Source organism: Acinetobacter nematophilus (genome assembly GCF_026344175.1).
GTDB lineage: Bacteria > Pseudomonadota > Gammaproteobacteria > Pseudomonadales > Moraxellaceae > Acinetobacter > Acinetobacter nematophilus.
This window is the reverse complement of sequence record NZ_JAPKMY010000010.1, coordinates 115,344-173,014: the sequence shown is the minus strand read 5'-3', so window position 1 is coordinate 173,014 and position 57,671 is coordinate 115,344. Positions and strand designations below refer to the sequence as shown.

54 protein-coding genes and 5 pseudogenes (2 of these 59 cut by a window edge) are annotated in these 57,671 nt (G+C 38.4%); 28 read left to right on the top strand and 31 right to left on the bottom strand.

Annotated features, from left to right (window positions below; all coding sequences use genetic code 11):
* On the top strand, window positions 1-856 hold the 3' portion of the coding sequence (locus OSH00_RS16855) for a patatin-like phospholipase family protein (protein WP_266131388.1). It extends 332 nt beyond the left edge of the window; the window shows 856 of its 1,188 coding nt (coding positions 333-1,188); its start codon lies beyond the left edge, outside the window; the stop codon is at window positions 854-856.
* A 618-nt stretch (window positions 857-1,474) separates the two neighbouring features.
* Here the strand turns inward: OSH00_RS16855 and OSH00_RS16850 are convergent.
* Window positions 1,475-2,341 (bottom strand): metal-dependent hydrolase, encoded by an 867-nt coding sequence (locus tag OSH00_RS16850; RefSeq protein WP_266131387.1) that lies wholly within the window; start codon window positions 2,339-2,341, stop codon window positions 1,475-1,477.
* Between the two features lie 111 nt (window positions 2,342-2,452).
* Here OSH00_RS16850 and OSH00_RS16845 point away from each other — a divergent pair, with 111 nt between their 5' ends.
* Window positions 2,453-3,073: a TetR/AcrR family transcriptional regulator gene (locus tag OSH00_RS16845; protein WP_266131386.1), complete on the top strand. Its 621-nt coding sequence runs from the start codon at window positions 2,453-2,455 to the stop codon at window positions 3,071-3,073.
* A gap of 42 nt (window positions 3,074-3,115) precedes the next feature.
* Here the strand turns inward: OSH00_RS16845 and gatB are convergent, their stop codons facing one another.
* Genes gatB through gatC form a run of 3 tightly spaced genes read right to left on the bottom strand, consistent with a single transcriptional unit; the run spans window position 3,116 to window position 6,436 of the window.
* Window positions 3,116-4,591 (bottom strand): Asp-tRNA(Asn)/Glu-tRNA(Gln) amidotransferase subunit GatB, encoded by a 1,476-nt coding sequence (gatB, locus tag OSH00_RS16840; protein WP_266131385.1) that lies wholly within the window; start codon window positions 4,589-4,591, stop codon window positions 3,116-3,118.
* Entirely contained in the window at window positions 4,591-6,069 is a 1,479-nt protein-coding gene (gene gatA, locus OSH00_RS16835; protein WP_266131384.1) for an Asp-tRNA(Asn)/Glu-tRNA(Gln) amidotransferase subunit GatA, read from the bottom strand. The genes gatB and gatA overlap by 1 nt, the downstream gene beginning before the upstream one ends.
* 52 nt (window positions 6,070-6,121) lie before the next feature.
* The gene (gene gatC, locus OSH00_RS16830) at window positions 6,122-6,436 is read right to left on the bottom strand and encodes an Asp-tRNA(Asn)/Glu-tRNA(Gln) amidotransferase subunit GatC (RefSeq protein WP_196076340.1); all 315 of its coding nucleotides are present in this window, start codon (window positions 6,434-6,436) and stop codon (window positions 6,122-6,124) included.
* 134 nt (window positions 6,437-6,570) lie between these two features.
* On the opposite strand from gatC, the gene OSH00_RS16825 reads away from it, so the two are divergent.
* The 6 genes from OSH00_RS16825 to OSH00_RS16800 all read left to right on the top strand — a co-directional run bounded on the left by OSH00_RS16825 (window position 6,571) and on the right by OSH00_RS16800 (window position 11,348).
* Window positions 6,571-7,611, top strand: coding sequence for a rod shape-determining protein (locus OSH00_RS16825; RefSeq protein ID WP_005033052.1), 1,041 nt, complete (start codon window positions 6,571-6,573; stop codon window positions 7,609-7,611).
* A 31-nt stretch (window positions 7,612-7,642) separates the two neighbouring features.
* Window positions 7,643-8,500 (top strand): rod shape-determining protein MreC, encoded by an 858-nt coding sequence (gene mreC / locus OSH00_RS16820; RefSeq protein ID WP_151803868.1) that lies wholly within the window; start codon window positions 7,643-7,645, stop codon window positions 8,498-8,500.
* Window positions 8,487-8,984: a rod shape-determining protein MreD gene (mreD, locus tag OSH00_RS16815; RefSeq protein ID WP_266131383.1), complete on the top strand. Its 498-nt coding sequence runs from the start codon at window positions 8,487-8,489 to the stop codon at window positions 8,982-8,984. The genes mreC and mreD overlap by 14 nt, the downstream gene beginning before the upstream one ends.
* Window positions 8,972-9,538, top strand: a complete 567-nt coding sequence (locus OSH00_RS16810; protein ID WP_266131382.1) for a Maf family nucleotide pyrophosphatase — start codon at window positions 8,972-8,974, stop codon at window positions 9,536-9,538. The genes mreD and OSH00_RS16810 overlap by 13 nt, the downstream gene beginning before the upstream one ends.
* A gap of 51 nt (window positions 9,539-9,589) precedes the next feature.
* Window positions 9,590-11,044, top strand: a complete 1,455-nt coding sequence (gene rng, locus OSH00_RS16805) for a ribonuclease G (protein ID WP_196076337.1) — start codon at window positions 9,590-9,592, stop codon at window positions 11,042-11,044.
* A gap of 130 nt (window positions 11,045-11,174) precedes the next feature.
* Window positions 11,175-11,348, top strand: a complete 174-nt coding sequence (locus OSH00_RS16800; protein WP_004829508.1) for a PA1571 family protein — start codon at window positions 11,175-11,177, stop codon at window positions 11,346-11,348.
* Window positions 11,349-11,450: 102 nt separating this feature from the next.
* Here OSH00_RS16800 and OSH00_RS16795 read toward each other — a convergent pair whose 3' ends face one another.
* From OSH00_RS16795 to OSH00_RS16785, 3 genes are all read right to left on the bottom strand, one after another.
* Window positions 11,451-12,911 (bottom strand): WS/DGAT/MGAT family O-acyltransferase, encoded by a 1,461-nt coding sequence (locus OSH00_RS16795; protein WP_266131381.1) that lies wholly within the window; start codon window positions 12,909-12,911, stop codon window positions 11,451-11,453.
* 173 nt (window positions 12,912-13,084) lie between these two features.
* Window positions 13,085-13,819, bottom strand: a complete 735-nt coding sequence (locus tag OSH00_RS16790) for a phosphoadenylyl-sulfate reductase (protein ID WP_196076335.1) — start codon at window positions 13,817-13,819, stop codon at window positions 13,085-13,087.
* A gap of 369 nt (window positions 13,820-14,188) precedes the next feature.
* Window positions 14,189-14,908, bottom strand: a complete 720-nt coding sequence (locus OSH00_RS16785; RefSeq protein ID WP_266131380.1) for a tetratricopeptide repeat protein — start codon at window positions 14,906-14,908, stop codon at window positions 14,189-14,191.
* A gap of 250 nt (window positions 14,909-15,158) precedes the next feature.
* Here OSH00_RS16785 and thrH point away from each other — a divergent pair, with 250 nt between their 5' ends.
* The 4 genes and pseudogenes from thrH (at window position 15,159) to OSH00_RS16765 (ending at window position 17,886) form a co-directional block, all read left to right on the top strand.
* Window positions 15,159-15,776, top strand: a complete 618-nt coding sequence (thrH, locus tag OSH00_RS16780; RefSeq protein ID WP_266131379.1) for a bifunctional phosphoserine phosphatase/homoserine phosphotransferase ThrH — start codon at window positions 15,159-15,161, stop codon at window positions 15,774-15,776.
* 148 nt (window positions 15,777-15,924) lie between these two features.
* Window positions 15,925-16,171: pseudogene (locus OSH00_RS16775) on the top strand (tyrosine-type recombinase/integrase); the annotation flags it as partial.
* Window positions 16,172-16,280: 109 nt separating this feature from the next.
* Complete coding sequence (locus OSH00_RS16770) at window positions 16,281-17,345, top strand: hypothetical protein (protein ID WP_266131377.1); 1,065 nt, start codon at window positions 16,281-16,283, stop codon at window positions 17,343-17,345.
* 10 nt (window positions 17,346-17,355) lie between these two features.
* Window positions 17,356-17,886: a hypothetical protein gene (locus OSH00_RS16765; protein WP_266131376.1), complete on the top strand. Its 531-nt coding sequence runs from the start codon at window positions 17,356-17,358 to the stop codon at window positions 17,884-17,886.
* A 250-nt stretch (window positions 17,887-18,136) separates the two neighbouring features.
* Here OSH00_RS16765 and OSH00_RS16760 read toward each other — a convergent pair whose 3' ends face one another.
* Window positions 18,137-18,364, bottom strand: a complete 228-nt coding sequence (locus OSH00_RS16760; RefSeq protein ID WP_196076329.1) for a tautomerase family protein — start codon at window positions 18,362-18,364, stop codon at window positions 18,137-18,139.
* A 60-nt stretch (window positions 18,365-18,424) separates the two neighbouring features.
* Between OSH00_RS16760 and OSH00_RS16755 the strand changes: the two genes are divergently transcribed.
* Window positions 18,425-18,889 carry a winged helix-turn-helix transcriptional regulator gene (locus tag OSH00_RS16755; protein ID WP_196076328.1) on the top strand — a complete coding sequence of 155 codons (465 nt, stop codon included), beginning with the start codon at window positions 18,425-18,427 and terminating at the stop codon, window positions 18,887-18,889.
* Between the two features lie 520 nt (window positions 18,890-19,409).
* Here OSH00_RS16755 and OSH00_RS16750 read toward each other — a convergent pair.
* Window positions 19,410-20,621 (bottom strand): MFS transporter, encoded by a 1,212-nt coding sequence (locus tag OSH00_RS16750; protein ID WP_420909539.1) that lies wholly within the window; start codon window positions 20,619-20,621, stop codon window positions 19,410-19,412.
* A 186-nt stretch (window positions 20,622-20,807) separates the two neighbouring features.
* The gene (locus OSH00_RS16745; protein WP_196076327.1) at window positions 20,808-21,422 is read right to left on the bottom strand and encodes an arylesterase; all 615 of its coding nucleotides are present in this window, start codon (window positions 21,420-21,422) and stop codon (window positions 20,808-20,810) included.
* Window positions 21,423-21,469: 47 nt separating this feature from the next.
* On the opposite strand from OSH00_RS16745, the gene OSH00_RS16740 reads away from it, so the two are divergent.
* Together OSH00_RS16740 and OSH00_RS16735 are read left to right on the top strand one after the other, a co-directional pair.
* Window positions 21,470-22,219: an ABC transporter ATP-binding protein gene (locus tag OSH00_RS16740; protein WP_266131375.1), complete on the top strand. Its 750-nt coding sequence runs from the start codon at window positions 21,470-21,472 to the stop codon at window positions 22,217-22,219.
* Window positions 22,220-24,808 carry an ABC transporter permease gene (locus tag OSH00_RS16735; RefSeq protein ID WP_266131374.1) on the top strand — a complete coding sequence of 863 codons (2,589 nt, stop codon included), beginning with the start codon at window positions 22,220-22,222 and terminating at the stop codon, window positions 24,806-24,808.
* Between the two features lie 196 nt (window positions 24,809-25,004).
* On the opposite strand, the gene OSH00_RS16730 is transcribed toward OSH00_RS16735, so the two are convergent.
* On the bottom strand, window positions 25,005-25,814 hold the full coding sequence (locus OSH00_RS16730) for a rhomboid family intramembrane serine protease (protein ID WP_266131373.1): 810 nt from the start codon (window positions 25,812-25,814) through the stop codon (window positions 25,005-25,007).
* Between the two features lie 73 nt (window positions 25,815-25,887).
* Here OSH00_RS16730 and mtgA point away from each other — a divergent pair, with 73 nt between their 5' ends.
* Both mtgA and ppk1 read left to right on the top strand, forming a co-directional pair.
* Window positions 25,888-26,562, top strand: a complete 675-nt coding sequence (mtgA, locus tag OSH00_RS16725; protein ID WP_266131372.1) for a monofunctional biosynthetic peptidoglycan transglycosylase — start codon at window positions 25,888-25,890, stop codon at window positions 26,560-26,562.
* 148 nt (window positions 26,563-26,710) lie between these two features.
* Window positions 26,711-28,792 carry a polyphosphate kinase 1 gene (gene ppk1, locus OSH00_RS16720; protein ID WP_266131371.1) on the top strand — a complete coding sequence of 694 codons (2,082 nt, stop codon included), beginning with the start codon at window positions 26,711-26,713 and terminating at the stop codon, window positions 28,790-28,792.
* A 33-nt stretch (window positions 28,793-28,825) separates the two neighbouring features.
* Here the strand turns inward: ppk1 and OSH00_RS20605 are convergent.
* The 5 genes and pseudogenes from OSH00_RS20605 to rubA all read right to left on the bottom strand — a co-directional run.
* Window positions 28,826-29,017 (bottom strand): annotated as a pseudogene (locus OSH00_RS20605) (lysozyme inhibitor LprI family protein); the annotation flags it as partial.
* 859 nt (window positions 29,018-29,876) lie between these two features.
* Complete coding sequence (gene oxyR, locus OSH00_RS16715; protein ID WP_266131370.1) at window positions 29,877-30,782, bottom strand: LysR family transcriptional regulator OxyR; 906 nt, start codon at window positions 30,780-30,782, stop codon at window positions 29,877-29,879.
* A 13-nt stretch (window positions 30,783-30,795) separates the two neighbouring features.
* Window positions 30,796-31,734, bottom strand: coding sequence for an esterase EstB (estB, locus tag OSH00_RS16710; RefSeq protein WP_198426926.1), 939 nt, complete (start codon window positions 31,732-31,734; stop codon window positions 30,796-30,798).
* Between the two features lie 58 nt (window positions 31,735-31,792).
* Complete coding sequence (locus OSH00_RS16705) at window positions 31,793-32,983, bottom strand: NAD(P)/FAD-dependent oxidoreductase (RefSeq protein ID WP_266131369.1); 1,191 nt, start codon at window positions 32,981-32,983, stop codon at window positions 31,793-31,795.
* A gap of 99 nt (window positions 32,984-33,082) precedes the next feature.
* Window positions 33,083-33,247, bottom strand: coding sequence for a rubredoxin RubA (gene rubA, locus OSH00_RS16700; RefSeq protein WP_004678010.1), 165 nt, complete (start codon window positions 33,245-33,247; stop codon window positions 33,083-33,085).
* A 496-nt stretch (window positions 33,248-33,743) separates the two neighbouring features.
* On the opposite strand from rubA, the gene OSH00_RS16695 reads away from it, so the two are divergent.
* A complete protein-coding gene (locus OSH00_RS16695) occupies window positions 33,744-34,289 on the top strand; it encodes an adenine phosphoribosyltransferase (RefSeq protein ID WP_266131368.1) in 546 nt (181 codons plus the stop codon).
* Window positions 34,290-34,359: 70 nt separating this feature from the next.
* Here OSH00_RS16695 and OSH00_RS16690 read toward each other — a convergent pair whose 3' ends face one another.
* On the bottom strand, window positions 34,360-34,863 hold the full coding sequence (locus OSH00_RS16690) for a YqiA/YcfP family alpha/beta fold hydrolase (RefSeq protein ID WP_196075331.1): 504 nt from the start codon (window positions 34,861-34,863) through the stop codon (window positions 34,360-34,362).
* 302 nt (window positions 34,864-35,165) lie between these two features.
* Here OSH00_RS16690 and OSH00_RS16685 point away from each other — a divergent pair, with 302 nt between their 5' ends.
* Window positions 35,166-35,612, top strand: a complete 447-nt coding sequence (locus tag OSH00_RS16685; protein ID WP_266131367.1) for an SRPBCC family protein — start codon at window positions 35,166-35,168, stop codon at window positions 35,610-35,612.
* A gap of 40 nt (window positions 35,613-35,652) precedes the next feature.
* Here the strand turns inward: OSH00_RS16685 and OSH00_RS16680 are convergent, their stop codons facing one another.
* Window positions 35,653-36,399: a hypothetical protein gene (locus tag OSH00_RS16680; RefSeq protein ID WP_266131366.1), complete on the bottom strand. Its 747-nt coding sequence runs from the start codon at window positions 36,397-36,399 to the stop codon at window positions 35,653-35,655.
* 103 nt (window positions 36,400-36,502) lie between these two features.
* Between OSH00_RS16680 and lysS the strand changes: the two genes are divergently transcribed.
* Window positions 36,503-38,029: a lysine--tRNA ligase gene (gene lysS, locus OSH00_RS16675; protein ID WP_266131365.1), complete on the top strand. Its 1,527-nt coding sequence runs from the start codon at window positions 36,503-36,505 to the stop codon at window positions 38,027-38,029.
* A gap of 61 nt (window positions 38,030-38,090) precedes the next feature.
* Here lysS and trpS read toward each other — a convergent pair whose 3' ends face one another.
* Window positions 38,091-39,104, bottom strand: coding sequence for a tryptophan--tRNA ligase (gene trpS / locus OSH00_RS16670; protein ID WP_196075335.1), 1,014 nt, complete (start codon window positions 39,102-39,104; stop codon window positions 38,091-38,093).
* Window positions 39,105-39,300: 196 nt separating this feature from the next.
* Here trpS and OSH00_RS16665 point away from each other — a divergent pair, with 196 nt between their 5' ends.
* From OSH00_RS16665 to OSH00_RS16655, 3 genes are all read left to right on the top strand, one after another.
* Window positions 39,301-40,230, top strand: a complete 930-nt coding sequence (locus OSH00_RS16665) for a DUF808 domain-containing protein (protein ID WP_266131364.1) — start codon at window positions 39,301-39,303, stop codon at window positions 40,228-40,230.
* 46 nt (window positions 40,231-40,276) lie between these two features.
* Complete coding sequence (gene ypfJ / locus OSH00_RS16660) at window positions 40,277-41,167, top strand: KPN_02809 family neutral zinc metallopeptidase (protein ID WP_266131363.1); 891 nt, start codon at window positions 40,277-40,279, stop codon at window positions 41,165-41,167.
* Window positions 41,168-41,392: 225 nt separating this feature from the next.
* Window positions 41,393-42,892, top strand: a complete 1,500-nt coding sequence (locus OSH00_RS16655) for a cation:proton antiporter (RefSeq protein ID WP_196075338.1) — start codon at window positions 41,393-41,395, stop codon at window positions 42,890-42,892.
* 104 nt (window positions 42,893-42,996) lie between these two features.
* Here OSH00_RS16655 and OSH00_RS16650 read toward each other — a convergent pair whose 3' ends face one another.
* Window positions 42,997-43,968 (bottom strand): alpha/beta fold hydrolase, encoded by a 972-nt coding sequence (locus tag OSH00_RS16650; protein WP_266131362.1) that lies wholly within the window; start codon window positions 43,966-43,968, stop codon window positions 42,997-42,999.
* A 154-nt stretch (window positions 43,969-44,122) separates the two neighbouring features.
* Here OSH00_RS16650 and OSH00_RS16645 point away from each other — a divergent pair, with 154 nt between their 5' ends.
* A complete protein-coding gene (locus OSH00_RS16645; RefSeq protein WP_266131361.1) occupies window positions 44,123-44,437 on the top strand; it encodes an MGMT family protein in 315 nt (104 codons plus the stop codon).
* Window positions 44,438-44,488: 51 nt separating this feature from the next.
* Here the strand turns inward: OSH00_RS16645 and OSH00_RS16640 are convergent, their stop codons facing one another.
* On the bottom strand, window positions 44,489-44,926 hold the full coding sequence (locus tag OSH00_RS16640) for a universal stress protein (RefSeq protein WP_196075341.1): 438 nt from the start codon (window positions 44,924-44,926) through the stop codon (window positions 44,489-44,491).
* Window positions 44,927-45,369: 443 nt separating this feature from the next.
* Here OSH00_RS16640 and OSH00_RS16635 point away from each other — a divergent pair.
* The 3 genes and pseudogenes from OSH00_RS16635 (at window position 45,370) to hppD (ending at window position 48,242) form a co-directional block, all read left to right on the top strand.
* Window positions 45,370-46,155 (top strand): annotated as a pseudogene (locus tag OSH00_RS16635) (enoyl-CoA hydratase-related protein).
* A 6-nt stretch (window positions 46,156-46,161) separates the two neighbouring features.
* Window positions 46,162-46,929: a hypothetical protein gene (locus OSH00_RS16630; protein WP_266131360.1), complete on the top strand. Its 768-nt coding sequence runs from the start codon at window positions 46,162-46,164 to the stop codon at window positions 46,927-46,929.
* A gap of 257 nt (window positions 46,930-47,186) precedes the next feature.
* Complete coding sequence (gene hppD, locus OSH00_RS16625; RefSeq protein WP_266131359.1) at window positions 47,187-48,242, top strand: 4-hydroxyphenylpyruvate dioxygenase; 1,056 nt, start codon at window positions 47,187-47,189, stop codon at window positions 48,240-48,242.
* Window positions 48,243-48,314: 72 nt separating this feature from the next.
* Here hppD and OSH00_RS16620 read toward each other — a convergent pair whose 3' ends face one another.
* From OSH00_RS16620 to fahA, 6 genes and pseudogenes are all read right to left on the bottom strand, one after another.
* Complete coding sequence (locus OSH00_RS16620; RefSeq protein WP_266131358.1) at window positions 48,315-49,094, bottom strand: IclR family transcriptional regulator; 780 nt, start codon at window positions 49,092-49,094, stop codon at window positions 48,315-48,317.
* Window positions 49,095-49,379: 285 nt separating this feature from the next.
* A pseudogene (locus tag OSH00_RS16615) lies at window positions 49,380-49,868 on the bottom strand (CoA-transferase); the annotation flags it as partial.
* Window positions 49,864-50,058: pseudogene (locus OSH00_RS16610) on the bottom strand (CoA-transferase); the annotation flags it as partial. The pseudogenes OSH00_RS16610 and OSH00_RS16615, both read right to left, overlap by 5 nt.
* Before the next feature lie 5 nt (window positions 50,059-50,063).
* Window positions 50,064-50,609, bottom strand: a complete 546-nt coding sequence (locus OSH00_RS16605) for a VOC family protein (RefSeq protein WP_266131357.1) — start codon at window positions 50,607-50,609, stop codon at window positions 50,064-50,066.
* Between the two features lie 19 nt (window positions 50,610-50,628).
* Window positions 50,629-51,261, bottom strand: a complete 633-nt coding sequence (maiA, locus tag OSH00_RS16600; RefSeq protein ID WP_266131356.1) for a maleylacetoacetate isomerase — start codon at window positions 51,259-51,261, stop codon at window positions 50,629-50,631.
* Entirely contained in the window at window positions 51,248-52,552 is a 1,305-nt protein-coding gene (fahA, locus tag OSH00_RS16595) for a fumarylacetoacetase (protein WP_266131355.1), read from the bottom strand. Before fahA ends, maiA begins: the two co-directional genes overlap by 14 nt.
* A 349-nt stretch (window positions 52,553-52,901) precedes the next feature.
* Here fahA and OSH00_RS16590 point away from each other — a divergent pair, with 349 nt between their 5' ends.
* Window positions 52,902-54,290, top strand: coding sequence for an amino acid permease (locus OSH00_RS16590; protein WP_266131354.1), 1,389 nt, complete (start codon window positions 52,902-52,904; stop codon window positions 54,288-54,290).
* Between the two features lie 78 nt (window positions 54,291-54,368).
* Here the strand turns inward: OSH00_RS16590 and OSH00_RS16585 are convergent, their stop codons facing one another.
* The 4 genes from OSH00_RS16585 to carB all read right to left on the bottom strand — a co-directional run.
* Window positions 54,369-54,998 (bottom strand): CatB-related O-acetyltransferase, encoded by a 630-nt coding sequence (locus OSH00_RS16585; RefSeq protein ID WP_266131353.1) that lies wholly within the window; start codon window positions 54,996-54,998, stop codon window positions 54,369-54,371.
* Between the two features lie 166 nt (window positions 54,999-55,164).
* The gene (locus tag OSH00_RS16580) at window positions 55,165-56,049 is read right to left on the bottom strand and encodes a class I SAM-dependent methyltransferase (protein WP_266131352.1); all 885 of its coding nucleotides are present in this window, start codon (window positions 56,047-56,049) and stop codon (window positions 55,165-55,167) included.
* 667 nt (window positions 56,050-56,716) lie between these two features.
* On the bottom strand, window positions 56,717-57,193 hold the full coding sequence (greA, locus tag OSH00_RS16575) for a transcription elongation factor GreA (RefSeq protein ID WP_004829465.1): 477 nt from the start codon (window positions 57,191-57,193) through the stop codon (window positions 56,717-56,719).
* 93 nt (window positions 57,194-57,286) lie between these two features.
* On the bottom strand, window positions 57,287-57,671 hold the 3' portion of the coding sequence (gene carB / locus OSH00_RS16570) for a carbamoyl-phosphate synthase large subunit (protein ID WP_266131351.1). The gene runs 2,849 nt beyond the window's last position; only the last 385 of its 3,234 coding nucleotides appear in the window; its start codon lies off the right edge, out of view; it ends in the stop codon at window positions 57,287-57,289.

The following is a 57,671-nucleotide window of genomic DNA, read 5'->3' as shown; positions in this document are numbered from 1 at the left end:
GGTTACAGGTATTAGTACTGGGGCGCTTATTGCGCCTTTTGCATTTCTTGGCACGCCATATGATGATATTTTGCAAACAGTAGCGACATCTGTCGGACCTGATAAAATATTTCAACATCGTAATATATTTATGGGATTAGCTAAGGATGGAATGGCAAATAGTAAACCTCTTGCCAAAATACTTAAGCAGTACATCACACCTGAGATTTTGAATTTAGTTGCAAAGGAATATAGAAAAGGACGTGTATTACAAATCGGAACAACAGATTTGGATTCAGGACGGCAAGTGATTTGGAATATGGGTGAAATTGCTTCAAGTAATTCACCCAATGCGCTAGAGCTCTTTTGCAAAATTATTATTGCATCAGCAAGTATTCCAGGAGTTGTCTCCCCAGTAATGATTGATGTCGAAGTCAATCGAAAAAAATATCAGGAAATGCATGTAGATGGTGGTGTTGTCAGTCAAGTATTTCTCTATCCAGCTACTCTTATGGAAGAGTTGGAGAGAGTCACTGGAAAACATTTAAGTCGTGAAGTTCATATGTATGTAATCAGAAATGGTCGATTAAAATCAAATTGGAGTGAAACGAAGAAAAGAACTTTAAGTATTGGTGGAAGAGCAATTAATATTCTAATTCAATCACAGGGGATAAATGATTTATTACATCTCTTTCAGATTGCAAAACAAGACAATGTAGATTTTAATCTTGCTTATATTGGAGAGGATTTCAACGTTGAGCATGCTCAGGAGTTTGATAGACACTATATGCAAAAGCTATATGAATACGGGTTCAACTTCGCTGCTACCCATCAACAATGGCATAAAAGTTTACCAAAAGAAGTTTTGATGAGATAAAAAGCCTGCTTGAATACAGCGAGCGTCAATGGATGCACACGAATACTTAAAAAATTTTTCTAGAATACTCTCTAAATATCTAAATAAATGGAAAAATTTTGGTTCGAGGTCTAATTTGATTACAGATATTTAATATTAGAGTTGAGCAAAAAGTGATTTATGAAAGAAGTCTGCTTATTGATGGATTTTAAATGAAAACTTTTGCTATTTACCAAGTTCATGAAAATACAAACTTATGCTTTATTCAGATCAAGGTTGTGATTATCAAGTGAGCCAATTTAGGAATAGAATTAAAGCAAATAAAATTAAGCAAAATACGAGTAGAAAGGGGGGATAATATTTCGATGGAAAACGAATTTGGACTGAGAAGAATTTAACTCAAATTTAAAAAGACTGTAACAATTAAAATGGATAAATGTCAGGTCTGAGCTAGGACACTATACCTATTATTATAATCATGAGAATGCAAATTAAACTAAAACTGTGCAATATTTGGGACTTAGCTCATTTAAGCCTGCTTTCTTTTAATATGAACCTAACAATTTCTTCATCAATTTATTAACTTGAATAGGATACTGCTTATCAGTACCCTGTAATTTAATTGGTGTTAACGATGATTTAGCTTTTAAGATTTTTTGTCAGTGTACCAGTCTCACCAAATAACTTTTCACGATATTCTGCTTCAAGTTGTTCTGTTTGCATATGTAGTGGATTGAAATCATGATTTCTTATATCTAACATCTCAATCATAGCTTTTGAGATGATTCCCATACGATTTATTCCTCCAAAGCCAAGATATATACCATCTTTTAGCTCCCGAATAGAAAACTTTATATCACTCCGTCGTAATATTTTTATCCAGTAATTAAACAGTACTGGAGAGAGAAGTTTAGTCACCCGTGTCAGTGCTATTCTTCTGTTTTTCGTCGTGTTGCCGCCTATCGCAACCAATACATCAAATGCGACAGATTTATGTTCAAGTTCTTCGAGTGCGTGCCATTCCCAAAGGTTTCTATTTTCTTGAATTGTTCTCTGTTTAATTAACGGATCAGTTAATAATAATCGTGCAAGGGTTGCGGTATAGTGTTCCATCACTACTGTTGCAGCCAATTGTTCAACTTTGGGAAGTTTTCGAAACTCATCTAATTTAGCTTTAGTTTTAGCTTCTATCTCTGCAACTTCAGGATAATCTGACTGGATGAGATGTTGATTCAGTGACTGATGTTCCCGACTATGAAAGGCTTCTTGGGCAATAAAATTTCGAATATCTTCTAGTAATTTCTCATCTGTAATTTGATCACGAACATTTCGTACACTCTCAATGAAAAACAATTCACCGGGTGGAAACATGGCTGACAACACGACAAAAAGCGCGGTTACTACAGAATTATGTTCATAGTAAAAAGTAAATTTTTTGCTTTTATCAAATGGAATATTCACATTACGACGAATGATTCTTTGTAGAGATTGTGGCGCAATATTCATTTTCTTTTCCCTTTGCAGTAGGTGATAATTTGAACAATATTTGTTTTGTATATAGAATCTATCAGTGAATTTATACGGGAAAAAGACGGATTTAATTATGGAGTTTTTAAGATGGTAACTATAAGAAAACCAAAACAAAGTAGATCAAAAAATACCTATATGTCTATAGTTGATGCAGGATTTATATCGGTAAAAAATAATGGCTTGGATTACACTACAGTATTGAAGGTATGTGAAATTGCAGGAGTGGGTTCTGGAAGTTTTTATGAATATTTTAAAAATAAAGAAGCCTTGTTTGTAGAAATGCAGCAACATTTTATTGAACAACTTGCTAAAGTGATTTACGAGGTTATCCCTACGATTCAAGAAATGGAAATTCCTGAAGCAATCAGATCAATTTTTTTACATATTGGTGAATTTTTAGCTAAAGATGAGAATAAATATTTCTATTGGTTGAGTGTTTCTAGCAAATACAGTACTGAAGCGAGTCATGTAAAAGCAGTAAAGGCAATCAATACCTTAGCGATTGAATATGCAGTTAAACATCCTGAAGTATTAAGAATAAAAAATCTAAAATTGATGGTTTATATTTTAATTAATTCCAGTGTTGCCCTGACGATAAACTTTTTTTCATCTCAGAATATGGGTTTTACATTTGAAGAATTAATTGATTGCCTAATTGATATTACAATGTCCTATATCGATGATGATCGTCATAAATTAAAAATATAAAAACCCGCTCTAAAGCGGGTTCTCTTCTAATATTAAAGCAACTTAACCAAGCAATTTCTTCATCAATTCATTGACTTGAGCAGGATTGGCTTTACCACGAGAGGCTTTCATTACTTGACCAACAAGACCATTGAATGCTTTCTCTTTACCAGATTTATACTCTTCAACCATTTTCTCATTGGCAGCAAGCACTTCTTTGATCATGGCTTCAATTGCGCCTGTATCAGTTTCCTGTTTCAAGCCCTTTTCAGCAATAATGGCATCGGCAGTTTTGCCTTCTTCCCACATAAAGCCAAACACTTGCTTGGCAATCTTACCGCTAATTGTATTGTCGACAATACGTGCGATCATACCTCCTAATTGTTCAGCAGAAACAGGAGAGTCAGCCAACTCTAAGCCAGCTTTATTTAAAGCACCTGAGAACTCACCCATCACCCAGTTTGCAGCAAGTTTACCTTGAGCTGCGCCACCAGAAGCTTTAACAACCGCTTCATAGAAGTCTGCCAATTCACGAGAAAGTGTTAATACATGTGCATCATATTCAGTGACAGCGAAATCTGCGATAAAACGTGCGCGACGTGCTTTCGGTAACTCAGGAAGAGCAGCACGTGCCGCTTCGATCTGTTCATCCGCAATGAGCACAGGCAACAAATCAGGGTCAGGGAAGTAACGATAGTCGTTGGCTTCTTCCTTGGAACGCATTGAACGTGTTTCCATTTTATTTGGATCGAACAAACGTGTTTCCTGATCAATTGAACCACCTTCTTCCAAGATGTCCATTTGGCGTTGGATTTCAACATTGATGGCTTGTTCGATAAAACGGAACGAGTTGAGGTTTTTTAACTCACAGCGTGTACCAAACGGTTGTCCCGGGCGACGTAATGACACGTTACAGTCAGCACGGAATGAACCTTCAGCCATATTGCCGTCAGAAATCCCTAACCAACGCACCAAAGTGTGAATGGATTTGATATAGGCAACAGCTTCTTCAACCGAGCGCATATCAGGTTCAGAGACAATTTCAAGTAAAGGTGTACCTGCACGGTTTAGATCAATGCCAGACATACCTTCAAATTGATCATGGATGGATTTACCCGCATCCTCTTCCAAATGTGCGCGTGTTACACCTATACGCTTCACTGTGCCATCTTCAAGCTGAATGTCGATATGACCTAGCCCTACGATTGGATTGTCCATCTGGCTGATTTGGTAGCCTTTTGGAGAGTCTGGATAAAAGTAGTTCTTACGTGCAAATACCGATGCCTGATCGATATAGGCATCAATACCCAAACCAAAACGAATCGCAAGGTCAACCACTTCTTGGTTTAATACTGGCAATACACCTGGCATAGCCAAATCAACAAGACTGGCTTGTGTATTTGGATCCTGACCAAATTCAGTTGACGAACCTGAGAAAATTTTAGACTGCGTTGCGAGTTGGGTATGGATCTCGATTCCAATCACGACTTCCCAACCGTCAATCAACTTTGAAGGTGCTAACTTTTGAACTTCAGTCATTATGCATTCTCCTCAGCGATTGCTGCACGTTGGGTATGCCAGTCCGTGTTTTGTTGATATTGATGAACAATCGACAGCAGTTGTGATTCCGACCAGTAATTTCCAATGAGCTGTAAGCCTACAGGCAAGCTGTCTTTATCAAAACCAACAGGCGCATTGATGGCCGGTAAACCTGCCAAGTTCACCGCAAGTGTATAGATATCGCCTAGATACATTTCTGTTGGGCTGAGGTTTGCACCAATTTTGTAGGCTGTCGTTGGTGCAGATGGTGCAGCAATCACATCAACATTTTCAAAAGCAGTTAAGAAGTCTTGTTGAATGAGACGACGTACTTTTTGTGCTTTCACGTAATAAGCATCGTAATAACCCGCTGAAAGGGCATAAGTACCAATCAAAATCCTACGTTGTACTTCAGCACCAAATGCTTCAGAGCGAGAGCGTTTATAGAGGTCTAAAATATCCTTTGGGTTTTCACAGCGATAGCCATAGCGGACCCCATCATAACGTGACAAGTTTGAAGATGCTTCAGCAGGTGCAATCAGATAATAAGTCGGTACATAAGCTTCAGTCATATTGAGATCAATCTCAACCAAAATTGCGCCCATACTTTCCAGTGTTTTCAATGACTCTTCAACACGTGCCTTGACGTCCGCATCTAGACCTTGAACATTGAAGTATTGTTTCGGGATACCAATTCGTAATCCCGTCACAGCAGTTGCATTCAAGTTTGCAACATAGTCATCTACTTCTTTGTTGACTGATGTCGAGTCTTTTGCATCATGACCTGCGATGGTGTTCATCAAAAAGGCACAGTCTTCAGCTGAACGTGCCATAGGGCCCCCTTGATCCAAGGAAGACGCGAAAGCAATCATCCCGAAACGAGAGACACGACCATAAGTGGGTTTTAGACCTGTCAAACCACAAAATGATGCAGGTTGGCGAATAGATCCGCCTGTATCTGTACCTGTTGCAAAAGGGGCTAGATCAGCAGCAACCACTGCGGCAGAACCGCCTGAAGAGCCACCTGGGACATGTTCTAAATTCCATGGGTTTTTCGTTGCCCCGTAAAATGAGCTTTCAGAGGTAGAGCCCATGGCAAATTCGTCCATGTTGACTTTACCCAAAGTCACTAAACCGGCAGCTTTTGTTTTGGCTACAACGGTTGCATCATAAGGTGAAATAAAATTATCCAACATTTTTGAACCCGCAGAAGTTTTAATTCCTTGAGTACAGAAAATATCTTTGTGTGCCAGTGGAACGCCGGCCAAAGGACCCGCTGTGCCATTTTTTAATAAATTGTCAGCAGCATCAGCTTGAGCCAAAGCGTATTCGGGAGTAACCGTTACATACGAGTTAACACGATCATCAAGTTTCGCAATACGGTCTAAATAGTGTTGAGTCAATTCGCGAGATGAAAATTGGGCAGATTTTAAACCTTCTGCCATTTCACGAATCGATAAACGGTGTAAATCAGTCATGAGTACAATTCTTTACGATTAATTTTTAAAAATAAGTTTAACTGATCAAATATTATTCAATCACTCTCGGAACAAGGTATAAACCATCCTGAACTGCAGGAGCAATGGCTTGATATTCTTCACGATGGTTGCTTTCCGATACAACATCAGGACGAAGTGGCTGCGGATGATCGAATGGGCTCTTAAGCGGTTCAACACCCTCGGTATTGATCGCTTTTAAGGTCTCCATCATCCCTAAGATTTTATTTAAACTTTGAGCATATTCAGCAGATTGCGTATCATTAAGCGACAATCGAGCAAGATTGGCGATTTGCGATACAGTTTGTGCATTTAATTCTGCAGAATGCTGAACATCTGAACTTGACATGATGTCTCACCTAATCAGTTTTAAAAAAATTCAAAATATCGTGCGTTATAATAAGCGATTGACTTGTTCAAATCATCACATTTAGTTAAAGTTGCCATCTTGCGTCCATATAAAGTTTAAACTGAGAACGACCCGTGATTCTAAAACGACTAATTGGCTTGTTTTCGCCAGATCTAGCCATTGATTTAGGTACTGCAAACACACTTATTTATGCACCAGGAAGGGGCATTATATTAAACGAACCGACAGTTGTGGCGATTCGTCACAGTGGTTCGCAGAAAATTGTTGCAGCTGTGGGTTTAGATGCTAAGCAAATGCTTGGTCGTACCCCAGCCAATATTTCTGCAATCCGTCCGATGAAGGATGGCGTTATTGCTGATTTCGAAGTCACTGAAACCATGTTAAATCAATTTATTGGTAAAGTGCATGAAAAACGCCTATTCCCACCTGCGCCTCGTGTTGTTGTCTGTGTACCGTGTAAATCAACTTTGGTAGAGCGCCGTGCGATTCGTGAAGCTGTATTCAATGCTGGTGCCCGTGATGTACGTTTGATCGAAGAGCCTATGGCTGCTGCGATTGGTGCGGGTATGCCTGTAGAGCAAGCATGTGGCTCTATGGTCGTTGATGTCGGTGGTGGTACCACTGAAATTGCAATTATTTCCTTGCAAGGTTGTGTATACGCAGATTCTTTACGTATCGGCGGTGATGTTTTCGATGAGCAAATTATTAATTATGTACGTAAAGCACATGGTTGTGTAATTGGTGAAACGACTGCTGAGACCATCAAAAAAGAAGTTGGAATGGCAGTAGCAGACGGCAAGACTTTAGAAATTGAAGTTCGTGGTCGTAACCTTGCTGAAGGTGTTCCACGCGCAATTACAGTGACTTCCGATGAAATCACGCAGGCGATTGCTGATCCATTACAAAGTATTGTATCTGCTGTGAAATCTGCACTTGAACAAACGCCACCAGAATTATCTTCAGATATTGCTGAACGTGGAATCGTTTTAACAGGTGGTGGAGCATTACTGCGTAATCTGGATAAATTACTTGCTCAAGAGACAGGTCTACCTGTTGTTGTTGCTGAAGATCCTTTAACTTGTGTGACTCGTGGCGGTGGAAAAGTCTTGGAATTCTTTGACAATCCAAACCATGATATGCTTTTTGTAGGCTAAACTATACTCGATTAAGTTTAAGGATGAGGCGGTGCAACCGAATCTCTTTTCAAGACAACCGCCATCTTTTCGCTCTTTTATCATTGCGGTCATCACTTGCCTGGTAGTGTTGTTCTTTAACTGGCGCATGCCTCAAGTGATTCAACCTGCAAGAGAGGTCTTGTACGCGGCATATAATCCAATTTATGCCTTAGCAAGTTATCCTGTATTGTCGAAAGAATGGCTGAATCAACAAACAAAATCTGAAGCTCAGTTGCGTCGTGAAAACACTGCGATGCAAGCTGAATTGCTTCAGGCTCAAGTACGTCTGCAAAAACTCTCAGAACTTTCTGCTGAGAATACCCGATTACGAGGATTACTCGATACACCGTTAATTATTGATGGACGTATGGAGATTGCTGAAGTGATTGGAACGGATGCCGATCCATTACGTCATATCATTATCATCAACCGTGGTTCAGCAAATCATCTTAAAGTCGGTCAGACTGTTTTAGATGATAAAGGGATCATGGGGCAGATCATCAACGTTTATCCACACAGTAGCCGTGTCATGTTGCTTTCTGATAAAGAACATTCTTTATCTGTCCGTCTTGAAAGCTCAGGTATGCGAGCCATTGTGACAGGTACAGGCGATTTAGGGCATTTGAAAATGGAATATGTTCCAACAAGTGCTAACATCAAAGTGGGTGATAAGGTTTATAGTTCTGGTTTAGGTCAGCATTTTCCAGCAGGTTATTTGGTTGGTACTGTGTCAAAAGTAATGCGGCATAATACTGGAGAGTTTGCACAAATCGATGTTGTTCCAGCTGCACAGTTGGCGGGTGGGCATCATGTTGTGGTACTTTTCTCGGATTCATTAGCGATGGAGCAGCCAAATGTTGATCGCTAAAAAACTGCCATCAGAAAAACAGCGTAAGGATCCACTATGGATCATCATTGTTTCGATCGTGATTGCATCGATTTTAGTGGTTTATCCGATGTCCTATGCAGTAGCGGGATGGCGTCCACTGTATATGTTTTTAATCATGCTTTTTTGGGTGCTTTGTCAGCCAACTTGGTGTGGGATCTGGTTTGCATTTACGTTGGGTCTGTTCACTGATCTTTTGTTGGATGCACCATTGGGCATGAATGCATTAAGTTATGTACTGATTGCTTTTTTAACACGTTATTTTATTCGTGAGAGACGTGTGCTGACATTTAGTAACCTTTGGGTGATCAGTATGTTGGCAATTCTTGCACATTTAACCTTTACTTTTATGGCACAAGTGATGGCAGGAACACATTTTTCAATAACACGTCATTGGCAAACTTTGGTCTCCAGTATTTTTTGCTGGCCAATTCTTTACTACTTATTGAAAAGATGGCGCATTTAATTCTTGCTTCAAGCTCGCCAAGACGTAAAGCACTGTTGTTACAGCTGGGCTTGGACTTTGACATCCATAGCCCGGATGTTGATGAATCTGTATATAAACATGAGCAGATTGATCGCTATGTATTACGTTTGGCTCAAAGTAAAGCACAAGCCGTTTTAAGCTTGTATCCGCAAGCTACGGTTATTGCTGCGGACACAAGTTTGGTTTTTGCCGATCAAATTATTGGTAAACCAGCATCCAAGCAGCATGCTTTTGAAATTTGGACATTATTGTCAGGGCAGAAGCATGAGGTGTTGACAGGTGTTTGTGTTGCAAATGCCCATCAATTGTTGAGTACCGTGGTTCGTACAGAAGTTGAGTTTCAAGCTTTAACTCTCAGTGATATGGAAGCGTATTGGGCTACAGGTGAACCTTTAGGCAAAGCGGGTGGATATGCAATCCAAGGCATTGCCGCGAAATATGTGACACGGATTAATGGTAGTTATAGCAATGTCGTTGGGCTACCATTACATGAAACGATACAATTACTTGATCGTTTAGATCAATGCAGTTGAGGCACGAAATTAACTGCAAAAAAGAATTTTTATAATGTTTTGAGTTGAATTATGTCTGACGAGTTACTGATTAACGTCACACCTATGGAGTGTCGTGTGGCGTTAATTCAAAATGGTACGGTCAATGAATTATTTGTTGAGCGAACTGTTAAACGAGGGTTGGTCGGTAATATTTACAAAGGAAAGGTCGTGCGTGTCCTGCCCGGGATGCAGGCTGCTTTTGTGGATATTGGCTTGTCACGCACCGCATTTTTACATATCAACGATATGATTTGGCCACGTAATCAGCCTACGCCGAATGTTTTTGAACTATTGCAACCCGGTCAGATTCTGACAGTACAAGTGATGAAAGACATGCTGGGTACTAAAGGGGCACGACTCAGTACTGATCTTTCTATTCCTTCACGCTATCTGGTTTTAATGCCCTATGGTAGCCATATTGGCGTTTCACAACGGATAGAGTCTGAAGAAGAACGCGATCGTTTGCGTTCAATGATTGAAAGGATTCAAGAAGAGCATAAGCTTCCTGGTTCAGTCATTGTTCGTACAGCAGCTGATGGAATTGATGAAGCATCCATTGCACAGGACATGGCTTATTTAGCTAAGCTTTGGGAATTTATTCAGAAAAAGCAGAAAATTATTGCGGTTCCTTCACTGATTTTCGAAGAACTGCCTTTGCCCCAACGCGTGATTCGTGATTTAGCAAATGAAGACACGGCAACGATTTATGTCGATTCACGTGAAATACATGCGAAGTTACAAGAGTTTGTGGCAGAGTTTGTTCCAAGCATGGGTAGCCGTTTGCAACACTATCCTGGTGAACGCCCATTGTTTGATTTGTACAATGTTGAAGAAGACATTCAAAAAGCATTACAAACTCGGGTTGCATTAAAGTCTGGTGGTTATTTGATGATTGACCAGACGGAAGCAATGACCACGATTGATGTCAACACAGGTTCTTATGTGGGCGGTCGTACCCTTGAGGATACTGTCTTCAAAACCAACATGGAAGCAACACAGGTCATTTCACGTCAGTTACGGTTACGTAATTTGGGTGGCATTATTATTATTGATTTCATTGATATGCAGGAAGCTGTGCATCGCGAAGAAGTCATGAACCAGTTTGAGAAAATGCTTGAGCGTGATCATGCCAAGACTAAAATTACCCAAGTCTCTGAACTGGGCTTGGTGGAAATGACACGCAAACGTACCCGTGAATCGTTGGAACATTTGTTATGTGAATCATGTCCAACCTGTCAGGGGCGTGGATTTGTAAAAACAGCAGAGACAGTGTGTTACGAAATTTTTCGAGAAATTCTTCGATATACACGCGCTTATGAATCTCAGAGTGGCTTTACTGTTATCGGTCATCCTTCTGTGATTGATCGGCTTTTAACAGCAGAAGCCCCAGCTGTCGCGGATTTGGAGCATTTTATTAATCGTGTGATTAAATTTCAGGTTGAAAATTTATACACGCAAGAGCAATACGATATCATTTTAAGTTAAAATTGTAACAGGATGTCGTTAAACAGTTGTTACATCTGAAATTTTACTTTTTAAGCTGATTTCACAATACTAGATTGCAAAGGTAGCCAAAGACTCTCTCCCTACCAGTCTTAGCAAGTGAGGTCATAAAATGAGCGTAAGTGAACAATTAATAAGTCGCGGTATAAAGCATGTATTAGAAAACCAACCTAAGAATACATGTGTAATGTTGGATGACAATGGTCAAGAAGTGAAAATTACCAAAGACATGGTTGTAAATGTCTGCCACCAATTACTCAATAAATGTCGTAATGTTAAAGATTAAGGGGCATCAATAAGCCCCTTAATTTTTTATAGAATTAAATTTTTATATCACTCAAATCTAATGATCAATAAGAAATCATCCGTTAAGTGAAGATTGAAAAGCCTAAGCAGGCTTTTCTACTGTATTTGATTCAACGATAAGATCTTGTGTATAGACTGGCGTATCGTCGTTTTTTTCAACGGGTGGTTCAACAAATTTTTCCGTGGCATTTTTTTGCGTAATCAGTTGTTCAAATTTCTGAATCTCATTCTCTAAATGTGTCAGTAGATTTTGCAACTTCGGCAATGATTTACGGCAACCTGTTAAACCCACTTCCAATTTATCCAGATAACTGGTCATGGTAATATTCAATGCCTGACCATCGAGTACGATGGATGCTGGGTAGAGTGCATCCAGTTTAGCACCATTCCAGTACAAAGGTTCTCTTGGACCCGGTACGTTGGAAATAATCACATTAAAAGCCTGACGCTTGGGCATAAGCCCTGATGCAATGTTGATACCTGCAGCACCAAAAACAAAAGCACTATAATTCAGAATTTGATCTGAACTCATGCGTTTAAAGCGATTCTTGGCGTTTTGTACACTACGTTTGATGATATCTAAGCGTTCTAAAGGATCTTCTTTATGGGTACCTAAATTTGCCAAAATCATGGTGATGCGATTGCTCATATCCGAATCGTCATCACGTAATGAGGCAGGCACCATGGCAATCAAAGGTTTTTTAGGCAAGGCGTCTTGGGTGATTAGATAATCCCGAATAGCGCCCGAACACACTGCAAGTACAACATCATTGATGGTTACACCCAGTGCTTTTGAGATGTTTCTAAAGCGATCAAGTTCAAAAGATTGTGCTGCAAAACGCCGAGAAGAACTTACCCGTTGATTAAATAAACTACTCGGTGCTTGAAAACTTGAAACATAGTCAGGGTTCTTGCCCATTTCTTTAAAGACAGTTTGAAACAACTCCTGAGTAACTTTTGGGGCAGCTTCAACTTGATTTTTTAATGCGGAAAATACTTTTTTGACCCGTCCAAGTTTGGTCTCTTTAAGACGTTTGGCACGTTTACCCTCAACACACCATGGTGGAACAATGGTTTTTGAGTGCGCATATTTAGAGAATGATTTTTCTAAAAGACGCATACCTGCAACACCGTCAATCATTGCATGATGGATTTTAAAATACATGGCAAAACGATTGCCCTCGATCCCTTCAATGATATGGCAGGTCCAAAGCGGTTTTGCACGGTCAATCAGCGCGCTATGTTCTTGTGAAATATAAACCAATAATTCACGAATACGTCCCGGATGAGGCAGGGCGATATGACGGAAATGATGATCAATATCGAATTCTTCATCTTCATCCCAAAATAAACCATTAAGACGATTGTTAAATGGAGGAACAGGAATAGACTTTGAATTGCGAATATCAGCGACGAGGTCTTGTATAAACGTTGAGGGTGCATGTTCAGGTATTTGAAATAAGAACAATCCACCAACATGCATCGGTTGCTGTCGTTTTTCTAAATTTAAAAAAATGAAATCAATAGGGTGTAATGGGCGCATGGTCTTGGATTGCCTCACTGCAATTTCTACAACAACTCATTTATGAGTGTTAGATTGTTAGAATTATAGAACCGAGTAAATAGTATAAAACTTTTTTGGGCATAAAATCCAAGCATTTCGATGAATGTAAAGTTTACAAAAAGTCATTAAATTTAATGACTTTTTTTTTACCATTATTTTTGAAGATTGCCTGCATGTAAACCGCATTCTTTATGCGTTGCTTCTTCCCACCACCAACGACCCTCGCGTTCATGTTGATTGGGAAGAACTGGTCGCGTACAGGGTTCACAACCGATTGAAATAAAACCTTTTTCATGTAAGGGGTTGTAAGGAATTTCCATCATGCGGATATAGTTCCAAACATCTGCACTGGACCAATTGGCCAAAGGATTGTATTTGATTAACTGTTTTCCTTCACCTGAAAAACCTGCATCAGCTTGAATGACAGGAATCGCTGTACGTGTTCCCGGACTTTGATCTTTACGTTGACCTGTAATCCAACCATCTAAAGTGGCTAGTTTTTTACGTAAGGGTTGTACCTTTCGGATACCGCAACATTCTTTATGATCATCTTGATAGAAACTGAACAAGCCTTTTTCATTAACCAATTGCTGAACAGCGTCTGATTCAGGAAAGCAAATCTCAATTTTTATGCCGTAGTGCTTACGAACAGTATCAATAAACTGATAGGTTTCAGGATGTAAGCGTCCAGTATCTAAACTGAATACACGAAATGGTTTCCCTAAATTATGTGCCATATCAATCAGAACAACATCTTCTGCGCCAGAAAATGAAATAGCGATTTCACCTTCTTGTGAAAGTGCAAGCTCTAAAATTTCAGAAGGGGATTTATCGGCATACTCTGTTGCTAGAGCATCAACAAGATCTATAGTGGGAATGGCAGTCATATCTGCTCCTGGCAGTTAGCTTGAAGCTATGTTGTTCATCAACACTCTTAAACAATATTTCAATTTAGGCATTTTAGCAAAAATTAAAGCAATTCAATTTTGTGTGAATGTTATCTTTGAGATGTGCCTATATTTTAAAGTAAATGAAATATTGTGCTTAGCAGATTAATTAAAATGCTTATGAATAAAAAAGATTTAATAGCTGTATTCAGTTTGAGTATAGAGTAAAGAAGATACACAATAAAACATGGATAAAAGGAGCATAATTTTACTAGGAGCACATGCCGTCATGCCCCGATGATTTACTGGCTCATTTTACAGAAAGGCTTTGTTTTTAAGCTCACTGTGAAGCTATCTCACAGTCCTATTTTATAAGTATTTCAATATTCTCTTGGGAATCTGTTGTGCTAATCCGGCTTTTTTCATGTTATTGGCATAAATCAAATAATTCTGTTGTGCTAGACGCTGATTATTTAGTGCTGAATAAACATCAGCTATGTTTAGATATGCAACTGTTCTGTTTGGATCAAGTTTTATGACTTTTTTGAGTATTTTTAGGGATGCTTGATGATAGCCGAATTGATATAGATAGAATGCTGTGTCATTGAGTTCAATTACATCATCAATGGTATAGGAGGCAAGTTGGCATTGAAGTATTGCAATCTGTTGTTTTATTTCTGATGTATTGTTTTTATTACTATTTTTTAGAACATCTGAACTGTTGTAATGAAAATATGTGACTGAACCTCTACTCCCGGCAGTATCGTCAATCCAAACCGGTGTATGTTCTTTCTTATCCCACATTCCACCGCACAGATTTGAAATCATTTTGGGAATAGCGTCAACAATGACCTTATTTTTATCATTGATGATCAGACAGTAGTTTTCATTGTCTTTTGCTATAGGTACGCTCAGAAATGAGTATTTCTGCGTGTGATAGAAATAATCTTCAGAAATATCTTTTAATGAAAGACCGATTTGTGCATGTTTGAGATCTAAAGCACTACAATTTGTATAGTCCAGTAAGTTGTAATCTGCATGTACGTTAAAACATACGCAACTCAATAGAAACAGGGCTATTTTTTTCATAATGTGATTTGCCTAAATTAATTTTTTATCTGTCTCAACGATACGGTGTTGCCGCTTTTAATAAGTCTAACAGTAACACTTCTGGTAGGGGAGTTAATGTAGATGCAGTTCTTGCACAATGGACGAATTGTACTGATAAGATTATCTATGATGATTCAAAATGAATTGAGTTTAGAAAACTTTCAGCATTTTCTTAAAGCTTTAGTGCTATGATAAGCGCAAAATTTTTAACCGACATTTGGGAGAACCCATGGAAATCGTATGTCTTGATCTTGAGGGTGTATTGGTTCCAGAAATCTGGATCAATTTTGCAAAGAAAACAGGGATCAAAGAATTAGAAGCAACAACGCGTGATATTCCTGACTACGATGTGTTGATGACTCAGCGTTTAAACATATTGAAGCAACATGGTTTGGGTTTAAACGACATTCAAGCTGTGATTGCAGATATGGGACCATTTCCTGGTGCAAAAGAGTTTGTTGAGTGGATTCGCACACATTTCCAATTGATTATCCTTTCAGATACATTCTATGAGTTTGCCCATCCGTTGATGCAGCAATTAGGTTGGCCAACAATTTTCTGCCATAAGTTGGAAACTGATGAAAATGGCATGATTACAGCATATAAGTTGCGCCAGCCAGATCAAAAACGTCAAGCTGTAAAAGCATTGCATGGTTTAAACTTTCGTGTGATTGCAGCAGGTGACTCTTACAATGATACGACAATGTTGGGTGAAGCTGATCATGGCTTTTTATTCGATGCACCTGAAAATGTGATTCGTGAGTTCCCTCAATTCCCAGCAATTCACGGTTATGAGGCTTTAAAAGAAGCGATTCGTAATGCTTCTGTTCGTGATATTCCTGCTTAACTGTAAGTACCATCAAAAGGCGCTTGATGCGCCTTTTTTTTAAAGTAATTAATAACAATGGCTTAAAATTGAATTTGTGAACCCATTTGATTTGAAATACAATGATTTTAGAAATTAAGTGCAACATTGCAACAGGGTTTAAATTAGAATGGCAACATATCAAAAAAAGAAAAAAGGGCATAACCGCTACTGTTAGAATCAAGCCTCACCCATCACAGTCTCAAACATTTACAACCATGAGAGATGCAAAAGCATGGGCGCAAGAATTAGAATTGAAAATAAAAAATGAAAAGAAAGGTGATTATGATCATATCCTTTTTAGAAATGCCTTAGAAGAATACCGAGACAATATATCAATAAGTAAAAAGGGTGTAGTTCGTGAAAGAACCAGGATTTAGGAGCTATATTCCAAATTTTCAACAATCACTATTACTAAATTTTTTAACCTTTAGATAGTTTTACAACAATAAGTCAAATAAACTATCTGAAAATTAGGGGAAATAAATGAAAAAATTATTATTTTTAGCAGTTCTAATGGGGTTAACTGGTTGTGGTGAAACAGACCAAAATGATACATCTCAATCGACTTTACAAAGTTCAACAGCATCTGTTAATTATCGTATGGCAGCGTCGTCAAGCGCATTAAGTGCTCCATCATTTGGACAGTGGGTTGTTAATGGCTATGCATCTGAAGGTGCATCAACTGTCGTTAATGCGTCCAGAATGGTAGGTGGAGTTGCCACCGAATCTAAAGCATTGATCACTCCAAACGTTTCGCAAGTTTCAAAAATACTTCGAGCAGGTCTTGGTGGGGCAGCTCTTACTTTTGCAGTCAATGAGCTGTTAGATGGTATCGATTGGGTAATGGATCCAGCGAATAATAGAGTAATTTATCGAGAGCCAACTACATACCCATCTGGAATTTATGCTACCACCTTCTCTAGTGGAAAGGATCCAGTTGAAGTTTGTAAGTATGCTGCTAGTCAACTAGGAACAACTTATAAGAGCTTTTCAGTACAGGGGGTTGACTTTTATTGTCATTGGGAACCAACGGGGCACTGGGTGGGGATTATACAACGAACACCTCCAGAAGAAAAAACCCTCCCATTCGACGTAGTCTCCCAAGAAATCATCAACAACGCTGAAATAGGAAACACTGATGCTCAAGCTGTTACATTAGCAGCAGCTCAGACAATGGTTAGTGAAGCGGAGAATGATGCTACAAAAGCAAAAGAAATAGAGGATGAGTTTGAAAGAAATAGTGATGAGAAATGTAAAAATCATAATTTAAAAATGAATAGTAAAGCTGCCATGGTTGAATGGCGGTATGAGGAATTATATAAAGACAGATTTAATCTTTATATCAATCACAAAGAAGTATCTAACCCATTTATATTGAATGGGAACAATAAAGGCTCTTGGGATGGGCATGTGAGTCAATATAAATATGCGCAAGGTGTTCTTAGAGCTACTATTAAAACAGCGTCTAATGCTGGATGTCCTGCAACACCTAAAGCAAATTATTGGGTAAATAAAGAGCCACCTTCTCAACCTGGACTACATTCTTAAGGTTATTTAAATGATTAATGTGACTATTAGTGAATATTCTAAAAAGTTTTCGGTTAAAAAAGTATGTTTTTCTAATTCATTTGGTCCGTTCCGTATAACGTATCAAGATAAAAATGGTGTACCTATTCTTGAGCGATTAGATGAAGAATCTTTTCAGCGCAATGTTTATTCAACAGTAATATTTGTTGGTGCTGAATATAGAAAGGTAGCATATAGGAACCATATAAAAGACTCAGAAAATCAACGTTTGACACTAGAAGATTATAAGTTGGTTGGCGATGAGTTCATTCTTATTAATAAGATTGTGACTGAGCTTCGCGATCCCAATAACCCTTATGAATTTAAACAGTCTTGTTATGATGGGAAAGGCAACCTTCATTACGTATCAATGGATATTGAAGGTGAGTCTAAACGATACGACTCAGAAGGTAGAGAGATAGATGATTCATTGGGTATTAAAGGATTGGAAACCATTGAGTATGTAGAATCTCAATATTTAGAAGAGGCAATTAAAAACTCATCAAAATTTAAAATTCAATAGTTAAAAATATGAAGTGCAACATAAATGCAACTATTTTTATTAAGCCATTGATTTATATTTAATTAAAAGGCGCTTGATGCGCCTTTTTTTATTTAATGTATATTTACAGTCAGAACGTATCATGAAGCAGAGTATTGATAGAGGGAATTAAACAGATAATGAAAAAAATGAATGAGCTTCATTCCATTCAACGTAAAAAAAACCATTAGAATTAAAGGTTTTTTTAGCTGTTTTTAAAATTTTATTTGCATCAGGCATTTTTGGAAATAAAGTCAATCATTTCTTTTGTCGGTCTCATTCGCCCAAGTTGCCATTGTTCAGGAGGATATTCATCAATCCGAATCCAGATATGTTCTTGGAAAGAAGGATTGCCTTTACCTTCAATCTCGATGAATAATTCTGTTATTCTTTTAAATAGTTCAGCTTTGCTATTTTCGTCTAGTAAGCCTTCAATTGTCTGAATATTGATGAAAGGCATAACGTTCTACATCCTATCTAGGTCTTTTATGTAGACCTAGGTTAATAAGAGTTTTCAAAAATGTCAAACCAAAGTTTCTCGGATTTTCAATTCCCATTTGAAGTATGTGGTATCTTCAAGATCTCTGAGGTATTGAGTGATAAATGGACAATTCTCATTTTACGGGAGGCTTTTTATGGTGTCACTAAATTCAGTACGTTTATTGAAAATACTGGCATATCAAAACAAGTATTATCCAATCGCTTAAAACATCTCATTCAGGAAGATATATTTTCGTTATCGATTTATAAAATGGAAGGAGATAGAGAGCGTAAAGAGTATTTACTAACTCCAAAAGGAAAAAGTCTAAATATCGTCTTACTTGCTATGCTTGAATCAGGTGGGAATTTTATCCATGAAAATAAAGATGTAGTTAAAGTTTTTAGCAAAAATGATCATGAATTGGTTAAGTTAAAATTAGTTGATTCTAAAAATAATATTATCAATTTTGAAGATATTGAATTGCGATTGGTAAAGAATAATTAGCAGCTAATCAGCAACATATGGCTTTTGTGTTGAGGTAAGCAGTGTGAAAAAATCAGAAAATGATGAAACGAAAAGCCATGATTTAGCGATATGTCAAGTCGGTTTTTTTATTTCTAAGTAGATGCTGAAAATCCAACAGGATGTTTATGGGAAAAATTTCATGTTTAACCTAATTTAGCGCATTCATGCCTAAAAAAGGAAAAGAAAATTAGTGTAAACAGATTGTTTATGTGTATGCCAGATCAATAAAAGCACAGATTCAATGAAGTTAGCGTAAATAGTTAAACTCATTTCCAACCCTGCACAGCGTGTAAAGATGAAATTGGTGAGGAAGATGCTCAACAGCTGTTTAATGCTGCTATGAACAAGTTTGCTAAGCATATGAAAAGAAAGCAAGGAATCTAGCTGCACATATGTTTTAGAAATATTTCTGGATGACTCAGGTTAAGTCACTGATTTAAAATATTACTGTTAAACATGATGGGAGAATGATGCCTGTTTGAGCAAATCGAATACTGTTTTAAATTACATTTTTTCGATGTTTGAATGCAAACAAAAGAGCCAGAGACGCTAATAAAATAATCATGAGAATATAAATATCAGCAGTAAAAGTAAGACCAGCATGGCTGACAAAATATCCCGCGATAATGGCTGGTATACTAAACGCTAAATAGCTCTCAACATAAAATGTTGCCATCAACCCAGCACGTTGTTCAGGTAAAGCCAATGGCATCACCGTGCGGATTGCACCCATAAATCCTGTCCCAAATCCAACCCCGGTAACCACCGAACCCATAAATAATAAGAATGTAAGAGAGAAGTGAATACCCGATAAAATAATGGCTGCGCCTAAGAGAATACTCAGTGCGCCAGTCGTTAAGATGTGAAGTGTTTTCGCACTGCGAAGGGTTAAAATTCCGATTGCACCTGAAATGGTCAAGGTAATAAACATCATACCATTGAGCCATGCTGATTGGACTTTAAAAGCGTGGGCCAATAGCGAGGGCATTAAAGACAAGAAAAAGCCGCTGACCATCCATAAAGAAATATTGATTGGGCTAACAATCCAAAGCGCTTTACGTGCTTGTGGCGGAACTGTAAGACGTGGTTTAAGTGATGCAAATGCTTCACGCCGTTTTTCAGCCGTCTCCGGGCTAAAATAAGCGATACATAAGGTACAGAAGAAAATAAAAATGAATATTTCAAAAATTAAAGTCAATGCATGCGTCGACATTGCTAACACGATACAAGTCATGAGCATGCCGATTGCCATACCCAACATAGGAGAAATACTGTTGATTAATGAACCATGAGTTTTGCTTAAATCTAGTAAAGCTGCGCCAAAGGTTGAAGCAGCCAAAGCTGTGGCGACACCCTGCAAGGCTCGGGCAATAAACAGCATTTCAATATTTGAGGAAAAAAGAAAAAACCCCATAGAAATAATCTGTAAAAAGAGTGCGGTAAAAATAACAGGTTTACGCCCAACATAATCTGACAATGAACCCATTACCAATAATGTTGCCAATAAAGCAAAAGCATAAGTTGCAAAAATTAAGGTTAATAAAACGGGTGAAAAGTGAAACTGTTGTTGATAAAGACGATATAAGGGGGTAGGTGCGCTTGAAGCTGCCAAAAATGCCATCAATGTAAAGGTATGGGTATAAAGTGCAGTTTGAGGGCTAAATTGAAATGAAGTCATTTGATGATTGAGATTATTAGAATTGCTCATCATTTAAAACGCATATTAAAGAAAGGATAGATTCTGTTATACCTGATTTAACCTGAAAGGCAAGGAGCGATTAAGGGTTTATTTTTAATAGTTGACCATATGTTATATTTAATTGTTTGTATATTATAATTATTTTATATTTTATCATCAAAGGCTTCCGTGCCTGAATCCAATGGGAACGTCTTAATCTTAAAGTGCGCCTCGAATCAAAGGATAAGCATTATCTAATAGGATTTTTTGGGCGGCAGCATTGGGATGGATTAAGTCCTTTTGCATGAGATTTTTATTGCCTGCAATGCCATTCATAAAGAAGGGATACAGTTTTACGTTGTACTGCTGGCTTAAGGTCTGGTAGTTCTTTTCAAAAGCCTGGCTATAGGCTGCGCCATAATTGGGTGGAATCTTCATACCCAACAATACGACCTTGGCTTGGCTTTTTTGACTTTGTTGGATTAATTGAGCAAGATTTTTTTGAATCATTTGGGGTGGTTGACCACGTAAACCATCATTGCCGCCCAACTCAATCACGACTACATCAGGTTTATGACTTTGTAATAATTTGGGTAAACGTGCCAAAGCACCACTAGTAGTTTCTCCACTGACACTGGCATTAACCACTTGATGCTGTTTGGGAAATTGCTGATTTAAGCGTTGCTGGAGCAAAGTCACCCAGCCTTGTTGTGGATTTAAACCGTAGCCCGCACTTATGCTGTCACCTAAAATCATGATCGTTTTTGCAAAACTACTAACGGGCAACAGACAGATCATGCTAAAAAATAAACAATGAAAAGCGCTTTTCATCATTTTCAAATTTAACAACGTTTTGATTTGCATATTTAAGGTACTTTACAATGTCTAAGGTTCAGGATGCTTCAACTTCTCCCATCATGCCACAAGTGATAATTTCTGCACAGCAACTTACACAAAAGATAGAATTACCGCATCAAACGCTTACAATTTTTGAAAATCTCAGTCTCGATATTTATGCAGGTGAACAGGTTGCAATTACAGGACGCTCGGGTTCGGGTAAGTCAACTTTATTGGGTATTCTGGCGACATTAGATCAAGCAACTACAGGGCAGCTCAGTGTATGTGGCGAGCGCATTGAACATTTAAATGAAGAGCAACGGGCTTTGGTGCGTCTAAAACATATCGGTTTTGTTTTCCAGTCTTTTCAGTTGTTGCCACATTTGTCTGCTTTAGAAAATGTCATGTTGCCTCTTCGCTTACAAGCCGATTTTAATTATCTACATGCAGAGCAAAAAGCTCTCGATTTATTGGGAAAAGTGGGTTTGGCACGTCAAAGCCAACAAACGCCTAAAGTATTGTCAGGGGGAGAACAACAGCGTGTTGCGATTGCACGGGCGCTGATTTCAGAACCTCAGATTGTTTTTGCTGATGAACCTACAGGCAACTTAGATGAACATACTGCATCCGAGATTGAGCAGTTATTGTTTAGCTTAAATCAAGCATTGGGAACGACCTTGGTTTTGGTGACGCATAACCCACAACTGGCAGCACAATGTCAGCGTCATTATGAGTTAAAAGATGGTCATTTGATTGAACATTTACAATCCTCACAGCGCGTTGAGGTGGTGTAAATGTTGAACCTTTTTAAGCCGCTATTTCGGCAAAGTTTTGCCAGCTCAGGCATTTATTTACTGATTGTTGCATTGAGTTTGGCTATTAGCGCGACCACTGCATTAAAATTCAGTAATGATCAGGTTAAGCAGGCCGTTACTTTACAGGCAGCAAAAATGCAAGCTGCTGATTTAGTGCTGAGTGATACCAATCCAATCGACCCTCAGTGGTTGAAAGAAGCTGAGCAACTCAAGTTAAAACAGTCACATGTTACGATGTTCAGTTCTATGGCATCGACGCATGATCAATTTGTGATGGTCAATGTTAAAGCCGTCGATCAAGCATTTCCTTTACGGGGTGAGTTAAGGATTCGCCCGCAACAGCCGTTACAGCGAGGTGGAATTTGGCTCAGTAAACGGGCTCAAGAATTGTTGAAGCTCAATCTCGGTGATCAAGTTCAAATTGCCAATGGTCAATTTAAAGTTACGGGCATCATTGAACACGATTCGAACCAAGAGTTGGGTTTTTCTGCATTTTCACCGACAGTGATTATTGCCCAAGCCGATGTCGTAAAAACAGGAGCGATTCAGATCGGCAGTCGGATTGAATATCGGTTGTTGATGGCGGGCGAGAAACAGTCGATTGAAGCCTATCAAGCATTTTTTAAAACATTCATAGCACAAGAAAAACAAAAGAGTAGTCAGCAACTTATATCCAGTCAGCAGGAATACTCGACTGCCTTAGATACTAGACAGGCAACATCAGAAGTTCAGCGACTTCCTGCTCAGTCAGAACAATCTCCTCAAGACCTACAAAATACAGATCAAGCGTTGGATGCGCAGAGTAATTTAAGGCTGCGTAATGCAGATGAAGGCAATTCACGGTTATTAAAACCGATTGAAAATCTGGATACTTTTTTACAACTGGCAAATATTCTGACGATTCTTCTATGTGGATTAGCAATTGCACTCACCAGTCAACGCTATGTACAGCAGAATCAAGATCATATCGCCTTGATGCGTTGTATGGGGGCAAGTAAACGACAGATTTTCCAAGCTTATTTAAGTCTATTGTCAGTGGTAATTTTGATTGCGATCGTGATTGGCAGTCTATTGGGGCTGGTTTTAGGTTATTCATTGCTACAGCTGATGTTACAAATGATTCCTAATCTCGAAGTACAGTTTTCAATTTGGCAGATATTTTCAGGTCCATTGCCGATTGCAATTTTCACCAGTGCAATTGTGCTGATGGGTTTTATCTTGCCGAGTTTATGGCAATTGCTCAACACACCTCCGATACGTGTTATTCGCCAACAGGAAAAAACAGCAGGTTCAATATTATGGATGATGGCGACAGGTTTAATCAGTCTGATTATTTTTAGCTTGGTCTTGACGGAGAATCTAACCCTGACGGCAGTGGTGATGGGGGCGGTCATTGTATTAACGGGGTTATTGTATGCTGTGGTCTGGGCAGTATTAAAGGCGCTGAAAGCGATGAAAAGTGGCTTGTCTGCCTATATTCGGACACCTTCCCAAACAGCTTTGCAAATCACAGCATTGGCATTGGGTTTGAGTTTAATTACCGTATTGGCTGTATTACGCACTGATTTATTGGAGCGTTGGCAGCAACAGTTGCCTGAAGGCACGCCAAATCAGTTTATTTATGGTTTGCCTCCATTTGAACTTGAAGCATTTAAACAGCAGTTGGCACAACAGCACTGGAAAAGTACACCGCTATATCCCAATGTCAAAGGGCGCTTACTGGCTAAAAATGGTCAGGCTTTTCCTGAATCGTTGATAAAAAGTAATAATTCATTACGCCGTGAGCTAAATTTAACCCAGGCAGATCATTACCCACAGGATAATATCATTGTTGCGGGGCAGTCTGAATTGACGGAAGTTGGGCAAGTTTCGGTCGAAGCAAAATTGGCGGAAGAGTTGGGTATCAAGATTGGAGATCGTTTAACCTTTAGTTTGCCTGAAGGAAACCTGCAAGCTCAGGTCGTAAATTTACGTACTGTTCAATGGCAAAGTTTTAGCCCAAATTTCTTCTTTATTTTTACACCCAAAACATTGGATGAAAATGCAGGAAGTTATTTAGGAAGTTTTTATGTCCCTGCAGCAGACAAAGGCAAAATGGTCAGCTTAATCCAACAATTTTCAAATACAGTGTTTATTGATGTGTCTTTGATTTTTGATGAAATTAAACAACTGGTTGCTGTCTTGGTAAAAATTATTACAGTATTGGCTGTTTTGGTCAGTTTATCAGGTTTTCTTGTTTTGATTGCTTGCATTAACTTGTTGATGGATGAGCGTAAAAGAGAAGTCGCATTGTTACGTTCATTTGGAAGCTCAAAACGCCAGTTAAAACGTATGATGAGTATGGAGATAGGTTTTATTGGGCTTTTGGCGGGGATTGTTTCATGCTTCTTTGCTGAGGTGATCAGTGCGATTGCCAGTTATCGTATGGAGATGACTTTACAGTTTCATTGGGAAATTTGGCTTATTCTCCCTATTTTGATGGCAGTCTTATGCGCAGTCATTGGAAGATACCGTTTAAGCTATTTGTCAGAGATTCCACCCTTACAGAGTTTAAGGGAACTGAATTAAAATGAAGTGATTGAACCACAATCCTCTGTCTACTCTGACGATTCCAGTTTCTGGATATTGTGAAGTGAGGATAAAAAACAGGCTCACTTTGCTGAGCCTGTTTCAATTAAAACTCTGCTTAATTACGATGAATGTACGAATACTCTAAAATAAACATTCAAATGTGAGTCACTAATTTTGAGATACACGCTGTGGACTAAAACTGAAATTGCGCTCGCATTTGTGAAACCGCCTCTTGCCAAAGTGGAGTAATCGGACCCACTAGATGCTGGCAATACAGATAGACTGCATAAGTGAAAGCCATACCTAAAATCACAATGATGAGATTTACAGCCGTTGCTGCTTTCATACGCTGCGAAAGATACCAGGACAAAGCCATGACAGCTCCCATTAACATCCCGCCAATATGCGCAGCATTGTTGATTCCAGAAGCAAGAAAACCAAATGCTAAGTTGATGGCAAGAACAGTTAATAGCGATCTTTTATCCAGAACAAATCTTTGGTTTGGGGTGGGCGGGAACAAAGAAAGTAGGGTTAAAGCCCCCCCTAAGCCCATCACTGCTCCCGATGCTCCTGCGGATACATGCGGAATCAGTTTTTGATCAAAGTGCTGTAAAAATTCATAACTGTTGCGAATATCCAAGTAACCACTGAGCAGACTGCCCATTAATCCGGCCAATACATACAGCCCTAAAAAATAAAATTTCCCAAAGGTTTTTTCAGCCACATCACCAAAAATATACAGTGCCCACATATTCATCATCAGATGCAAGATGCCAAAATGAAAAAACATACTGCTGAATAAACGATATGGTTCCTCTAGAAAGGTTAAAGGTGCATAATCAGCACCCCAACGCAAAGCATCCAATGTGGTGGGGTCAGTTATATTCACGCCTGACAAAACTTGAATGGCAAATAAACCAACATTGATTGCAATTAACATTAAGGTGATTTTGCCAATCGTATTGGGTGAGTTATATATGGATGAGTCTTGATAATTCGACATGCTATTTCTTAGCTTTTTATTGATAGATTTAGCTTAACATGAAATGTCAGCATTTTCGGAGTAAACAGCTGAGATGAAAGCTTTTATTGTTCGTGCTTTGTTAATCGTAATCAGTGTATTGATTCTGATCCAGCTGTGGATTTTCTCCAGTTTGGTGTATTGGCGTACCCATGATGTAGAAACCACGATGTTTATGCGATGGACATATTTCTCAGACTTTAAACCGATCGAACATCAATGGCGCAATTATGATGATATTAGCGACAACATTAAGCACGCGATTGTTGCGGCTGAAGATGCTAAATTTTTAGATCATCATGGTTTTGATTGGGATGGAATTGAAGGTGCTTTGCAACGCAATCTAAAGAAAGACAAAGTGGTTGCAGGCGGTTCAACCATTTCGCAACAACTGGCTAAAAATTTATTTTTCTATAATCGCCGTTCAGTGATTCGTAAAGGTCAGGAGGCGATTGCAACGACAATGATGGAACGCATGTGGAGCAAGCAGCGTATTCTTGAAGTGTATATGAATTCAGTTGAGTTCGGCGATCATATCTATGGCGTGGAAGCAGCCTCTCGTTATTATTTTGCTAAAAGTGCAAAAAGTCTGAACCGAGAGCAAGCTGCCTTTTTAGCGGTGATTCTGACGAATCCTAAGTACTATCAAGAAAATCGCAATGATCCTAAATTGCTTTATCGTAAAAAACTGGTATTAAAATATATGCGTTATACCCGTATCCCAGATTAATCAGCAATATTTAAAAAAAGTGAAATCATCATGTTTGGAAAAGCACAAAAAAGTGTGCTTTTTTTATATCGTGATGCTTTTTTTATGAAATTGTCATAAATTTGAAGCATACTAGAATAACGACATTTTCTTGATGCAGGTTTATTGCATGAATACCGCAGTGACTCCAACAACACCGACAGAATATTCTTATAATGAACGATATATCAATCGTGAACTTTCGATTTTAGATTTCCATTTACGTGTTTTAGAGCAAGCTGTTGATCCTTTGCATCCGCTGCTAGAACGTATGAACTTTTTACTGATCTTTTCTCGCAATATGGACGAATTTTTTGAGATTCGTGTAGCAGGAATGATGGAACAGTTAACGTTGGGCAATGAAAGTCGTTCACCCGATGGACTCACACCAAAACAAGTTTTAGATCAAATCTCTAAAACAGCCCATGAAGCGATTGAACGTCAATACCGTATCTTGAATGAAGAGATTTTTCCGAAACTTCGTGAAGAAGATATTTGTTTCTTGCGCCGTGGAGAATTGACGCCTGCCCAATCGGTGTGGATTAAAAAGTATTTTCAAGAACAGGTTGCACCGGTCTTGACTCCGATTAGCCTTGATCCAGCACATCCATTCCCACGCTTGGTAAATAAAAGCCTCAACTTTATTGTGACTTTAGAAGGGAAAGATGCCTTTGGTCGTCAAATTGACTTAGCCGTTGTTCCAGCACCGCGTTCTTTACCGCGTGTGGTACGCTTACCTGATGAATTGACGGGCGGTAAAGAACATTTTGTAATGTTGTCTGCGATTATTCATGAACATGTCTCTGATTTATTCCCAGGGATGACTGCAACAGGTTGCTATCAGTTCCGTGTGACACGTAATGCAGATTTAGCACTGAATGAAGATGTTGAAGACTTGGCGAAAGCATTGAAAGGCGAGTTGAGTTCACGTCGTTTTGGTCGTGCGGTACGCTTAGAAGTTACGGAAAATTGCCCAAAACATATTTATGAATATTTGCTGGATGAATTTGATTTAGAAGAAGAACAGCTTTATAAAGTTGATGGACCTGTCAATTTAGCGCGCTTAGTATCGAACTTTAAACGCCCGCATATGCGCTATGATTCACATGTGCCTGCGATTCCGAAAGTATTAAAAAAGTCTGAAAACATTTTTTCAGCCATGCAGAAGCAAGATATTCTACTGCATCACCCCTTTGAGTCTTTTGCGCCTGTAATTAACTTGTTACGAGAAGCAGCACGAGATCCTCAAGTTCTTGCGATCAAACAAACCTTGTATCGTAGTGGAGCAGACTCAGAAATTGTACAGGTATTGGCTGAAGCGGCACGTAACGGTAAGGAAGTCACAGCAGTGATTGAATTGCGAGCGCGTTTTGATGAAGAATCAAATATTGCTGTTGCCAATGTATTGCAAGAAGCAGGGGCTGTGGTGGTGTATGGTATTGTGGGCTATAAGACACATGCCAAAATGATTTTGGTGGTTCGCCGTGAGAATAATAAACTTGTTCGCTATGTTCATTTAGGAACAGGGAACTACCATGCAACCAATGCACGGATCTATACCGATTACGGTTTATTAACCACAGACAAAGAACTTTGTGAAGATGTGCATCGCATTTTTCAAGAGTTGACGGGCATGGGGAAAATGGCGAAGTTGAAAAAACTTCTACATGCACCGTTTACCTTACATGCACAGTTAATCGCTTATATTGATGATGAAATTGCCAATGCCAAAGCAGGAAAACCTGCTCAAATCATTGTTAAAGTAAACGCTTTAACAGAAGTACAGTTAATCAATAAGTTGTATGAGGCTTCACAGGCAGGTGTACAGGTAGATTTGATTATTCGTTCAATCTGCTGTTTACGCCCAGGTTTAGCAAATCTCTCTGAAAATATTCGTGTGCGTTCAATTGTGGGACGTTTCTTGGAACATACACGTGTTTACTATTTTGGTAATAATGGCAATGCTCGTATCTATTGTTCAAGTGCGGACTGGATGGATCGAAACTTATTTAATCGTGTCGAAGTATGTTTCCCAATCGAAGATCCTGCACTGAAAAAGCGTATTTATCAGCAAGGTTTGGTGAATTATCTCAAAGATAATACTCAAGCGTGGTTGTTGCAAGGAGATGGAACATGGCTTCGTGCTCAACCTAAAGCAGGTGAAACTGCACACAATGCACAAAAAACTTTGCTTGAACATTTTAACGGCTAAACTTAATATTTCACGATTTACACCCGATTGATTTCAATCGGGTTTTAACAACTGATTATGAATGCCTTTACTTGTATTTTTGACAAAGTTAATGCGTTCTTTAGTCATATCAATTTCACATTCTATAGCGTCAAAGTGACTTTCACGACCATAGTTGGCTTCATCTACTACACATTGACTTTCTCTCACTTTTATCCAAATGTATTGTAATCGTTGAAGTTCTTCCTTAGTACTTTTTTTTAGTTAGCCATTTTTTGTTTATAAGTAGTATTGAACTTATTATCTAAAACTTTATATTCATCAATATAGCAACCCAAAGTATCATTGTGATTTGTACTGTTTGAAACACATTTAACTTGATAGCTAGTATTAGCAAACGCCAATGTGTTACCAAACAGTATGATTAAAATGAATAAATAAATTTTTCTATTCATAACAATTACGTTTAAGCTCCCTTTTCAAATATATCAGCTTTGTCTCTGCGTCGTTTTCCTATCCCCCCTATTATTTTTATTAAATTAAATATTCTTTTTGCTTTTATAGATTAATCGAATTATAAGAGTTAGTGTTGAAATCAATGATATTGTTGGTAATACAGCACCTCGAAATAGGCTATTTTGATACCCTTTATAGATAAAGGTAGATAAAAAATCTTGTTCAGCATAACCAATAGATGCATAATTAAAAAAATATCCCATTATGGATGCATATATTCCAGAAAATACAAAAAAAGATCTGTACATTCTAATTTTTTTGTCATTCCATTTTCATCAGTTATGCCTTCAACAGCATCCCCATCGGCATAAGTAATAATATATTTAACATTTTTATATGGTTGATTATTCAAATTATTTACTAACTGATAGTGACCTGAATATAGCATTAAACTTTTAGCTATAAAGCTTGATGAGTTTGAGTTCCTTCTATAATTCTCCCTTTGACTGGTTCCAACAACATGGTCTTGTTTGGGTAAAATTTTAGCTCCACAACTTAATAGATCATCGGCATAAGCGACTGGTTTACCATCTTAAAATTAAGGATTAAAAAAGGAGCCATATTCGGCTCCTTTTTAGAAATTTTCAGATCAATGTAGATTGGCTGTGATTTTCTGAAGAATTTGCACCAATACATCAAATTCACTTTGCAGCGGTGTGCTTTTACGCGTTACTAGAGCTAAAGTACGCGAAGGTGCATTTTCAATTGGTTTTACCACAATTTGATCATTGTTCTTCAGCATATGAGCATGAATCGCGATCTCTGGAAGTAGGGTATAACCTAAGTTCGAACTCACCATTTCAACCAAAGTTGGTAAAGAACTCGCCTTTAAACGATGATCATTTTTACGCTCACCAATAGGGCAAACACTTAGGGTATGGTCACGTAAGCAATGGCCTTCTTCAAGGAGCATCAGATGTGATAAATCAAGATCGTCTAAGTTTCTTGCACTCATGGCATTTTGATCTGCTTTATTGCACACCAAGAATAAATCTTCTTTTGCAATTTCAGCAACTTTTAAACCACGTGTGTCAAAAGGCAATGCCAACATGATTACATCTAAATTACCATGCTCAAGTTTTTCAACGATTTTTTCACTTTGTGCTTCGTGTAAATGTAGTTGAATCTTAGGAAGTTGTTTATGCACTTCTTCCAAAAGTTGAGACAAAATAAATGGTGCAATGGTGGGAATGATCCCTAGATGTAAATCCCCAGTCAAAGGTTCGCTCATTTCACGACTTAAACGCATTAAGTCTTGTGCATCTGCGAGTAGAACACGGGCTCGGGCAACAACTTGCTCACCTAAGGGAGTTAAACGTACGTTTTGGCGATCACGTTCTACGAGTACGCCACCCAATAAACGCTCTAACTCCATAATTCCACCCGATAATGTGGATTGAGTTACAAACGAACGGCGCGCTGCTTCAGTAAAGTGCAACGTCTCAGACAATGTCACCAAATATGACAACTGTCTTAGGGATGGTAATGCAGCCATAGTGTCCTAATGCTTATGATTTAAAATGATGTGCAAATAAGCCGCTAAGTTGAGGAACAAAATGCGGTGGGATATCATGCCCCATTCCTTCAATTAATTCAAATTTAGCGCCCGAAATTGCTTTCGCAACTGCCTTACCGTGACTTGGAGGTAGTAAACGATCTTTAGAACCATGTAATACTAGCGTTGGTTTATTGATCTGTTTGTCCAATTTAAGTAAGGAACCTGTACATAATATTGCTAAAAACTGTTGAAGTACACCCGCTGGGTGATAACTACGACGATATAATTTACGCGCGGTCTGAATTGCCTCAACTTGATTAATATAACCTGGTGAACCAATCATTTGAAAAACCTTTAATGAATGATTCACAATCCCTTCTTCATCACGGGATTCAGGCTTACCGATCAGACTAAAAAGTTGCTTTGGAAAAGGGGGTGGCAAGAAAGGTTGGTTATTGCTGGTAAACAGAAGACCCAGTTTATCAATTTTTTCTGGATATTTTGCCGCTAAGATTTGCGAAATCATTCCACCCATTGAAGCACCGAGAATATGTGGTTTTTCAATTCCCATGCGATCGATCAATAAAGCAACATCGTCTGCCATATCAAATAGATTGTAGGGTGCACCATCATTGGGTAAACCCAAAGCGAAACGTCCCATTAATTTATAGGAGTTTAAGCGCGGACCCTTGTGGCGGATTTTTGAAGATAAACCAATGTCACGATTATCAAAACGAATGACATGAAAGCCTTGATCTATGAGAGATTTACAAAAAAAATCCGGCCAAAATAACATTTGTGCACCCAACCCCATAATCAAGAGAACAGAGGGATGTTCAGGATTTCCGCCTGTTTCGACATGTAGTTGAATACCATTGCCTAAATCAACTTTGGTTTCATTCATGAATGAAGCATAAGGTGAAATTTGGAATTGAAGTGCGCTATTCATTGTTATTTTCCCAAGCAAGGATACGCATTGATTAAAAAGTATCCTTGCTATTAAACCCTTAAACTGATGCAGGAATCAAGTCTGGAACTAGTTTTGTTAAAGTGAGACGCTGTTTACCCGCAGTTGCACCCAATAACACGAAACCTCGTAAGGTTCCATCAGCATCAGTGGCTTTAGATAGCATTCCATCGTCAAACTCTTCATTTTCCCAAGTGACTTCAACACCAATCGGTGCAGGTAAGACCGTTAATGGCGCGGCTGGTGTTTTAACTGCGACTGGCATTGCTGGGTAATGAACTGTTGTGGTTTGACCACTTAATGTTTTGGCTAAAGCACGTGCTTGTTGCATGATTGGCATCACATAAGGCAGCAGTGTTCCATTCACTTCCGCGCAGTCACCTATTGCAAAAATATCCGCTTGATTGGTCTCAAGTAAAGTATTGGTAATCACACCACGACTGGTGTTGATTTCGGCTGTTTTTGCTAAAGCAATATTCGGCTGTAGACCAATCGCGGAAAGAACTACATCTGCAATCAATGATTGACCACTTGCCAATGAAACGATGTAACCGCGCTCAGTTTTTGATACTTTTTCCACGGTAGTACCTAAAACAAAGTTGATGCCCGATTCTTCAAGATTTTCTTTAAATGCTTGTGCAACATGCTCCGGAAGCAGGCGTCCTAAAGGTTGCGGTGCTAAATCAATAACTGTGACTTGATGACCCGTATTTTGTAGATCATTGGCAAATTCGCAGCCAATTAGACCTGCGCCCAAGATAACTACGCGTTTATTACCACAATCGCCTGTCGTGCAATTTTCCAGTGTTTCTCGAAATGCACGATAGTCAATCAATGAATTAACAACATGAATGTCATCACTGCCATCACCTGCGATGGCTAGGCGAATTGGGTTTGCACCCACTGCAAGAATTAATTTCGAATATCCTTGCGTAGAAGTCGTGCCTTCTTTTTCAAGAATCAATTCATGTTTTTCTGCATCTATACTTTTTACCCAAGTTTCTTTTTCGATCCGCATATTTAATTGCGTACTCATTTTTTCGGCATCACCTAGCCCAATTTGCTCAGGCGCTTTTTTACCAACTAAGGCATTTGACAATGTAGGTTTTGCATAATTGACCGCATCATCTGCGCAAATCATCACTAATTCTTGTTCAGTGTTTAACTTACGAAATTCTCTTGCAAGCGTATAACCTGCCATACCAGAACCGATGATGATGATTGGTTGCATATCTTTCTCCATACATGCCTAAAAGAGTGGGGGATTGAATAATTTTTATGACAAATATACGTAAAAAAGACCATGTAAACATGGTCTTTACGCGATATTTTAGATTTCTACCATTTCAAAGTCTGCTTTAGAAACACCGCAGTCTGGGCAAGTCCAGTCGTCTGGGATATCTTCCCATTTGGTACCTGCTGCGATGCCGTCTTGTGGCCAACCCTCTGCTTCGTCATAAATCCAACCACAAACGATGCATTGATATTTCTTCATCTGATTCTCCGATAACTGATAGGTGAATTACATTATCTATCAGTAAAATTCCATCCGCTGCTTGACTCAAATAATATGCAAAAAAAGTGTGTACATATTCCTCTAAATTTTTACGCAGTTCTGTGTCTAAAGTAAAGTAAATATCGGAGTTTATCTCACTCTTGTAAAAGCTGAATGGCAGGTCAGGACAAAAGCAATGTTTATTATGCCAACTGGTTGGAAAAGGTTTTTAAAGCCACTCATTTTTAGTGAACGTCATCATGAGTTGCTAAATTATTCAAATCATTGAACTTAGACTAAGGTCTGAATGAAAAATTATAAAAGTATAGCTAAAATAAAATAAGGTTAAACTATAGCCAATATTTTATATGAAAATGGTTGTAATAAAATCAATAGCTTAAAGTGATATAGGTTTTTTCAGGTTTGTATGCAGCTGTCAATTTTTCTTAAAAAACGTTAAAATTCACGCATTAATTTTCTTTTTAATATCTCCCTAATGATGAACATGTCTACTGCTTTGTGGTCAAGTATTCGTACTGTCCAGGATTTTCCAAAACCAGGTATTTGTTTTTATGATTTAACCCCGTTGTTTATGAACAATCTGAGCGAATTGGCTGATGCATTGATTGCAAGTATTCCTGTTGAACAATTGGCAGAGGTGGAGAGTTTTGTTGCGGTAGAAGCGCGTGGTTTTGTTTTGGCGAGCTTATTGGCACAACGTACAGGAAAAGGATTATTGTTGGTTCGTAAAGCAGGAAAATTGCCACCTCCAGTTGTTGGCGTGGGCTATAGTCTGGAATATGGCTTGGACCGTTTGGAAATGTCAGCCAACATTACCCCACAGAAAGTGATTATTGTGGACGATGTATTGGCAACAGGTGGTACACTCAAAGCAGTTAATCAATTGATGCATAAATGCCACCATACGGTATTGGGTGCGAGTATTTTTCTTGATTTGCCTGACTTACATCAAGATTTGGGTTTAAAGATTTGGTCTGTTTTAGATGAACACTCAAAACCTGTAGAAAAAGCAGTTGCTTAATCTGTTTGAAAGCCTTGTTTGAACAAGGCTTTTTTATAAATATTAAAAAGTTTAGCCCGTTCATCAAAAATTAATAAATGAAAGTTTGTTCCATATAGCTAATCAAACGATTTAAGTTTTCAGGTTGGGCCAGGCGGTGATGCCCCCCTTCAACAGTTTCAATCTGCATGTATGGATCTAATTGTTCAAAAACTTTGTACATGTCCAGAATTTCATCACCCAATTCAATATATGCAATTTGAGGAATATCATGCTCAAGATCAGCTTCATTGATCTCAGGATAATCGTCACGAAAATCTGGTTTTAAACTGGGATTGGCAATCACAGTTGGAATACGATGTTTCTGGGACATTTTTAATGACCAGTAGCCACCTAAACTATGTCCCACCAATAAATCAGGCTTAATTTTTTCAATAATATCATGATAGAAATTTTCAACCGTTTGATAGTTTAAATTGCGATAATCCACATTAATACAATATTTTTTTATTGCATTGATGACATGGAACTTGGTTGATTCTTTAGATGAATCCAAGCCATGTAAAAATAAAATTTTAGTCTTGCTATTGCTCATTGTTATCACTTGCATATTGTCTTTATATCTGGAGACACAAACCATAATTCATGGATTTAAAAACTTTCCATTTCAACTATTTTTGGTATAAGCTTAGTGTACTGAGCAAGATATTTTTTATAACTTAGCTATTGGTCTAAGAACTTTATTTTTTTGCATCAAATAAATTAGATATTTTTATAATACATTGAAAATTAAATATTAAAATTATTTCTACTCACATGCTTTATTAACAAAAATTAATCATTTCTATCCGTGGTTGTACTAAGCTATAGATGAAACAATTAAAAAAAGAGACTGGGATGATCACACTAAAATACGATATCAAAATCCACGCAACTGCACAGAGAGTATGGAATGTTCTTTGGGATACCCACACTTATTCTAAATGGACACAATTCTTTTGTGAAACGTCACAGATGCAATCTGATTGGAAAATTGGCGGAGAGACGCTATTTCAAGATGCCAATGGCGATGGAATGATTGCAACAATTACTGAGTTAGAACAATTTAGAAAAGTGGTTTTCAAACATTTAGGTATATTAAAAAATGGTATGGTGGATACCACAAGTACCGAAACCCAAGAATGGAATGGCACATTTGAGCAATATCATCTGGATGAACAAGACGGTATAACCACTTTACATGCTGAGATTGAAACTGTGGAAGAGTATCGAGACATGATGGATCGTGAATTTCAACAAGGTTTTGCTGTCGTCAAATCATTGGCAGAACAAGCTGAGTGTTAATTCAGTCCTTCCTTATCCATTCAATAGCTTTAAGATGAGTTTATGTCATTTCATTTTTAACTGCATGACATTGAATAATAATGGGTTGTTGGATAGAAAAAGAGGTTAATACACCTGCAATATTGCGAGGGTAGAAGCGAATTTTTTTAAGTAATGGTTCTAATATGATTTTAATGTCATGATTTATGTTAGGCATATATTCCAATTTTCGAATTTGTCCTTCTGTGCCAACCAGAAATGTGACATTCAATGCGATATTCCCTTGTGAATCAAATCGTACATTAGGATTCGAGTTTGCAATTTTTGTATTTATCGGTTGGCAAAACGGTTCCAACATGGTTTGTAATTGGGAAAAATGAGGCTTGATTGCATAATCAATCGACTTAGGAAATTTGATAAATAAGCTGTATTTTCCATAATAATATGTTGTTCTTGCAATATTTTCTTCATCAAGATTGAGCGTTTTATTTTTAAAGTCATTATTGACCTGAGGAAGTTGTGTCAAGGTTATAGTGTTGGCGATTTCTAAAGCTCTTCTGTTGAGTATTCTTTGCGTGGGATGCGGATTCATCAATTTAATCTGAATCTGTCGGGTCTGCTGATTTGGACTGATTTCCAATTGCCAAATATAGTCTTGATTTGCAATGTCGGTCGATTCAATTTTTATTGGGAGATCTTTTCGGGTATTACTCATGACAATGATCTGATCTGCTGCAATTTTGCTTGAAAACGACAAAACATTGAAAAGAATGATACTTTGGGCGAATCCTTGCCAGTATTTATTCATGATTTTTAATTTTTACAGGGTTCATTGAGTTATATTCATACGCATTATGTTGTAAATCTGCTATGCTATGCAACTTCCGTTTTTTAATATAATCGAGGCAGAGATGACGCAACATAACGCTCAATCGACTTCTGAACAACCCATTTCCGAAAACGATTTAATTGCACAGCGTCATGCCAAGTTAAAGCAAATCCAAGATCACGCCAAGGAAACTGGTGTTAGCCCGTGGCCAAATACTTTTAAGCGTGAGCATTACGCACAAGATCTACAACAACAATTTGCAGATCAAACGAAAGAACAAATTGAAGCAGGCGAGCAAGTTCACGCTTCTGTTGCTGGTCGTGTGATGTTGAACCGTGGATCATTTATCGTGATTCAAGACATGACAGGGCGTATTCAGCTGTATGTTCCACGTAAAGAACTTGCTCCAGAAGTTTTAGAAACTGTAAAAAGTTTAGACCTTGGCGATATTATTGCTGTTCAAGGCTATATCGGTCGCTCTGGTAAGGGCGATTTATATGTTCATATCGAACATTTTGAATTATTGACCAAGTCTTTACGTCCACTTCCAGATAAGTTCCATGGTTTAACTGATACTGAAGTAAAGTATCGTAAACGTTATTTAGATTTAATTGTGAATGAAGAAACACGTAAAACTTTTGAAATTCGTGCAAAAGTTGTGTCTGGTATTCGTAATTACTTAACCAATGAACGTTTCATGGAAGTTGAAACACCAATGATGCATGTGATTCCAGGTGGTGCATCGGCACGTCCATTTGAAACCCATCATAATGCATTGGATATGCCGTTATTCTTGCGTATTGCACCTGAGCTTTATTTAAAACGTCTGGTTGTCGGTGGTTTTGAGCGTGTGTTTGAAATCAACCGTAACTTCCGTAATGAAGGTGTTTCTACCCGTCATAATCCAGAATTCACCATGATTGAGTTCTACCAAGCTTATGCTGACTACAAAGATCTTATGGCTTTGACTGAAGGCATGTTGGAAAAATTGGCCATAGATATTCTAGGTTCAACGGATGTGCCGTATGGAGATGAAGTATATAGCTTCAAAGGTCCATTCAAAAAAATCTCAATGTTCGATGCGATTTTAGAACATAACCCAAGTTTTACTGCTGAAAATGTATCTGATCGTGAGTTCTTGGCAACATTCGTGCGTGAAGAGCTTAAAGAGCAAGTGAAGCCTGGTTTTGGTCTGGGTAAGTTGCAAACGATTGTATTTGAAGAAACTGTAGAAACTCAATTACGCCAGCCAACATTCATTACGGAATATCCTGCTGAAACTTCACCTTTGGCGCGTCGTAATGATGACAATCCTCATATTACTGATCGTTTTGAGTTCTTTATTGGTGGTCGTGAACTTGCAAATGGTTTCTCAGAGTTAAATGATCCGATTGATCAGGCTGAGCGTTTCCAAGCGCAAGTTGCTGAAAAAGATGCAGGCGATGATGAAGCAATGCACTATGATGCAGACTTTATTGAAGCATTGGAATACGGTTTACCGCCAACAGCGGGTGAAGGTATTGGTATTGATCGTTTGGTTATGCTTTTTGCAAATGCACCAAGTATCCGTGATGTGATTTTATTCCCACATATGCGTCATAAAAACTAAGCGATGCAATTAAAAAAGCCACTGAATTCAGTGGCTTTTTTATAAAATACGTGATAGCAAATCAGAAATGGAATACACCTAAACCGTTTTTAATTTCATCTAAGGTATCTTGAGTAATAATGCGGCATTTTTCAGTGCCTGTTTTTAGGATATCCATGATGTAATCTGGATCTTTAGCAAGTTCCATACGACGTTCACGAATTGGGGTAATCAACTCTTTTAAAACACCTTCAAGACGTTTTTTCACTGTTCCATCGCCTAAACCACCACGGCGATAGTGCGCTTTCAGCTCTTCAACTTCTTCTTTGTTTGGATCGAAAGCGTCTAAGTAGGTAAATACAATATTGCCTTCCACTTGACCTGGGTCTTCAATACGCAAGTGATTTGGATCGGTATACATCGCATTGACCGCTTTTTTGATGTCTTTATCTGTCGCATCCAAGACTATGGTATTGCCTAAAGATTTTGACATTTTAGCTTTGCCATCAAAACCAGGTAAACGGCTCATATTGGATAAAAGTGCTTTACACTCAGGTAAAATGTCTTGACCAATCTGACGATTTAAACGACGGACAATTTCATTGGTTTGTTCAATCATTGGAATCTGGTCTTCACCTACTGGAACGACAGTCGCTTTAAATGCGGTGATGTCAGCAGCTTGTGCAACAGGGTAGCACAGAAAACCAGCAGGAATATCACGTTCAAAACCACGTAATTGAATTTCAGCTTTGATGGTTGGATTACGTTCTAAACGAGACACAGTGACAAAGTTTAAATATAACATGGTCAGTTCATTCAATGCCGGCAAGCATGATTGAACACAGATCGTGGTTTTAGTTGGGTCTATACCTACAGCTAAATAGTCTGTGGCAACTTCAATAATATTGCGGCGAACTTTTTCAAAGTTATCTGCATTGTCAGTTAGAGCTTGAGCATCAGCGAGAAGGAGATGTTGATGATGAGAATCCTGTAAGCCTACTCGTGAGCGCAAAGAACCTACAAAATGTCCCAAATGTAGTTGTCCAGTAGGACGGTCGCCTGTCAAAATCACAGGACGATTATCTTGATTCGTCATTATCGCTTCCAAAGTCTTTATAGAGACAGTCGTGTTTTATGAATGGGCACTATTGTACGAGATAATTTATTTTAATGTCAGCGAAAAATAGCCCAGAACCAATTTTTATGGATAAATGTGAAAATCTACAAAATTTTATATAGAAAAATGAAATTTCACTTTAAAATAGTGTGATAAATAAAATTTTGGATAAAAAATGGCAAGTAGTTTATTAATATTATTAGATGATATTGCAGCAGTCTTAGATGATGTTGCTGTCATGAGTAAAATGGCAGCAAAAAAAACAGCTGGTGTTTTAGGTGATGATTTAGCACTGAATGCGCAACAAGTCAGTGGGGTCCGCGCTGAACGTGAACTTCCTGTCGTCTGGGGTGTCGCGAAAGGTTCATTTATCAACAAACTTATTTTAGTACCATTGGCATTATTGATCAGTGTGGTTGCACCTTGGTTGATTAATCCATTATTAATGATTGGTGGTTTGTTTCTGTGCTATGAAGGTGTAGAAAAAGTTCTTCATAGTTTAAAACATAAGAAAGCCAGTACTGAAGAAGCTGCACAAGAAGAGTTAACGCAGATTGAAACGGATTTAGCAACTTTTGAAAAAGAGAAGATTAAAGGCGCGATACGCACCGACTTTATTCTTTCTGCTGAAATTGTGGTGATTTCTTTAGGTACGGTTGCAACAGCTGATTTTGGTACAAAAGTCATGGTACTGTCTGTGATTGCAGTGATTATGACTGTAGGTGTCTATGGCTTTGTTGCGATGATTGTCAAAATTGATGATTTAGGTTTGTACTTGACACAACAAGCATCGAATGTAAAACAAAGTATTGGTCGAGCTTTATTGGCATTTGCACCTAAGCTAATGAAAACCTTAACCATTGTCGGAACAATCGCAATGTTTCTTGTGGGTGGTGGAATTATCAATCATGCAGTATCTTCATTGCATCACTTGACAGAGGAAGCGGTGAACCATATTGAACATATCCCAACAGTGGGCAGTATTATTGGTGCATTAACCCCAACTTTGATTAATCTTGTAATTGGTATTATTGCTGGGTTGGCTGTGGTATTGGTGGTGGGTTTGATCCAAAAAATTCGTGGTCAATCTACAACTGCTTCATAAAAAATCATTTAAACTGATTCCAATTTAAAATTAAAAGGACAGATCTATGCGTTGGAAAGGACGTAGAGAAAGCGATAATGTCGAAGATCGCCGTGGTGGTGGCGGTGTAAAAGCGGGTGGTATCAGTATTCTTGGATTGGTTGTTGCTTTTATTGCTTGGAAATTCTTTGGTGTTGATCCGCAGCAGGCATATCAAGCAACGAAGCAAGTTACCTCAGGTAATGGGAGCCAAACCACTGCACCTGTAAATGCGACACCTGAACAGCAGGAAACGGCATCTTTTGTTAAAACGGTATTGGCAGACACAGAGGATACTTGGAAGCAGGTGTTTATTCAGCAAGGTGCTCAATATACACCGCCTAAACTGGTCATGTTCAGTGGTGCTGTGCAGTCAGGTTGTGGAACGGCTGAATCTGCCATGGGACCCTTTTATTGTCCAGCAGACCAAAAAGTGTATATTGATACTCAGTTCTTTAAAGATATGCGTCAACAAATGGGCATTTCAGGCGAAAAGAATCAATCTGAGTTATCTGCACAAGATGAGGCCGGTGATTTCGCGCAAGCTTATGTGATAGCCCATGAAGTTGGTCATCATATTCAAAATTTATTGGGTATTTCCTCGCAAGTGCAACAGGCTCGTCAACGTGCCAATCAAGCTCAGGGTAATCAACTCTCAGTACGGTTGGAATTACAGGCGGATTGTTTAGCAGGTGTTTGGGCAAATCGTACACAACAGCGTACGCAGTTCCTTGAGCAAGGGGATATAGAAGAGGCAATGGATGCCGCAGAAAAAATCGGTGATGACTATTTACAGAAAAAAGCACGTGGTTATGCTGTTCCTGATAGCTTTACCCATGGTACCAGTCAACAACGGATGCAATGGTTCAATACGGGGATGAAATCAGGCGACATCAATAGTTGTGATACGTTTAAATAAATTTTTAAGTTCAAGTATTTAAAAGGGTACTAAGTGTGCTCTTTTTTTTGAATAGATTTTTGCAATCCGATTTTTTATGTTAAAAAATATAACGAAAAAAGTCAGGGTTCAGTTTTTTTTGTAAAATTATATAAATTGTTAAATGGTCTCTTATTCTATATTTAATAAAGAAATGATTGAGTATTTGATGTTCATTTAAATTAAAAAATTGAAAATAGGGTTCGAATGGGTAATTATTTCTTTCTCCAAGTTTTTACAGTAGTTTTTGCGCTTTCTATTGCGACGACCATATTTAATAAACGTATACTCGGTTTTCCTCAAGCGATTGGTGTACCTATCGTTTCTGCAATTTTTGTCTTTATATTGCAATGGGGAGCCAGTTTACTGAATGGTAACCAATTTATCTCGATTAATATCCATAATATTGAAGAGGCTGTACGCCATGTCGATTTTTATGATTTTTTAGTCAATGGTGTGATTTGTTTCATTCTGACCTCATCCGCATTGAAATTTAAAGTTTCCGATTTAAAAGTCTATTGGAAGCCGATCAGTATCTTGGCCACAATTGCATTATTGCTGTGTGCTGTATTCTTTGCAGGACTGGTGTTTGGTTTCCAGTTCTTGATTGGAAATCCTGTACCGATTTTAGTGCTGTTATTACTTGGTTCAGCGCTCGGGGCAACCGATCCAATCGGAATCAAAGGCGTACTGAGTTCAGTACGTGCACCTCATCATTTGATGGTCAAATTAGAAGGTGAATCCTTGTTTAATGACGCAATGTGTATTGCGGTCTTTATGACCTTATTGAATGTCCTTGAAGGTGAGCATTTTAGTTTGATTGCAACCCTGCAAACCCTATTATATGAAATTGTAGTGGCTGTAATCATTGGTTGGGCTTTTGGTTTAGGGATTTTACGCCTATTACGTGGCAAACATGAGATGGAGTCTCTTATCTTAACCACAGCATTGTTGGCATGTGGCTCATATCTTGTGGCATTGTTTGCGCATGCATCCGCCCCGATTGCTTGTGTAATCGGTGGTTTGATTGTCGGAAATAAATGGAAAGAAATTTTACAAGACCGTGAAATTCGCGAGGTCAATCATTTCTGGCATACGGTAGAAGGGATTATTAATTCATTCTTATTCACTTTGATTGGATTGGAAATCTTTATTTTAGATCTCAGTACCAGTCTTATTTTAGGTGGTATTTTTGCATTCTTTGCCTTGCATCTTTCTCGTTTTGCTGCAAATTTCCTTGCTTTCGCATTCTTTCCATCATTCCGTAAAAAGAGTTATAACGGTAGCTTGGCCATTCTGTCATGGGGCGGTGTCCGTGGGGGTATTTCGCTCGCATTGATTCTTGCTGTGGCAAACGTACCGGAGTTACGTGATTACAGCAGTATTTTGATTGGCTATACCTTTATCAGTGTATTACTTTCAGGGGTGGTCTGTGGTCTAGGTTTACCTGCGGTAATGAATGCTTTTTATTACAATCCAAACGAAGAAACTCAAGGTTTCAAAGGTTGGTACCAACGCATGTGCAATAAAATGAATCGTAAAGGCTTTAAGTATATTGTGGGTGAAGATGCAGCAGGTCACGAAACTATTACGATCTATAATCCAGAAGCATTGGTTGACAAGAAATCTGATGACGGTGTTGCTACAGTTCATCATCCAGAAAAAGCGCAGGAAGTGAAGCGTTTGGAAAATCCGGCAAACTTTTAATTTAAAAAATCACATTTGAATGCTGAATTAATGTGAAGCATGCTTAAAAAAATACCCTTCAATGTGAAGGGTATTTTTTTAATGTTTTGTAAATTGGCTCATCATTACTTCGCATTTTTTGCCAAGAAATCCAAATACGGCTTAATCAACAATTGCTCTTGTTCAAGAAGAGGTAAGTGCCCAACACCTTTTAGAATAACGGGTTCTTGAGCATTTTTTAATAAGCCCTTTAATTCAGCCGCAGCTTCTACATTGATAATTTGATCTTTGTCACCCCATGCAATTAATACAGGCTGGTCAATAGAGCGGGCAGCAATCGCAAATGAGTCAGGTGTAAACAATTTAGACATTACAATCAATTGTTCAACCAGTTTTGTGGTATTTGCAGATTGGCTGATCATCAGTTTTTCTTGTGAGTCTTTTAATTCTTTTGGAATAAAAGGTGGAAGGTTGGTTGCAATTTTCATTAAGCGATCAAAGTCTCCAGGCTTGCTGACAATCATATTGCGTAAAGTGGTTGGATCTTTGAGATATGGGGTATTGGCAGATTTAAAGACGCCTGCACTGTCGATTAAGAATAATGATTTAGTATCAACAGGGTACTGAGCAGCATACAGTAATGAGATAGAACCACCCATTGAATGTCCTGCAACATTCAGACCGTTCTCAACTTTTATCGCTTCTGCAAAACGGCGTAATTTTTCAGTTAAATTAGGGAGTGAGTAATCAAAATCACTTGGAACCTTACTATCACCTTGACCCGGTAAATCTGGAATAATGACATGATAATACGGTGTTAAATAGCGTGCCACACGATTCCAGTTGTCTCGACTTCCTGCAAGTCCATGTACCAGCATAAGCGTCGGTTTTCCAACTGGTCCACCTTCACTGTATGCCCAGTCAATATCACCAACTTTGACACGTTTGGTGTCCATTCCAGCCCAAGCGCGTTCCTGTTGAAGAACACTTTGAATATCAATCGTTGGAGCAGCATAGGTATTGGACAAACCGAGTGATGTTACAGTACCCATGACCAATGCGGCAGATAAAAGCAGTTTATTGAAGATTCCTTTCATTTTTGCATACTCTTGTTGTTGTATTTCAGGTAGGATTCAAGATTAGAATATGTACTATTAAATTACATTTGCCTAAAATGTCCGAAGCTTATTTTCTAAGTCAATTTCGTTGAGTGATTTTCACAGTTGTTGGTCTTTTAAGTGTAAAGGTCCTATGCAGAATGATGAACTGGCACAGATGATTTTAAATGTCATTGTGCAGATTCCAAAAGGTAAAGTTGCAAGTTACGGTCAAGTCGCAAAGTTTGCCGGCTTACCGAAACATGCACGGCTCGTCGGGCGTGTACTGGGGCAGCTTCCAGAAGATCATGATATTCCGTGGTATCGGGTCATCAACTCACAAGGTCGCATCAGCCTAAATAAATTGGATGAACATGGCATGTGCATACAGACATCAAGATTACGTGAAGAAGATGTAGTTGTTGTTGATGGCAAAATTAATTTAAAAAAATATCAATGGATACCTTAAATGAAAACCTCACCCTGTATTTATGGTGAGGTTTTCATAGTTCAAGTCATTTTATTTAATGACCAAAACAGGAATTTGTAATTCAGTTAATAAATTTTGTGCAACACTTCCCATGATAATCTTTTTCAATCCAGTACGGCCATGTGAGCTGAGAATGACCAAATCAGTTTTCAAATCATGCACTGCTTGATTCAGGGTGTGAGCAATATTTTCACCTTCAAGTAAACGTGTTTCAACTTGTACACCTTCTGCGGCGAATTGTGCTTTGGCTTCGTTGATGTTGGCTTGAATAAATTCACGGGCACGTTCAATCAGCATGTTACTTTGACCGTTCGCCAAATATTCTGAAGCAATATATGGGTCCAGTGTCATGACTTGTACAACCGTAATTTTACTGTTAAATGCTTTTGCAAATTCCACAGCATGTTTAACTACAGATAGAGATGTTTCCGAGCCATCTACAGGCACGAGAATGTTTTGATAAGCCATGACTATTTTCCTTATTTTAACAAAAAGCTGAATTGAATATTTATACGCATCACCAGTCTATAACCTGATCATAACGCGAATATGAAATGAATAAAACCCAGTAAAAGCATAGGGATAATCAATATAAATATCATAAATTTAAATCAATGCACTGGCATAAACTAACATTACTGAGCTGAGAGAACTTGCAGCTACTGTGCTGAGACAGGAAGCAACTAAAAATCAATTAAATTCACTTTATAAGGCGTCTGTATTTTATTGTTTTTTAAAAATTAAATTACTTTGATTCATAAATTATATAGACAATAAAATGCGGATAAAAAATCAATTGAGACAATTGCTGAATTGTAAATCAAAAGCATCCTTTAGAATGAAGCTGAAACAAACTCAACTGAAACAAGACGGATCCACATGATTTATACAATAAATTTGAGGAAATGATCATGGAATATCAAACAATTATTATAGAAAAGAAAAATGGAGTCGGTTACTTAAAGCTTAACCGCCCGGAATAATTGAATAGCTTAACGCCTGTGATGAGTCTAGAAATTCTAGAAGTACTCAGGCAATGGAAAGAGGATGCTGAAATTCGCGTTATTGTCATCGCCGCAGTTGGTAAAGCATTTTGTGCCGGGCAAGGAATAAGTCCTGAAGTACTTAATGGAGGTGTCATTGACTTAGGTGAGGTATTGGAAAAGTACTTTAATCCGCTATTAGCCCTCATCAATGATATGCCCAAAGTCATCATCTGTGCAGTCAATGGTATCGCTGTAAGAGCGGGGGCGAGCTTACCTTTGTTGTGTGATATTACACTTGCAGCAAAATCAGCAAGTTTCTCACAGATCTTTAGTAAAATTGGTCTTATTCCCGATTGTGGTGCAACCTGGTTGCTTCCACGTTTGATTGGTTTTGCTAAAGCCAAAGCATTGATGTTGACAGCAGAAAAGATCAGTGCAGAGGAGGCAAAACGTATCGGAATGATTTATAAAGTCGTTGCAGATGATCAGTTGGAGCCAGAAGTTGTACGTTTAGCTGAGCATTTTGCGACTCAAGCCAGTTTAAGTCTTACATTGATCAAACAGGCCATGCGGGTCACCATGCACAATGATTTTTATACGCAAGTAAAAGTTGAACAGGATTTACAAAGAAAGGCAGGACAGTCAGAAGATTTTTTAGAAGGAGTCCGTGCTTTTTTAATGAAAGATCAAGCCCATTTTAAAGGACGATAAATCCCAATGCCTATCTTTAAAAGCCACTCCAACAGCATTGTTCAATGGATAGTAGTGACATGGGGAGTATTGCTCCCTCATGCTGCTGTTGCAGATCAAATTAAAGCCATTCCTTGGATAAAACTGAAAAAAGAAACCTCACAGGCCAAGCAAATTTGTCAGGCATTAAAGGTCAACTGTGGAAAGGATGTAGATGTATGGAAAAAGCAATCAGGGGCAGACACTCATTTATATTTAACTGACGATAGACCGCAACTAATCGAATTTATAAAAGAAAACCATCAGTATACTGTTCTGAATTATTGGAATTTTCAGCATTATCAGCATCACGGTCATAACACTGATTTTGATGAGGAATTAAACAGTGATGGATTAAGGATTTATCCTGCATTTTATCCTTTAAATCGCCAAAAGCTTGCTATTGCAGTAGTTAAGCGTTGGAGCACGACTTACTCGGGAGGTGGACGGGCAGAAGAGATCGCTGATTTTGTCATGTTAGAACCCAATCATACATATAAACTGGCATTGGCTGATGTGGCTTTTCATTCTTATGAGATGATTCGCGCCTGTTTTTCTCAAGAGGAATATCAATCTTCTCCACACTGTCATGATGAAAGTGGTTCCAATTTGTCCATTCAATTTAAAGATATCGGTAAAACATATTATCAATGGACCTTAAATTTTACCGATTTTACTTGGGAAGCATTCAAACCTCACTCATCAAAAGTTATAGAAAAGTCGCATAACATAGTGTTGCCTTTTCAGCAAAAATAGGGATCTGTGATTTTTGTAAATAATCAACAAAATTACACAATACATAATTTAATTATGTATTGCATAAACTGTTAATTTCTTATAGGATGAATTTAGAGTTCAAATTCACTGTCATCAAGCTGATTCTGGCTCAAGACAGACTGAATGACGGAAGGAAAGAACGGACTACCAGCGTATTTTGATTGGTGGATCAAAATAGCAGTGTGCTGTTCTCAGCATTAAAAAACGGATGAATTTATCTAAATAAGGGAAACTAGATGGATATTTTAGATAACCCATTAGAATTATGTGGTTTTGCTTTTATTGAGTTTGTATCGACGGAAAATGGATTAGATCAAATTTTTGAAACCATTGGTTTTAGCAAAGTCGCAAAACATAAGTCTAAAAAAGTGTATTTGTGGCGTCAGGGTAACATCAATATTATTTTGAACTATCAACCCGAATCCTATGCTTCATTCTTTTTCAAAGAACATGGACCTTCTGCTTGTGCAATGGGGTTTAGAACACGTGATGCAGCTAAAGCTTTTAAAAATGCCATAGCACTCGGTGCTGAACCCATGTATTCACAGGCAGGACCGATGGAATTGAATATTCCAGCGATCAAGGGAATTGGAGGAATGCCAATTTTTCTTGTGGATCGTGATATTTACGAAAATGATTTTGTTTTCTTTGATGATGTAGAAAAAAACCCACGTGGTGCGGGTCTGAATGAAATTGATCATTTAACACATAATGTTTATAAAGGACGCATGGAATATTGGGCGAATTTCTATGAAAAAATCTTTAATTTTCAAGAAATCCGTTACTTTGACATTAAAGGTGAATATACGGGTCTGACTTCAAAAGCACTCACTGCACCAGATGGTATGATCCGTATTCCATTGAATGAAGACTCTGACAAAGGCAATGGTCAAATTGCAGAATTTTTGGCTGATTTCAACGGTGAAGGTATTCAGCATATTGCTTTTATTACAGATGATTTAATTTCAACATGGGATAAGTTGAAAGGTTTAGGTCTGAAGTTTATGACCGCACCCCCGGAAACCTATTATGAAATGTTAAAGGATCGTTTACCTGGTCACGGTGAGCCAACCGAAGAGTTACAAAAGCGTGGTATTTTATTGGATGGAAATACCAAAGAAGGTGAGAAGAAGCTGTTATTACAGATTTTTTCTGAAAACATGCTTGGACCGGTTTTCTTTGAGTTTATTCAACGTAAAGAAGATGATGGCTTCGGTGAAGGGAACTTTAAAGCATTGTTTGAATCTATTGAACGTGATCAAATCCGTCGTGGTGTATTAGAAGCCAAATAAGGTCAGCGATGTAAGCAGAAGAAGCCAGGAAAACATTTTCTTGGCTTTTTTATTACAATATGAAGAAAACATTTAACGCGTTTGAATGTACTGATTAATTGCAGCCACTTCTCGTTTAAATAGTTCAAGTTTTTCACTGCCTGTATGCACGGGGAGAAATACTTCACTATCCAAAGCAACAATACAGAACTCCACTGCTTGATGCGCATTGAAAATAGGCAAACCAATGGCATTGATGCCTGTAAGAAGATCACCTTGAGCAATTGCCATACCTAATTCTAAAGTAGTTTCCTTGAGTTGAATAAATTCGTCCCAATGGCTGGGTTTAATTTGATAATGATTAAGAGCGGCTTTTTCCCATTCTGCAAATATCAAAGGCTTGATGATTGGTTCAGGTAAATATGCGGCAAAAACTCGTCCAGCAGCTGAGTTGACCAATGGCATAATTGAACCAACTTTTGTGACGATTGAAATTGGATGATTGGATTCAATGGATTGCACGACCAAAGGACCTTTCGGTGACCATTTACTGATTTGAATGCCACAGCCGATTTTATTCTGTAATTCATAAATTCGATGTTGTACCAATTGCAGGGCATCGGTATGCTGAATACAGTTTAAGCCTAAACGCCAGGCCTGATCACCCAGTGCATATTGACCATCTTCCAGCTGTTTGGCATAGTTCATGCGAATGAGACTGACCAAATAGCGGTGTACTTTTGCCGGATGCATATCCAGTTTGCCTGACAGTTCTTTTAATATAATCGGTTTGTTATGTTCCAAAAGAGCATTGAGAACGGCTAAGCCCACTTCAAGTGATTGAACGCCACCAGATAACTTTTCTTCAATCATTCAATAACCCTTGATCGCATTTAATCTTGCAGCTTTGATTTGCTGACGATATTTGATTTTACACTCAGCACATAATGCCTGAGCATGCTGCAAAATAGAAATCATCTTTTTAAATGAGATAAATAGATGAATAGCATAAGCATACTGTGCATGATGCACTTTAGTATGCGTTTACAAGGTATTGTATATCAACATACTCAAGTTAAAATAACAGGCCTTGCTGAAAATTAGACAATAAAAATCGGGATCGAAGCTATTGGTCTTCCATCCCGATCATCTTGTACTTTAAGCCGTTTGAATATTTTTAATCCGAACAGCGGTTGCTGCTTGAATGTCATCAAAACTGACATTTTCTGCCAGCTCAACCAGTACGAGTCCATCATGGGTGACATCGAGCACACCTAAGTCACTGACAATACCGTGAACCACTTGATGGCCAGTCAGTAGTAGGATGCATAAGGATAAAATTTTAGCTTGACCTTCTTTGGTTGTATGCCCCATTAAAATCACAACTTTTCGTACGCCTGCAACAAGATCCATTGCACCGCCCATGTCTTTGACTTTTTTACCCAGAATCATCCAATTGGCAAGATCACTTTGTTCAGAAACTTCCAATCGGCTTAATATAGCAAGGTCAATTCGACCACCTCGAATCATGGCAAATGATTCTGAGCTTGAGGAAAATGCATCCCCCGTTTTAACGCTTACTGTTTGCTTGCCTGCATTAATCAAGCCAGCATCCATATTGTCTTCAGTTGGGAATTCATCACAACCCTAAACCATAATCATCCACGCCTGCATTATTATTGATGCAGGTTAAATGTTTAACATCACTATATTTAAGGATTTTGATCAAGACTTCAGGAATACCACAAAGTCCAAATCCACCCACAGCAATGGTTTGACCATCTTTCACGATGCCATGCAGGGCTGCTTCGGCATTCCTGGCTACTTTATTGAGCATACGGATTATCCTAACTCGGCTTCATGCAAGAAGTGAGTATGCTGCGGGGCACGTTTGGTTCTGCTCCATTCATCCAACATGTCTACTTTCATTTCTTCTGTAATTTTTGAAATTTTTGCATCGGCATGAACATCGTTATACGTCAGTTCTAAGCGGTGTCCATTTGGATCAAAGAAGTAAATTGAATGGAATATCCCATGATTGGTAATACCGAGTACTTTGACATCATTGGCTTCAAGATGAGATTTTGCAGAAAGAAGCGCATCTAAGTCTTCAACTTCGAAAGCAATATGTTGAACCCATTGAGGTGTATTTTCATCACGCCCCATTTCCGGTTGAGTCGGTAACTCAAAAAATGCCAATACATTGCCTTGACCTGCATCCAGGAATAAATGCATATAGGGATCAAATGCTTTAGTTGAAGGAACATGGTCTTCTGCAAAAGCCAGAATAAACTCCATGTTGAGCATTTTTTTATACCATTCCACTGTTTCTTTGGCATCTTTACAACGATAGGCCACGTGATGAATTTTTTTAATTGCAAAGCTCATGATAAAACTCCTTTTCTGTTTATTCCCAATCTGGTTGTTGTTCTGGGGTTGCCTTTAAGAAAGCAGGCAGGGTTAGGCAGTACTGATCAATCGATTGAATCTTTGGAAAGTCGCTTAGATCAACATTGAAACGTTTGGCGTTATACACTTGTGGAATTAAACAGCAATCTGCAAATGTGGCGTCAGTACCAAAGCAGAACTGCCCATTTGAGCTTTTTAATTGCTTTTCCAAGCTTTTAAAACCTTCAATAATCCAGTGTTGGTACCATTGATTTTTCTGTTCATCATTTACAGCAAGTTCATGTTTTAGATATTTCAACACTCTGAGATTATCTAAGGGATGAATATCACAGGCGATGGTTTGTGAAAAAGCTCGTATTTTGGCGCGTTCAACAAGATCAGTCGGCAATAAAGGTCGTGTTGGATAGCGTTCTTCCAAATACTCCAAAATATTCAGGGATTGTGTAAAGGGCTGATCTTGATCAGTCAAACTCGGTACTAATTGACTCGGATTAAGTGCTAAATAATGTTCTTGTTGTTGCTCATTTTTGAGCAAATGGACTGGCTGTATAGCATAATCCAGCTGTTTGAGGTTTAAGGCAATCCTGACGCGATAAGCCGCAGAGCTACGAAAATAACTATACAGTTTCATCACACAATTCCTTGTGTTGATTAAACTTAAACTGCTTGGCAGGTAAAATCGTATTCGTCACCTGACCAAAGCCCACACGAACAGCACCTTTTTCAGCGTAGCCTTTTATCACTACACGGTCGCCATCCTCAAGGAAGCCACGCTTTTCACCATTGGATAAGCTAAGAGGTTTTGTCGTATTCCAAGTCAGTTCCAGTAAGCTTCCGTAAGAATTTTCTGTAGGACCTGAAATTGTGCCAGAACCCATTAAATCTCCGACTTGAACATTACAACCTGCAATCGTGTGATGGGTCAGCTGTTGCGCCATTGACCAGTACATGTATTTAAAGTTGGTTTGACAAATCACTTCACTCTGCTGCGATTGTGAAGTCTGCAGTTCCACACTGAGATGAATGTCGAAACTATTTAATGTATTTTCTTTTAAATAATCCAGTGGCTCTGGATGTTGTTGTGGACCTTTGACTTTAAAGGGTTCTAAGGCTTCCATCGTCACCACCCAAGGTGAAACTGTACTGGCAAAGGTCTTAGCATTAAATGGACCCAAAGGCACGTATTCCCATTGTTGAATATCACGTGCAGACCAATCATTCAGCAACACCATGCCAAAAATATGATCCCATGCATCTTCAATTGCAATCGGTTCACCCAACTCAGTTGTTTTGCCTACGATAAAAGCTGTTTCGAGCTCAAAGTCGAGTTTGCGTGTTGCTGAAAAGACAGGACGTTGCTCATGGGGGAGTTTGATTTGACCGGAAGGGCGGACAATTTCTTTACCGCTGACAACCACGGAACTGGCACGGCCGTTATAACCAACGGGTAACTCACTCCAATTGGGAAGTAAGGCATTTTTAGGATCTCTAAACATGGTTCCGACATTGGTTGCATGTTCTTTGGAGGAGTAGAAATCTGTATAGCCAGAGATCTGTATGGGTAAATGTAAGGTAACTGCATTTTGTTTGAAGAATACTTTTTGTTGTAATTCTGGATGATCACGAAGGGTTGGATTATCGGCGGAAAGCAAGTCTTGCAGTGCTTGGCGAACATAATGCCAATTCTGTTTACCTGTTTCTATAAATTTATTCAGACTGCTTTGGTTAAAACAGTGTGCTTTACAATTCGGGAGTAATCCTAATGTTTCTAAAGCAGCAAGGTCGATTACCCAATTACCAATCGCAACACCGACACGTTTATCTCCCTGTGAGGTTTCACTAAAAATGCCATAAGGTAAATTATGAATACTGAAATCAGATTGAGGTGCGATCTCAAGAAAGGTAGTTAAATGTTGTGTCATGGCGCGCTTTCCTTGTCTCTCATGAATGAGAATTTATTTCGTTTTCTCTTTTCTGCTCAAGCTAATGAAAAACCAATAAATATTATTTTTTTATCCGTTTTCATTATGCTGATTAGCCCAGAATGTTCTAGCTGATGATTTCTATCATACTGAAAATTAATAATTACGCAATACATAATTTAATTACATAATTCATAATAATTGTTATTTGTTGAATTTTCTGCTTATATGCGCAGTTATGAGAAAAGTAAATCAATTATTTTTCGATTAGATATAGGCATTTTTGATTAACTTATGATATACGTAATTTTGAATATAAAAATTACGCGACAAGGATGAGAATAATCATATGTCAGAACACGAGCAAGGAAACCTGAAACATGGTTTAAGCAATCGCCATATCCAACTGATTGCACTGGGTGGTGCAATCGGTACTGGATTGTTTTTAGGGATCTCGCAGTCGATCAAGCTTGCGGGACCTTCCGTAATCCTCGGTTATGCGATTGCAGGGCTGATTGCGTTTCTAATGATGCGACAGTTAGGTGAGATGGTGGTACAAGAGCCAGTCAGTGGTTCATTCAGCCACTTTGCTTACAAGTACTGGGGCTCATTTGCAGGGTTTATGTCAGGTTGGAACTATTGGGTACTCAATGTTCTCGTCTGTATGGCTGAACTCAGTGCAATTGGCTTGTATATCCAATATTGGTGGCCTGAAATCCCGACATGGATTTCAGCATTGGCGTTTTTTATTTTAATTAACGGCATTAATCTGTTGCATGTAAAATTTTTTGGTGAAATGGAGTTTTGGTTCTCTATCGTCAAAATTTTGGCAATCTTGGCGATGATTGGCTTTGGTTCCTATTTGCTTGCAACGGGTACAGCAGGACCACAAGCCAGTATTACCAATCTCTGGGCATTGGGCGGTTTCTTCCCATTTGGTGTTGAAGGACTGGTCATGGCAATGGCGGTAATTATTTTTGCTTTTGGCGGTATAGAATTATTTGGAATTACTGCTGCAGAAGCAAGAGATCCTGATAAAACTTTACCTAAGGCAGTGAATCAAATTATTTACCGTATTTTGATTTTTTATATTGCAACGCTTTTCATTTTGTTTGCCCTGTTTCCTTGGAACAAAATGGCGGAAGGTGGAAGCCCTTTTGTAATGGTCTTTGCTTCACTGGATAGTCAAGGCGTGGCGACTCTGTTGAACTTCGTGATTCTTACTGCAGCAGTTTCGGTATATAACGGAACAAGCTATTGTAGTAGCCGTATGTTGTTGGGCTTGGCTCAACAGGGCAATGCACCAAAATTTCTTCAGCATATCAATAAACGAGGAATCCCAACCAATGCAGTGCTTGTTTCTGCATTCGTTACAGTTTTATGTGTTTTGTTGAATTATGCATTTCCAGAAAAAGCATTTGGTCTGCTAATGATGCTCGTAGTTGCCGCGATTGTGATTAACTGGGTGGTGATTTCATGGACTCACCTCAAATTCCGTAAATCTATGCTTGAACAGGGGCAAACCACTAAATTTCCAAGTATTGCTTATCCATTCAGTAATTATCTTTGCATGATTTTTATGTTCGGTATCCTTGTTGTAATGTCATTTACACCAGATATGCGTATCGCAGTGATGATGATTCCAGCTTGGATTTTATGTTTGATGTTTACATACTATCTGAAACAACGAAAGCTAAAAAATGCACATCAAGATGTAGCCTTGAATTCAGATGCATAATCCAATTTTTTTTGAATCTTGATAAAAGGGTTAAATGAAAATTTAACCCTTTTGTTTTGATAAGATTGAACATTGATGTCAGTCATGGGCTTGATGTTTTAAAAACTGCATCAGTTGATGGGGGTCGTCGCTCTGTAATTGCGAACGCATTTTTAATATTTGCTTTTCATCAAGATCATAGAGTTTCAGTGAGAGTAGCTGTGCAATCTTTTGTTCAGGAAAGCGGTATTTAATAAGCTTTGCAGGAACACCACCTACGATTGCATAAGGTGGAACATCTTGAGTGACGACCGCACCTGTTGCAACAACAGCACCTTCACCTAAGCTTATTCCCTGCATGATCATGGCACGACTACCAATCCAACACCCATCACCAATGACCGTATCCCCAGCCGGTAAAAAACTGCGGGTATCAAAAGGAAAAGTTGAGATCCAATCCGGACGATGTAATTGATTGCCTCCCATCATGATCACACATTCAGCGCCGAAACAAACGAAGTTACCGATATACAATTGATCAATCGGCTTTTCAGTAGTGGACGCTTTGTCATGTAAATAACGCACCACGCAGCGCTCAAAGCCTTGATCCCAATACGCTGAGTAATAGGAGTAATTACCTTTTATATGAATATTTGGATTTTTAACTGTTTTGGAAATAAATTCAAATTCACACCAGTGCTTTACTGGTGAATTTATCGAGTCAGACATTCTATAAGGTAACTTGATGTGCGGAAGGCGTTATGGCTATTTTATATGAGCTTTATGCAGTTGAGCTATACAAATTCAATCTACAAGCCGAAGCAAATCAGTATCATCTTCATGTTTTATCTGATTGATCAAGAAATACCTCTAGAATGTTTCATCTGCATTCGATTTAAATGATTTTTAAATGGAGGAGATGTGTTGCATGGGTATGGCGAATATAATCGGCGCGATGGTTAAAATAGCGCTCAGTGATTTGTTGGCCAGATAAATCCTCCATGACTTTATATCCCATTGCAGTCACAGCTTGGTGTAATGCTTCCAAACGAAAAGCACCGATCAAAGGTTCTTTGAGAAATTGAGTAAATTGGGTTAAAGCAAACGCACCAAACCGTTCAATGCCTTCGAGCGCCTTATAATCAATTGAATAGTCGAGTACGACTTCACTTTGTTGTGCTGCAATGGATGCAATATTTTTTAATGTTGCTAAAGTGGTTTGTGGTGTTAAATAATGTGTTGTGCCCAGCCAAGAAAAAAAAGCAGGGTGGGCGGATTGAAAGCTGCTTCGTTTCAAAGCATCAGAAAGTTTTTCTTTTTCGAAATCAATGCTGACAAACTCTACATTTCCAGGGAGTTGTTGGGATATGGAAATTTTCTTTAACTTTTGTATTTTGGTCTTCTGTGTATCAGGATGATCAACTTCAAATATTTTAAGTTGAGGATAGTGGGTTGCTAAACGTAAAACAAAGGAATCTAAGCCTGCACCAACCAAGACATATTGTTGAATTTGATGGTGTTCAATGGCGTGTTGTAGAAGATCTTCACTATATCGTGAACGCCCAACGACTTGTCCAGTCAATTTGCCGAAGGTTTGATTCATCAACTTTGAATTCAATGTCTTACGAAACAATGCATTATTCAGTAATACGCGCCAGCGGCTATTGGTCATTGCAAAAGCATAGGGATCTGAAAATACAGGATCGCTTGCGTTTAAATGATGGTTGGCTCGCAGAGCAGCGGCTGCTTCTGCGGTACGACTCACACGCCCAGCTTTCATATTGTTCCTCAGCAAATTTTTATTTTCATCAATCTAATGCAAATAGATTATTTAACAATGGCAAGAAATTTGGACAGGATGGTGATAATTGCTATTTTTAAGGCACCTGATCGTCCCCCCTATATAGCCAAATTTGTTAAAAACTCATCCATTAAAATATAATTTCTCTTGAGTAAAAAGATGAAATTAGGGTTATATATTCGAAATATATAATATTTTTATTGAGGGATTTTAGCTCTAAAGTGTAAATTGATTGATGTAGGCAATGCCTCAGTTTGCGCAAATAACTTTTTTATTGAACTGTATCTTTGTGTCGAAAGCTAAGCCGTGTTTCGTTTTTCCTCATATATTTCTGTCCAAGATGGCGATCTTCATGTCATTTCACGATAGAAAGACCATATGATTGATAAATATAAAAAATAGAGGACTAATCGTTGGTATCGAAGATATTAAATTTATTTGGAGTAAATTATTGAAAAAATGACCTGTATGAATAATCCGTGGTGTGACTGCAGGCGACAGCAAAATTGAACAGCATTCTTAACAATTGCATACGATGGATTAGTTTTTACAGGTTATTTGAATTATTGTTGTTCTAGAATCAAATATTATCCTTGAAAAGAAAAAGGGCTGAATAGTCAGCCCTTAATATAATGAGTAGTTTTGCTTAGATATACTCAACACTGACTACTTCATATTCGACTTCGCCCTGAGGCGTGACGATTTTTACTTCATCGCCTTCATTTTTACCTAAAAGACCACGTGCGATAGGAGAGTTCACTGAGATTTTATTAATTTTAAAATCTGCTTCATCATCACCAACAATCTTGTAGGTTTTCTTTTCTTCAGTATCTAGGTTTTCAATGGTTACTGTCACACCAAAAACAACACGACCTGTTTGCTCAAGTTCTTTTACATCGATCACTTGGCAGGCACCGAGTTTACCTTCAATGTCTTGGATACGACCTTCACAGAAACCTTGTTGTTCACGTGCTGCATGGTATTCTGCGTTTTCTTTTAAATCCCCATGTTCACGTGCTTCTGCAATTGCAGCAGTAATACGTGGACGGTCAACAGATTTCAACTGCTGTAATTCTTTCTCTAAGGCAACTTTGCCTTCGGGAGTCATAGGATAACGTTGCATTGTTGTCCCTCAGTTTTGTATTTAAAAAAAATACTGGTTTAGAAATGAAAAAATCCCGCCACCGATAAGGTGACGGGACTTATCGGAAACGAATTAACCTAGTGTTTGCAAATCTTGCAAGCGATATACATCCATTGGCAATTGAATTGCTAAAGCTTGGCAAACAGCATCGGCACCATTCAAGGTAGTTGTGTAATACACTTTACCTTGCAGTGCAGAGCGACGGATTGAGAATGAATCCTGCTGAGCCTGTTTACCTTCAGTAGTATTGATAATGAGGTGAATCTCGCCATTTTTCAAGCGGTCAACAATATTAGGGCGACCTTCTGTGACTTTATTCACACGTTCACATTCAATACCAGCGTCTTTAATGACATCATAAGTACCGCCAGTTGCGATAATTTTGAAGCCTAAATCCACCAATTGCTTCGCAATACCTGGTGCACGAGGTTTGTCTGAATCACGTACTGAAATAAAT

Coding starts and splice junctions, on each gene's coding strand:
- OSH00_RS16850 (WP_266131387.1), bottom strand. CDS start 2,341: ATGAATATTGCGCCACAATCTCTACAAAGAATCATTCGTCGTAATGTG.
- OSH00_RS16845 (WP_266131386.1), top strand. CDS start 2,453: ATGGTAACTATAAGAAAACCAAAACAAAGTAGATCAAAAAATACCTAT.
- gatB (WP_266131385.1), bottom strand. CDS start 4,591: ATGACTGAAGTTCAAAAGTTAGCACCTTCAAAGTTGATTGACGGTTGG.
- gatA (WP_266131384.1), bottom strand. CDS start 6,069: ATGACTGATTTACACCGTTTATCGATTCGTGAAATGGCAGAAGGTTTA.
- gatC (WP_196076340.1), bottom strand. CDS start 6,436: ATGTCAAGTTCAGATGTTCAGCATTCTGCAGAATTAAATGCACAAACT.
- mreD (WP_266131383.1), top strand. CDS start 8,487: ATGTTGATCGCTAAAAAACTGCCATCAGAAAAACAGCGTAAGGATCCA.
- OSH00_RS16810 (WP_266131382.1), top strand. CDS start 8,972: ATGGCGCATTTAATTCTTGCTTCAAGCTCGCCAAGACGTAAAGCACTG.
- rng (WP_196076337.1), top strand. CDS start 9,590: ATGTCTGACGAGTTACTGATTAACGTCACACCTATGGAGTGTCGTGTG.
- OSH00_RS16800 (WP_004829508.1), top strand. CDS start 11,175: ATGAGCGTAAGTGAACAATTAATAAGTCGCGGTATAAAGCATGTATTA.
- OSH00_RS16795 (WP_266131381.1), bottom strand. CDS start 12,911: ATGCGCCCATTACACCCTATTGATTTCATTTTTTTAAATTTAGAAAAA.
- OSH00_RS16790 (WP_196076335.1), bottom strand. CDS start 13,819: ATGACTGCCATTCCCACTATAGATCTTGTTGATGCTCTAGCAACAGAG.
- OSH00_RS16785 (WP_266131380.1), bottom strand. CDS start 14,908: ATGAAAAAAATAGCCCTGTTTCTATTGAGTTGCGTATGTTTTAACGTA.
- thrH (WP_266131379.1), top strand. CDS start 15,159: ATGGAAATCGTATGTCTTGATCTTGAGGGTGTATTGGTTCCAGAAATC.
- OSH00_RS16770 (WP_266131377.1), top strand. CDS start 16,281: ATGAAAAAATTATTATTTTTAGCAGTTCTAATGGGGTTAACTGGTTGT.
- OSH00_RS16765 (WP_266131376.1), top strand. CDS start 17,356: ATGATTAATGTGACTATTAGTGAATATTCTAAAAAGTTTTCGGTTAAA.
- OSH00_RS16760 (WP_196076329.1), bottom strand. CDS start 18,364: ATGCCTTTCATCAATATTCAGACAATTGAAGGCTTACTAGACGAAAAT.
- OSH00_RS16755 (WP_196076328.1), top strand. CDS start 18,425: ATGTCAAACCAAAGTTTCTCGGATTTTCAATTCCCATTTGAAGTATGT.
- OSH00_RS16750 (WP_420909539.1), bottom strand. CDS start 20,621: ATGATGAGCAATTCTAATAATCTCAATCATCAAATGACTTCATTTCAA.
- OSH00_RS16745 (WP_196076327.1), bottom strand. CDS start 21,422: ATGATGAAAAGCGCTTTTCATTGTTTATTTTTTAGCATGATCTGTCTG.
- OSH00_RS16740 (WP_266131375.1), top strand. CDS start 21,470: ATGTCTAAGGTTCAGGATGCTTCAACTTCTCCCATCATGCCACAAGTG.
- OSH00_RS16735 (WP_266131374.1), top strand. CDS start 22,220: ATGTTGAACCTTTTTAAGCCGCTATTTCGGCAAAGTTTTGCCAGCTCA.
- OSH00_RS16730 (WP_266131373.1), bottom strand. CDS start 25,814: ATGTCGAATTATCAAGACTCATCCATATATAACTCACCCAATACGATT.
- mtgA (WP_266131372.1), top strand. CDS start 25,888: ATGAAAGCTTTTATTGTTCGTGCTTTGTTAATCGTAATCAGTGTATTG.
- ppk1 (WP_266131371.1), top strand. CDS start 26,711: ATGAATACCGCAGTGACTCCAACAACACCGACAGAATATTCTTATAAT.
- oxyR (WP_266131370.1), bottom strand. CDS start 30,782: ATGGCTGCATTACCATCCCTAAGACAGTTGTCATATTTGGTGACATTG.
- estB (WP_198426926.1), bottom strand. CDS start 31,734: ATGAATAGCGCACTTCAATTCCAAATTTCACCTTATGCTTCATTCATG.
- OSH00_RS16705 (WP_266131369.1), bottom strand. CDS start 32,983: ATGCAACCAATCATCATCATCGGTTCTGGTATGGCAGGTTATACGCTT.
- rubA (WP_004678010.1), bottom strand. CDS start 33,247: ATGAAGAAATATCAATGCATCGTTTGTGGTTGGATTTATGACGAAGCA.
- OSH00_RS16695 (WP_266131368.1), top strand. CDS start 33,744: ATGATGAACATGTCTACTGCTTTGTGGTCAAGTATTCGTACTGTCCAG.
- OSH00_RS16690 (WP_196075331.1), bottom strand. CDS start 34,863: ATGAGCAATAGCAAGACTAAAATTTTATTTTTACATGGCTTGGATTCA.
- OSH00_RS16685 (WP_266131367.1), top strand. CDS start 35,166: ATGATCACACTAAAATACGATATCAAAATCCACGCAACTGCACAGAGA.
- OSH00_RS16680 (WP_266131366.1), bottom strand. CDS start 36,399: ATGAATAAATACTGGCAAGGATTCGCCCAAAGTATCATTCTTTTCAAT.
- lysS (WP_266131365.1), top strand. CDS start 36,503: ATGACGCAACATAACGCTCAATCGACTTCTGAACAACCCATTTCCGAA.
- trpS (WP_196075335.1), bottom strand. CDS start 39,104: ATGACGAATCAAGATAATCGTCCTGTGATTTTGACAGGCGACCGTCCT.
- OSH00_RS16665 (WP_266131364.1), top strand. CDS start 39,301: ATGGCAAGTAGTTTATTAATATTATTAGATGATATTGCAGCAGTCTTA.
- ypfJ (WP_266131363.1), top strand. CDS start 40,277: ATGCGTTGGAAAGGACGTAGAGAAAGCGATAATGTCGAAGATCGCCGT.
- OSH00_RS16655 (WP_196075338.1), top strand. CDS start 41,393: ATGGGTAATTATTTCTTTCTCCAAGTTTTTACAGTAGTTTTTGCGCTT.
- OSH00_RS16650 (WP_266131362.1), bottom strand. CDS start 43,968: ATGAAAGGAATCTTCAATAAACTGCTTTTATCTGCCGCATTGGTCATG.
- OSH00_RS16645 (WP_266131361.1), top strand. CDS start 44,123: ATGCAGAATGATGAACTGGCACAGATGATTTTAAATGTCATTGTGCAG.
- OSH00_RS16640 (WP_196075341.1), bottom strand. CDS start 44,926: ATGGCTTATCAAAACATTCTCGTGCCTGTAGATGGCTCGGAAACATCT.
- OSH00_RS16630 (WP_266131360.1), top strand. CDS start 46,162: ATGCCTATCTTTAAAAGCCACTCCAACAGCATTGTTCAATGGATAGTA.
- hppD (WP_266131359.1), top strand. CDS start 47,187: ATGGATATTTTAGATAACCCATTAGAATTATGTGGTTTTGCTTTTATT.
- OSH00_RS16620 (WP_266131358.1), bottom strand. CDS start 49,094: ATGATTGAAGAAAAGTTATCTGGTGGCGTTCAATCACTTGAAGTGGGC.
- OSH00_RS16605 (WP_266131357.1), bottom strand. CDS start 50,609: ATGAGCTTTGCAATTAAAAAAATTCATCACGTGGCCTATCGTTGTAAA.
- maiA (WP_266131356.1), bottom strand. CDS start 51,261: ATGAAACTGTATAGTTATTTTCGTAGCTCTGCGGCTTATCGCGTCAGG.
- fahA (WP_266131355.1), bottom strand. CDS start 52,552: ATGACACAACATTTAACTACCTTTCTTGAGATCGCACCTCAATCTGAT.
- OSH00_RS16590 (WP_266131354.1), top strand. CDS start 52,902: ATGTCAGAACACGAGCAAGGAAACCTGAAACATGGTTTAAGCAATCGC.
- OSH00_RS16585 (WP_266131353.1), bottom strand. CDS start 54,998: ATGTCTGACTCGATAAATTCACCAGTAAAGCACTGGTGTGAATTTGAA.
- OSH00_RS16580 (WP_266131352.1), bottom strand. CDS start 56,049: ATGAAAGCTGGGCGTGTGAGTCGTACCGCAGAAGCAGCCGCTGCTCTG.
- greA (WP_004829465.1), bottom strand. CDS start 57,193: ATGCAACGTTATCCTATGACTCCCGAAGGCAAAGTTGCCTTAGAGAAA.